Annotated in this window: 54 protein-coding genes, 4 tRNA genes and 1 pseudogene (1 of these 59 cut by a window edge); 40 read left to right on the top strand and 19 right to left on the bottom strand. The window is 60.3% G+C overall.

Features of this window, described 5'->3' with window-relative positions; translation table 11 throughout:
- Positions 1-870, bottom strand: the start of a protein-coding gene (locus B3H86_RS09455) for a TonB-dependent receptor domain-containing protein (protein ID WP_292053245.1). The gene continues 1,770 nt to the left of window position 1, outside the view; only the first 870 of its 2,640 coding nucleotides appear in the window; its start codon is at positions 868-870; its stop codon lies beyond the left edge, outside the window.
- A gap of 92 nt (positions 871-962) precedes the next feature.
- Here B3H86_RS09455 and B3H86_RS09450 point away from each other — a divergent pair, with 92 nt between their 5' ends.
- The 3 genes from B3H86_RS09450 to B3H86_RS09440 all read left to right on the top strand — a co-directional run bounded on the left by B3H86_RS09450 (position 963) and on the right by B3H86_RS09440 (position 3,086).
- The gene (locus B3H86_RS09450; RefSeq protein ID WP_242915584.1) at positions 963-1,583 is read left to right on the top strand and encodes a GntR family transcriptional regulator; all 621 of its coding nucleotides are present in this window, start codon (positions 963-965) and stop codon (positions 1,581-1,583) included.
- A 101-nt stretch (positions 1,584-1,684) separates the two neighbouring features.
- Complete coding sequence (locus tag B3H86_RS09445) at positions 1,685-2,092, top strand: organic hydroperoxide resistance protein (RefSeq protein WP_242915582.1); 408 nt, start codon at positions 1,685-1,687, stop codon at positions 2,090-2,092.
- 16 nt (positions 2,093-2,108) lie between these two features.
- A complete protein-coding gene (locus B3H86_RS09440; protein WP_292053243.1) occupies positions 2,109-3,086 on the top strand; it encodes a zinc-binding dehydrogenase in 978 nt (325 codons plus the stop codon).
- A 400-nt stretch (positions 3,087-3,486) separates the two neighbouring features.
- On the opposite strand, the gene B3H86_RS09435 is transcribed toward B3H86_RS09440, so the two are convergent.
- The 3 genes from B3H86_RS09435 to B3H86_RS09425 are packed head-to-tail and all read right to left on the bottom strand — an operon-like array spanning position 3,487 to position 7,116.
- Complete coding sequence (locus B3H86_RS09435) at positions 3,487-5,397, bottom strand: AAA family ATPase (RefSeq protein ID WP_292053241.1); 1,911 nt, start codon at positions 5,395-5,397, stop codon at positions 3,487-3,489.
- Positions 5,394-5,909, bottom strand: coding sequence for an ABC-three component system middle component 5 (locus B3H86_RS09430; RefSeq protein WP_312820793.1), 516 nt, complete (start codon positions 5,907-5,909; stop codon positions 5,394-5,396). Before B3H86_RS09430 ends, B3H86_RS09435 begins: the two co-directional genes overlap by 4 nt.
- On the bottom strand, positions 5,902-7,116 hold the full coding sequence (locus tag B3H86_RS09425; protein ID WP_292053238.1) for an ABC-three component system protein: 1,215 nt from the start codon (positions 7,114-7,116) through the stop codon (positions 5,902-5,904). Before B3H86_RS09425 ends, B3H86_RS09430 begins: the two co-directional genes overlap by 8 nt.
- Positions 7,117-7,497: 381 nt before the next feature.
- On the opposite strand from B3H86_RS09425, the gene B3H86_RS09420 reads away from it, so the two are divergent.
- Positions 7,498-7,758, top strand: a complete 261-nt coding sequence (locus tag B3H86_RS09420) for a hypothetical protein (RefSeq protein ID WP_292053236.1) — start codon at positions 7,498-7,500, stop codon at positions 7,756-7,758.
- On the opposite strand, the gene B3H86_RS09415 is transcribed toward B3H86_RS09420, so the two are convergent.
- On the bottom strand, positions 7,724-7,936 hold the full coding sequence (locus B3H86_RS09415; RefSeq protein WP_292053248.1) for a helix-turn-helix domain-containing protein: 213 nt from the start codon (positions 7,934-7,936) through the stop codon (positions 7,724-7,726). The genes B3H86_RS09420 and B3H86_RS09415 overlap by 35 nt on opposite strands.
- A 139-nt stretch (positions 7,937-8,075) precedes the next feature.
- On the opposite strand from B3H86_RS09415, the gene B3H86_RS09410 reads away from it, so the two are divergent.
- On the top strand, positions 8,076-8,711 hold the full coding sequence (locus B3H86_RS09410; protein ID WP_292053234.1) for a hypothetical protein: 636 nt from the start codon (positions 8,076-8,078) through the stop codon (positions 8,709-8,711).
- A gap of 139 nt (positions 8,712-8,850) precedes the next feature.
- On the opposite strand, the gene terL is transcribed toward B3H86_RS09410, so the two are convergent.
- The 3 genes from terL to B3H86_RS09395 are packed head-to-tail and all read right to left on the bottom strand — an operon-like array spanning position 8,851 to position 12,203.
- A complete protein-coding gene (terL, locus tag B3H86_RS09405) occupies positions 8,851-10,329 on the bottom strand; it encodes a phage terminase large subunit (protein ID WP_292053233.1) in 1,479 nt (492 codons plus the stop codon).
- Positions 10,326-10,736 carry a DUF5681 domain-containing protein gene (locus B3H86_RS09400; protein WP_292053231.1) on the bottom strand — a complete coding sequence of 137 codons (411 nt, stop codon included), beginning with the start codon at positions 10,734-10,736 and terminating at the stop codon, positions 10,326-10,328. Before B3H86_RS09400 ends, terL begins: the two co-directional genes overlap by 4 nt.
- Before the next feature lie 15 nt (positions 10,737-10,751).
- Positions 10,752-12,203, bottom strand: coding sequence for a site-specific DNA-methyltransferase (locus B3H86_RS09395; RefSeq protein WP_292053229.1), 1,452 nt, complete (start codon positions 12,201-12,203; stop codon positions 10,752-10,754).
- 424 nt (positions 12,204-12,627) lie between these two features.
- Between B3H86_RS09395 and B3H86_RS09390 the strand changes: the two genes are divergently transcribed.
- Genes B3H86_RS09390 through B3H86_RS09380 form a run of 3 tightly spaced genes read left to right on the top strand, consistent with a single transcriptional unit; the run spans position 12,628 to position 14,902 of the window.
- A complete protein-coding gene (locus B3H86_RS09390; protein ID WP_292053227.1) occupies positions 12,628-12,876 on the top strand; it encodes a DUF3489 domain-containing protein in 249 nt (82 codons plus the stop codon).
- On the top strand, positions 12,873-13,292 hold the full coding sequence (locus tag B3H86_RS09385) for a DUF2924 domain-containing protein (protein WP_292053225.1): 420 nt from the start codon (positions 12,873-12,875) through the stop codon (positions 13,290-13,292). The genes B3H86_RS09390 and B3H86_RS09385 overlap by 4 nt, the downstream gene beginning before the upstream one ends.
- On the top strand, positions 13,292-14,902 hold the full coding sequence (locus B3H86_RS09380) for a recombinase family protein (RefSeq protein ID WP_292053224.1): 1,611 nt from the start codon (positions 13,292-13,294) through the stop codon (positions 14,900-14,902). Before B3H86_RS09385 ends, B3H86_RS09380 begins: the two co-directional genes overlap by 1 nt.
- A 602-nt stretch (positions 14,903-15,504) precedes the next feature.
- On the opposite strand, the gene B3H86_RS09375 is transcribed toward B3H86_RS09380, so the two are convergent.
- A tRNA-Ser gene (locus B3H86_RS09375) sits at positions 15,505-15,594 on the bottom strand.
- A 134-nt stretch (positions 15,595-15,728) separates the two neighbouring features.
- Here B3H86_RS09375 and B3H86_RS09370 point away from each other — a divergent pair.
- The 7 genes from B3H86_RS09370 to tenA all read left to right on the top strand — a co-directional run bounded on the left by B3H86_RS09370 (position 15,729) and on the right by tenA (position 21,483).
- Complete coding sequence (locus B3H86_RS09370) at positions 15,729-16,826, top strand: septal ring lytic transglycosylase RlpA family protein (protein WP_292053223.1); 1,098 nt, start codon at positions 15,729-15,731, stop codon at positions 16,824-16,826.
- A 41-nt stretch (positions 16,827-16,867) separates the two neighbouring features.
- Positions 16,868-17,491 carry a dTMP kinase gene (gene tmk, locus B3H86_RS09365; protein WP_292053222.1) on the top strand — a complete coding sequence of 208 codons (624 nt, stop codon included), beginning with the start codon at positions 16,868-16,870 and terminating at the stop codon, positions 17,489-17,491.
- Positions 17,488-18,468 (top strand): DNA polymerase III subunit delta', encoded by a 981-nt coding sequence (locus tag B3H86_RS09360; protein ID WP_292053221.1) that lies wholly within the window; start codon positions 17,488-17,490, stop codon positions 18,466-18,468. The genes tmk and B3H86_RS09360 overlap by 4 nt, the downstream gene beginning before the upstream one ends.
- 2 nt (positions 18,469-18,470) lie before the next feature.
- Positions 18,471-19,250, top strand: coding sequence for a TatD family hydrolase (locus tag B3H86_RS09355; protein WP_292053220.1), 780 nt, complete (start codon positions 18,471-18,473; stop codon positions 19,248-19,250).
- Positions 19,250-20,059, top strand: a complete 810-nt coding sequence (locus B3H86_RS09350) for an MBL fold metallo-hydrolase (protein ID WP_292053219.1) — start codon at positions 19,250-19,252, stop codon at positions 20,057-20,059. Before B3H86_RS09355 ends, B3H86_RS09350 begins: the two co-directional genes overlap by 1 nt.
- Before the next feature lie 114 nt (positions 20,060-20,173).
- Entirely contained in the window at positions 20,174-20,812 is a 639-nt protein-coding gene (locus B3H86_RS09345; protein WP_292053218.1) for a TenA family protein, read from the top strand.
- A 2-nt stretch (positions 20,813-20,814) separates the two neighbouring features.
- Complete coding sequence (gene tenA / locus B3H86_RS09340) at positions 20,815-21,483, top strand: thiaminase II (RefSeq protein ID WP_292053217.1); 669 nt, start codon at positions 20,815-20,817, stop codon at positions 21,481-21,483.
- A gap of 48 nt (positions 21,484-21,531) precedes the next feature.
- On the opposite strand, the gene B3H86_RS09335 is transcribed toward tenA, so the two are convergent.
- Positions 21,532-22,200, bottom strand: coding sequence for a DUF6796 family protein (locus B3H86_RS09335; protein WP_292053212.1), 669 nt, complete (start codon positions 22,198-22,200; stop codon positions 21,532-21,534).
- Positions 22,201-22,239: 39 nt separating this feature from the next.
- Positions 22,240-22,989 carry a DUF72 domain-containing protein gene (locus B3H86_RS09330; RefSeq protein ID WP_292053211.1) on the bottom strand — a complete coding sequence of 250 codons (750 nt, stop codon included), beginning with the start codon at positions 22,987-22,989 and terminating at the stop codon, positions 22,240-22,242.
- A gap of 87 nt (positions 22,990-23,076) precedes the next feature.
- On the opposite strand from B3H86_RS09330, the gene B3H86_RS09325 reads away from it, so the two are divergent.
- Positions 23,077-23,403: an excalibur calcium-binding domain-containing protein gene (locus B3H86_RS09325; RefSeq protein ID WP_292053210.1), complete on the top strand. Its 327-nt coding sequence runs from the start codon at positions 23,077-23,079 to the stop codon at positions 23,401-23,403.
- Positions 23,404-23,466: 63 nt separating this feature from the next.
- On the opposite strand, the gene B3H86_RS09320 is transcribed toward B3H86_RS09325, so the two are convergent.
- Together B3H86_RS09320 and B3H86_RS09315 are read right to left on the bottom strand one after the other, a co-directional pair.
- Positions 23,467-23,541 (bottom strand) — tRNA-Asn (locus B3H86_RS09320).
- Between the two features lie 158 nt (positions 23,542-23,699).
- Positions 23,700-23,774 (bottom strand) — tRNA-Asn (locus B3H86_RS09315).
- 124 nt (positions 23,775-23,898) lie between these two features.
- Between B3H86_RS09315 and B3H86_RS09310 the strand changes: the two genes are divergently transcribed.
- Positions 23,899-24,714, top strand: a complete 816-nt coding sequence (locus tag B3H86_RS09310) for a TrmH family RNA methyltransferase (RefSeq protein ID WP_292053209.1) — start codon at positions 23,899-23,901, stop codon at positions 24,712-24,714.
- Positions 24,715-24,759: 45 nt separating this feature from the next.
- Here B3H86_RS09310 and B3H86_RS09305 read toward each other — a convergent pair whose 3' ends face one another.
- Together B3H86_RS09305 and B3H86_RS09300 are read right to left on the bottom strand one after the other, a co-directional pair.
- Entirely contained in the window at positions 24,760-26,073 is a 1,314-nt protein-coding gene (locus B3H86_RS09305; protein WP_292053208.1) for an SGNH/GDSL hydrolase family protein, read from the bottom strand.
- Between the two features lie 495 nt (positions 26,074-26,568).
- Positions 26,569-26,642 (bottom strand) — tRNA-Cys (locus tag B3H86_RS09300).
- A 127-nt stretch (positions 26,643-26,769) separates the two neighbouring features.
- Here B3H86_RS09300 and B3H86_RS09295 point away from each other — a divergent pair.
- The 5 genes from B3H86_RS09295 (at position 26,770) to B3H86_RS09275 (ending at position 33,560) form a co-directional block, all read left to right on the top strand.
- On the top strand, positions 26,770-27,399 hold the full coding sequence (locus tag B3H86_RS09295; protein ID WP_292053207.1) for a protein-L-isoaspartate O-methyltransferase family protein: 630 nt from the start codon (positions 26,770-26,772) through the stop codon (positions 27,397-27,399).
- Positions 27,400-27,617: 218 nt separating this feature from the next.
- Positions 27,618-29,123 (top strand): TolC family outer membrane protein, encoded by a 1,506-nt coding sequence (locus tag B3H86_RS09290; RefSeq protein ID WP_292053206.1) that lies wholly within the window; start codon positions 27,618-27,620, stop codon positions 29,121-29,123.
- 206 nt (positions 29,124-29,329) lie between these two features.
- Positions 29,330-29,872: a DUF2497 domain-containing protein gene (locus B3H86_RS09285; protein ID WP_292053204.1), complete on the top strand. Its 543-nt coding sequence runs from the start codon at positions 29,330-29,332 to the stop codon at positions 29,870-29,872.
- 113 nt (positions 29,873-29,985) lie between these two features.
- The gene (locus tag B3H86_RS09280) at positions 29,986-32,826 is read left to right on the top strand and encodes a valine--tRNA ligase (protein ID WP_292053201.1); all 2,841 of its coding nucleotides are present in this window, start codon (positions 29,986-29,988) and stop codon (positions 32,824-32,826) included.
- Positions 32,823-33,560, top strand: coding sequence for a TlyA family RNA methyltransferase (locus B3H86_RS09275; protein WP_292053199.1), 738 nt, complete (start codon positions 32,823-32,825; stop codon positions 33,558-33,560). The genes B3H86_RS09280 and B3H86_RS09275 overlap by 4 nt, the downstream gene beginning before the upstream one ends.
- 67 nt (positions 33,561-33,627) lie before the next feature.
- Here the strand turns inward: B3H86_RS09275 and B3H86_RS09270 are convergent, their stop codons facing one another.
- Positions 33,628-34,236 (bottom strand): hypothetical protein, encoded by a 609-nt coding sequence (locus B3H86_RS09270; RefSeq protein WP_292053197.1) that lies wholly within the window; start codon positions 34,234-34,236, stop codon positions 33,628-33,630.
- 153 nt (positions 34,237-34,389) lie between these two features.
- Between B3H86_RS09270 and B3H86_RS09265 the strand changes: the two genes are divergently transcribed.
- Positions 34,390-35,634 carry a class I SAM-dependent RNA methyltransferase gene (locus B3H86_RS09265; protein WP_292053195.1) on the top strand — a complete coding sequence of 415 codons (1,245 nt, stop codon included), beginning with the start codon at positions 34,390-34,392 and terminating at the stop codon, positions 35,632-35,634.
- A 20-nt stretch (positions 35,635-35,654) separates the two neighbouring features.
- The gene (locus tag B3H86_RS09260) at positions 35,655-36,056 is read left to right on the top strand and encodes a hypothetical protein (protein ID WP_292053193.1); all 402 of its coding nucleotides are present in this window, start codon (positions 35,655-35,657) and stop codon (positions 36,054-36,056) included.
- Here B3H86_RS09260 and B3H86_RS09255 read toward each other — a convergent pair.
- Positions 36,053-37,123, bottom strand: coding sequence for a PA0069 family radical SAM protein (locus tag B3H86_RS09255; RefSeq protein ID WP_292053191.1), 1,071 nt, complete (start codon positions 37,121-37,123; stop codon positions 36,053-36,055). The genes B3H86_RS09260 and B3H86_RS09255 overlap by 4 nt on opposite strands.
- Positions 37,124-37,439: 316 nt before the next feature.
- On the opposite strand from B3H86_RS09255, the pseudogene dnaE reads away from it, so the two are divergent.
- The 16 genes and pseudogenes from dnaE to lpxB all read left to right on the top strand — a co-directional run bounded on the left by dnaE (position 37,440) and on the right by lpxB (position 55,745).
- A pseudogene (dnaE, locus tag B3H86_RS09250) lies at positions 37,440-40,837 on the top strand (DNA polymerase III subunit alpha).
- 206 nt (positions 40,838-41,043) lie between these two features.
- Positions 41,044-41,829 carry a 30S ribosomal protein S2 gene (rpsB, locus tag B3H86_RS09245; protein ID WP_292053189.1) on the top strand — a complete coding sequence of 262 codons (786 nt, stop codon included), beginning with the start codon at positions 41,044-41,046 and terminating at the stop codon, positions 41,827-41,829.
- Positions 41,830-41,928: 99 nt separating this feature from the next.
- Entirely contained in the window at positions 41,929-42,867 is a 939-nt protein-coding gene (gene tsf, locus B3H86_RS09240; RefSeq protein WP_292053188.1) for a translation elongation factor Ts, read from the top strand.
- A gap of 143 nt (positions 42,868-43,010) precedes the next feature.
- Positions 43,011-43,748 (top strand): UMP kinase, encoded by a 738-nt coding sequence (pyrH, locus tag B3H86_RS09235; protein WP_292053187.1) that lies wholly within the window; start codon positions 43,011-43,013, stop codon positions 43,746-43,748.
- Positions 43,749-43,781: 33 nt separating this feature from the next.
- Positions 43,782-44,339, top strand: a complete 558-nt coding sequence (gene frr / locus B3H86_RS09230; protein WP_292053186.1) for a ribosome recycling factor — start codon at positions 43,782-43,784, stop codon at positions 44,337-44,339.
- Between the two features lie 38 nt (positions 44,340-44,377).
- On the top strand, positions 44,378-45,136 hold the full coding sequence (uppS, locus tag B3H86_RS09225) for a polyprenyl diphosphate synthase (protein WP_292053185.1): 759 nt from the start codon (positions 44,378-44,380) through the stop codon (positions 45,134-45,136).
- A complete protein-coding gene (locus tag B3H86_RS09220; RefSeq protein ID WP_292053184.1) occupies positions 45,136-45,954 on the top strand; it encodes a phosphatidate cytidylyltransferase in 819 nt (272 codons plus the stop codon). Before uppS ends, B3H86_RS09220 begins: the two co-directional genes overlap by 1 nt.
- Positions 45,951-47,147: a 1-deoxy-D-xylulose-5-phosphate reductoisomerase gene (dxr, locus tag B3H86_RS09215; protein ID WP_292053183.1), complete on the top strand. Its 1,197-nt coding sequence runs from the start codon at positions 45,951-45,953 to the stop codon at positions 47,145-47,147. The genes B3H86_RS09220 and dxr overlap by 4 nt, the downstream gene beginning before the upstream one ends.
- Before the next feature lie 27 nt (positions 47,148-47,174).
- Positions 47,175-48,392: a M50 family metallopeptidase gene (locus B3H86_RS09210; protein WP_292053182.1), complete on the top strand. Its 1,218-nt coding sequence runs from the start codon at positions 47,175-47,177 to the stop codon at positions 48,390-48,392.
- Between the two features lie 41 nt (positions 48,393-48,433).
- Positions 48,434-50,839 carry an outer membrane protein assembly factor BamA gene (bamA, locus tag B3H86_RS09205; RefSeq protein ID WP_409450219.1) on the top strand — a complete coding sequence of 802 codons (2,406 nt, stop codon included), beginning with the start codon at positions 48,434-48,436 and terminating at the stop codon, positions 50,837-50,839.
- Positions 50,840-50,874: 35 nt separating this feature from the next.
- A complete protein-coding gene (locus B3H86_RS09200; RefSeq protein WP_292053180.1) occupies positions 50,875-51,462 on the top strand; it encodes an OmpH family outer membrane protein in 588 nt (195 codons plus the stop codon).
- 9 nt (positions 51,463-51,471) lie between these two features.
- Complete coding sequence (gene lpxD, locus B3H86_RS09195; protein ID WP_292053178.1) at positions 51,472-52,491, top strand: UDP-3-O-(3-hydroxymyristoyl)glucosamine N-acyltransferase; 1,020 nt, start codon at positions 51,472-51,474, stop codon at positions 52,489-52,491.
- The gene (gene fabZ / locus B3H86_RS09190; RefSeq protein WP_292053175.1) at positions 52,488-52,952 is read left to right on the top strand and encodes a 3-hydroxyacyl-ACP dehydratase FabZ; all 465 of its coding nucleotides are present in this window, start codon (positions 52,488-52,490) and stop codon (positions 52,950-52,952) included. The genes lpxD and fabZ overlap by 4 nt, the downstream gene beginning before the upstream one ends.
- Positions 52,949-53,740, top strand: coding sequence for an acyl-ACP--UDP-N-acetylglucosamine O-acyltransferase (gene lpxA / locus B3H86_RS09185; protein WP_292053174.1), 792 nt, complete (start codon positions 52,949-52,951; stop codon positions 53,738-53,740). Before fabZ ends, lpxA begins: the two co-directional genes overlap by 4 nt.
- Positions 53,737-54,579 carry a UDP-2,3-diacylglucosamine diphosphatase gene (gene lpxI, locus B3H86_RS09180; RefSeq protein WP_292053173.1) on the top strand — a complete coding sequence of 281 codons (843 nt, stop codon included), beginning with the start codon at positions 53,737-53,739 and terminating at the stop codon, positions 54,577-54,579. Before lpxA ends, lpxI begins: the two co-directional genes overlap by 4 nt.
- Positions 54,576-55,745 carry a lipid-A-disaccharide synthase gene (lpxB, locus tag B3H86_RS09175; protein WP_292053172.1) on the top strand — a complete coding sequence of 390 codons (1,170 nt, stop codon included), beginning with the start codon at positions 54,576-54,578 and terminating at the stop codon, positions 55,743-55,745. Before lpxI ends, lpxB begins: the two co-directional genes overlap by 4 nt.
- 4 nt (positions 55,746-55,749) lie before the next feature.
- Here lpxB and B3H86_RS09170 read toward each other — a convergent pair whose 3' ends face one another.
- Both B3H86_RS09170 and B3H86_RS09165 read right to left on the bottom strand, forming a co-directional pair.
- On the bottom strand, positions 55,750-55,914 hold the full coding sequence (locus tag B3H86_RS09170; protein ID WP_292053170.1) for a hypothetical protein: 165 nt from the start codon (positions 55,912-55,914) through the stop codon (positions 55,750-55,752).
- Between the two features lie 114 nt (positions 55,915-56,028).
- Positions 56,029-56,240, bottom strand: a 212-nt coding sequence (locus tag B3H86_RS09165) for a citrate/2-methylcitrate synthase (RefSeq protein WP_292053167.1), incomplete at its 5' end; no start/stop codon positions are given.

The following is a 56,240-nucleotide window of genomic DNA, read 5'->3' as shown; positions in this document are numbered from 1 at the left end:
GGAATAATCCAGACGACAGAAGGGGTCTTCTGGAGTGTTGCGATAGCTGCCGACAAAGGCAGGGTTATCGCAGTCGGCATCGGCAACATAGGCACCGCTAGAGGGGCGGTAATAGGATCCCGGCTGTCCATAGCTGCTGACCGCGCTCCAGCTGGCCCGCCCGTATCGCTCGGCTTGTGTGAAGTCACGTTCGTCGGACCCAAGTGCCGAGCGATGGAAATGGGATGCGGCCAGGATCAGGTGCCCGTCAAAAAGATCGAAGCCGCCGATGCCTTCGATAACGCTCTCGTCCGATCCGTCATTCGTGGCATATTTTGCGCGTAGTTCTGGACGGTCGACAGTCTTGCGGCTGATGAAGTTGACGACGCCCGCGACGGCATCCGAGCCATAAATCGCAGAAGCGCCGTCTTTCACGACCTCGACACGCTGAAGGGCGATGGTCGGGATCAGGGAATTAATATCTACAAAAGCCGATCCGTCCGTCGCCACAACGGCGCTGTTGGTCCACCGCTGGCCGTCAACAAGCACGAGTGTAGAGCCCAGACCGAGGTTGCGCAGGTTGATCTGTGCCGTGCCCGAGCTTTGCGGATTATTGAGTTGATCGACGAGATTTTCCGATCCTGAGTTGGCTCCGATCAGGCGCGTGATCTGGGACAGGTCTGTAATGCCGGCTGCCTGAAGTTCTTTCTGGCCAAGGATCTCTACGTTTGTCAGTCGTTCTGCGCCAGATAAACGCGACCCTGTGACGACGATGTCTTCTACTTGAACCGAACGCACGGGATCATTGTTCGCCGATGCGCTGGCCGACGAAACGAGGATCGGGATTGCCGCTCCGGCGCAGAGAAGGGATTGGCGATCAAGCTTGATCATTATCGATAAAATCCAGAAGAACTTTGACAAGTTGCGTCTAGCTGGAGCATGGCAGCCATTATGTCATTCAAAAACGCCATAGATTATCGATAATGCGTGAACCGACTTTGGCTGAACGTATCGCGGACGAGCTGGCCCAGCGCATCATCATTGGCGATTTGAAGCCGGGAGAGCGCCTGCGGCAGGAGGTGTTTGCGCATGAGTTCAACACCAGTCATGTGCCAATTCGCGAAGCTTTTCTGCGCCTTGAAATCCGCAAGCTTGCTTTTAGCGAACCGCGCCGCGGCATGAGGGTGGCCCCGTTGGGAAGCGGGGATACACGCGAAATCGCGCGCATGAGAAGCGCGCTAGAAGTTATGGGGCTGCGAACGTTGTCGGGCAGACTGGCGCCCAAACAACTGGCCAAGGTCAAGGAAGCTCTGGTTGCCGGGGATCAGGCAACCGATCTGGTGGCGTGGGAGGCTTCCAACCGGGCTTTTCATGTGGCGCTGGCCGAGTTGTCGCTGATGCCGCGGCTGGTGGATGCGGTCAGGGATCTCAACATTGCTTTCTCGCGCAATGCTCTGCGCCACGGCAGTCCTGAAGGCTGGAAGCCGGGGTACAGCAATGATCACCAGCGTATCTATGAGTGTCTGGAAAGCGGCGATTACAACATGGCTGCTTCTCTGCTAGAGACCCATATCTGGCACGGTGAAAGGGTGTCTGCACGTTAAGTGCGGACCCGTGTCTTACGAGCCTCAAGCTTATGTGACTGGTCTCTCGTTGTCCGGGGGCTAAACAGGTTTCATTCCAGTTCAGCTCCGAGGATTGAACGATGAAGATTTTCTACAAAACCCGTGCCACTGCGACCGGTGGACGTTCAGGACACACCGCGCTTGATGATGGTGGTCTGTCGTTTGATCTGGCGCGCCCCGGAACGGGCGAAGTCGGTGCCAACCCCGAGCAGTTGTTTGCCCTTGGCTATGCGGCCTGCTTTGACAGCGCCCTGTCGATGATCGCAGGGCAGATGAAGCTGGAAGTCACCAGCAAGACCTCGGTCGAGGTCGGCATCGGTCAGCGCAGTGATGGGGGCTACGCACTCGATATTGATATCTACGTCGAGACCACCGGCATCGACACCGAACAGTCTGAGAAGCTTGTCGAGGCTGCGCATCATGCGTGTCCGTATTCGAATGCGACACGCAACAATGTCGATGTGCGCCTGCACGTGACTGCACTTTAAAAGACCGGAGAGCGACATGCGTAGTGCTGTCCACCAGACATTCGGCGAACCCGCCGAGGTTCTCGCGCTGGCGAAGAGTGCCGTTCCGGAGCCTGGCCCAAGGCAGGTGAGGATCAAGACTATACTGTCTCCTATTCATAACCACGACCTTTGGACGGTGCGCGGGCAGTATGGTTACAAACCGGATCTGCCTGCCATCGGTGGCAGCGAGGCCGTAGGTGTGGTGGATGCGCTGGGGCCCGATGTGACGGGCATTTCTGTGGGGCAGCGTGTGGCTGTTGCCGGTGTTCACGGAAGCTGGGCAGAGTATTTTCTGGCATCTGCGGGCGGTTTGGTGCCGCTGCCCGATGCTATCCCCGATGAAGCGGCCGCCCAACTGATTGCCATGCCTTTCAGCGCGATCACCCTGCTTGATTTCCTTGGCGTAGAAAGCGGTGACTGGGTGATCCAGAACACTGCCAATGGGGCGGTCGGCAAAACGCTTGCCATGTTGGCGAAGGCACGCGGGATTAATGTCGTGAACCTGGTTCGCCGTGATGCAGGAATCGAGGAGTTGGCCCTCGTCGGTATCGGTAATGCTGTTTCCACAGCATCCGGATCGTGGAAGGACACGGTTCGCAGCCTTGTGGGAGATGCCTCTATTAAAGCTGCCGTTGACTCTATTGGCGGCAAGGCCAGCAGCGACCTGATAGGCTTGCTGGGCGAGAACGGGCTGCTTGTTTCGTTCGGAACCATGGGCGGTGAGCCCATGCAGATCCCTTCCGGCGACGTTATCTTCAAACAGGCCGTGGTTAAGGGGTTCTGGGGCTCGAAAGTCAGCGCTGCCATGCCCGCACCCAAACGGGCCGCTTTGATCGGCGAGCTTCTTCAACTGGTTGTATCAGGAGAATTAAAGCTGTCGGTCGAGGCTGTGTTTGATCTCGCCCAGATTTCCGAGGCTGTTAAGGCGTCCTTGACCCCGGGCAAGACCGGCAAGGTTCTTTTGCGCCCCTGATTGCTGAAATGACTTGGTCAGAGTGCTTGTTTGGCACTCTGATTTTCCGGTGTTGATGAATTTTCGACCTTTCTACGTCTTTATAAGCACTCTGAGAGACGATAAGGCTAAGCTATATTTTTTGAACCGAGATTTGGCGCGTTGGCTTGGCTGCGTGCTACTTCAGACGTGGTGGCAGTTTTGAAAACTTTACAGACGAAACTGTCGAGGCAGCCGCTCAGGCGGAGCGAACCGTATTCGAACTGACTGTAGGATTTCTTGGAATGGTCCTTAGGCGCAAAAGGGCAGGGGCGTTTACCCAAAAGCGGACCTTCAAAGATTCCGAGAAGGGCTCTAAGGCGACCTTGGTAAGGTCGGCTCTATGGCAGCTTGGATGGTCATGGTGTCTCGCCGTGGCCAACTAATTTCCGATGCGGAGGGTGCGTCGCTGTTTGGTGTATTTTCCGCCGATGACGTGGGCGCTTCCTTCGAGTTCCGGGGCAATCTTCGAGGTCGAGAAGATGATCTGGTGATCGGCCTTGGAGGCTTCGCTGGCCTTCACGATCAGGCGCTGGAAATTCCAAGAGCGCTCCTGGACCATTCCCTTGTCTTCGATGTTATCCATCAGCATGAAGCGTGGAAGATTGAATTGCGCGTCGTTCAGCGAGGATATGAAAAGGCTCAAAAGGAAGCTGTTCTTCAAGACCACCATGCCGCTGGCGCTGCCGACCCGGTTCTTGTCGCCATTGATCGCCATCCAATCGCCCGCGAAATCGAACGAAAACGACCGAACATCCCCATAGTCGTTGTGTTCGGGCAGGTCCTTGGCGATGAGTCTTTTGACGTTTTCTGAGACAGCGGTGTAGGCGATATGCTTGCGTCGCGTCTGGGCGTCGCTCGTCGTTTCGATCTGAGCCTTCAACCGGCTGATGCGCTCGTTGAGTTGCTCTTTCTCCGCGGTGAGGGTGGCGATTTCCTCTGCCAGCGCGACGCGGTGATTGAGCTGGTAAATCTGGCTGTCAAGGAAGCCAATCTTCCGGCTGATGTCGGCGATGAGGTTGTCGTGTTTCGAAGCCGCGCCTCTTCGTCCAAGCTCACTGGCTGCGGTGGCCGCCTTCAATCGAGCGTTCGCGCTGCGAAGCTGCGATCGGAGCTCGACGAGGCGTTCTTGCCGCTCGGTCTGCAGCGATAGGGATTCATTGATCTGCATCTCAAGGTCCAGTTTGACCGCGAGAGCTCTTGTTTCGTCCTCGGCCTTGTCGTGTTGCACGCCGCAAAGGTGGCAAGCGGTCTCACCATGATCGTGGCCTTTGACTGGCGCAAAGCAGGACGGGCAGAATTCGAACCGCACCGCGCCCAGAGCGAAAAAGGCCGAGGAAGCGTCGTCGAAATCGTTCACCGCGATACGCAGGTGGTCAATGAACTGGTCGGCGTCGGCCAGTTCGAACTCCAAGGTCTCGATCTGGTCGTTCAATGTTGCAACTGCGGCCTTGGCCTTGGAAAGTTCTTTGCGCTGGGTACGAACCAGCTTGTCGGCTTCCGTGCTGGACATCGCCTCGTCGGCGTCGCCGAGCAGCGCCATCAACTGGGTATGCAGATCATCGCGTTCCTTGACGGTGTTGCTCAGCGTCGCTTCAACGAACTCGACTAGGACTTTATCGCCATAGCTACTCGCGACGCTGATCAAGCTCCGCAAACGCGTCGAAATATCGGCATGATCTTTCGACAGATCTCGCAGGATCAGCTGCATAGCGTAGAGGTCGTAGCCGCCGAGCCCGCAAAGTAAATCGCCGACCGCCTGGCGAGTTTGCCATGTGTCGAACGGCTCAACTCGGAAGATGCGTTGGATCGGGGTCAACTGATCCGAGTAGAGCACCCGTAGCAGCTGATGCATGGTGATGTTGCTTACGCCATCACTAATCGCCTCAGGTATGCCGATGGCGGTGAATAGCACTTGGCTGAAGCTGTAGCCGTCCTCGGAGCGTTGATATGGGAACGTGTCCCATTCACGCATGTCACCCTTTACGGCACTATCGTATCCGCCGAAGTAGATCGCCATTGGGCGCAGGCCAACAGTGGAAACGTCGCGCCGTAGGGTAAGAACGGAGTCGCCCGCGCCAACCTCCAACAACACATAGTCTGCGAGGCCCGCTTCGTCGCGCCACTCGCGGACGTCGCCGCCGAGCCCGAAATATATGAAGTCGGCGATCGTGCTCTTACCCGAGCCGTTGTCGCCGTGGATTATGTTCACGCCAGCATGAAACGCCTGATCGTAAAGGACGTGCTTGCCTCGGTGTACGCTAAGCCGGTTGATTTTGAGTCTGGCGGTCATGTCGCGATTGATCGGGTCGGGAGGCCGGCTTTGCGATAGATGCTGTCGCGGCCCGTAAGGGGGATCTCAGAGAAGGTGCCGACGAGGAACGAAGTTAGCCCTCCGTCTTCGGCATTCTTGTTTTGTGCTCGCTGTACCAGCTGATCGGGCCAGCCCGCGTTGGGCGGGGATGCAATTCGCCTCTTAAGGTCGTCTGTCGAGAACAGCCCGCGAGCCATGAGCTGTGTGATCGCCGAGTTCTGATAGAGGCGAAGGTCCTGAAAGACCGCAGCCGAGCTAGGAAGGCGTACAAAGATTTTGTCGGGCGCGGCGATAGCGAGCTCGCGAAAGAGTTTCTTCGTGTCCTGCGGCATCGAAGCCTTATGGAGCAGCGAAGGGTAGAGCAGATACATATCGAGGATGCGGAGGCGTTCGATCTCCAGCGTCCCGTTCTTCGCGACTAGAAGGCGCATAAAACGGAAGGCGCAATGGTACGCGTCCCTCGAGGGGTGCCAGAGCCGGAAGCTAGCCATTGTCCCAACTCACGTGGCAGTTGCCCGCCAAGTAGTAGAAAGCCCGGTCGACAAGGGCGGACGTACCGTCGGCTCCGTCGGCATCATCGGCTTTCAGCGCTGCGTCCAGCACCTGATCCTGGAGCGCTGCATCTACGGTCTGATTATCCGCGCCATTCGCAATCAGCGGCGCGATGTGCCGGTGGAAGCGCGTTTCGACGTTTGACATCAGGCGCGTATAGCGCCGGACAGCTGCTGGTTGGGCAATGTTGCGCTGGAGTGTCATCGCAAAACGCTCCTTCTGGGCTTCGGCTCGTGTGATTAGGTGAGCGCGCTCCGCATCTGTGAGCTTTTGAGCTAGGCTGCGCCGGTCGGCGGGAGCTTGGGTCGTGTAGGCAGCGAAATCTCCGGCAATCTCGTCGTCGCCACTGCTGCCAGCCCCCCCGCCCGAGGCTTGGATTTCTTCCAACAGGGCCTGCAGAAAGCCGCAGACGGACTGGTAAAGCTGGGCGTCGCGATTTTCGAGCTTGGTGATGGTGACGTGGTCGGCCTGTATGGCGACCGGACCGCAGCCGAAGACGTTCGGGTTTGCTGTGACCTGGTCGACGATCAGGTTGCCGAGGTACTTTTCGACCTCATAATACGACTCGACCTTGATCTGATTGTTCGTCGCGTAAGTGCTGAACCACTGCGCGAGATCAATCAGCGCGTCTGCTTTATATTCCAGCTCTCGGATAGACTTGGATGTAGCTATGCGAAGAAGCGTATTTACAGCCTTGGGGAGTTGCGATCCCGAGTGTGGGGTCGCGATGAAGACCGTGGCGCGTGTAAGCCCGCCGACCCGCTTGCGGCGGTCGCTCGATGCGTCCTGGGCTTTGCGCAGCATCTGTTTGACGATGAGGCCGCCCAAACTGTGGGTGATGAAGACGAGCGGCCTATGGGGCGCAACCCGATTGGCGAGGCGGTCGAGGAGTATGGTGGCGCGGTCTGACAGACTAGCGCCGGCGCCCTTTTTGAGGCTGCCGACCAGGGAGGAATCGTATCCCGCCGAATAGACGTTCACATTTTCGAAGTCGCCCGCGACCCATTTTGGCCAGTACTCCCCATTTGAATGGGTCCAGGTTCCAAAACAGTCGCCGGTAATGCCGTGAACGAATACAATGTCGAACAAGGCGTTGGCCGAAGGCTTCGGACGACTGCCAATATATTCGAACCGTGAATCAGCCATGCTACCGCCCCCCATCGGTAATTGGGCCGCACGCGCTGTACAAGTCAAGCTTGCGGCGTTCGTAGTGGGACCGTTCGCGGCGCGCTACATCGTAGCTTAGTGGACCTCGGCCTCGGTCAAGTTCCGTAGCGCTCGGATGCCGAAAGCGAGATATTTGTAGAGCTTGTTTAGCATCATGCTCCCCTGCGCCAGACCGCTAAGTTCAATCCGAGGGGCAATGCCGAGGGCGTGCGGCGCGCGGTCAAGGGCTGCGAACGCACCGTGCGCTCCTATTGCGAATTTCGCCTTCTTGGAAGGGCGCAGACGGCAGCTCATGGCGCATATGCGAAGTTCCGTCACTTTGGAGTGGACTTCGCCCGCGACCAGAGCGGTAGTCCGTTCATGACCTCAGATGATTTGTACCAAGGCATGTTCGACCGCGCTGATGCGTTGGAGGCGAAGTTTCGGCTGGGCGTGTTTGCCGGACATTTGGCCGAGTATGCCGTGAGGCTTTCGTCCGATTTGGATATGCTAGAATTATCCGGCGCGGCGGGTTGCCTGCAAAGCTATCTGGAAGATGCCAAAACCTTGGCGCAAGCCATGGAAGTGCTGGATCGCCGCTCGCGACCTATTCTTCCAGGGCCACCAACTCGCTCAGCGTGATCTCAAGGCCTGCAGCGAGCTTTTCCAAGACGGAAATTGTGGGGTTTCGGATACCGCGCTCAACACCCGAGACATAGGTACGGTGCAGGTTTGCGCGATGCGCAAACTCGTCTTGCGACCAGCCCTTGGCTTGGCGCAGCTGCTGCACGCGCAGTCCGAGTTTTTGGCAAACGTCCATAGGGGCAGATGCGAGCAATGCATCTGATCGGGCGACAGACGATGAGTCTCATTTTGGTTGACTTGTCAGCGACATCTGAGCGACCAGTCCCTCACCAAAGAGACTCATAGGATGAGTCATTCAACGCAATGGAGGGGCAGTGGCTGGCTTCAAAGTCATACTGGATGATCTTGGGATCGAGACGGCATCAGCATCTTGCTATTACTCGAACATCACCTTCTCGGACACTAAGGGGAAGTTCCGAAAGTACGGAGCAATCGGGGTTACGCCGATCTCGGTGGACAGTACCACCTCCGGCACCTTGAAGGGCGCGGCATGGGGGATGATCCTAGCGGGGCCTATCGGCCTGGCTGTAGGTTCCATGGTCGGTGGCGGCATGAAAGTCGCGTTTGAGCTTCACACGCTGGAAGGCGAGACGCTTAAGGGGATAGCGACCAAAGGGAGCTACCTAGACATCAAGAAACAGGTGGAAACGCGCCCTGCAAAACTAAAGCCTCCCAAGAAGGTACGGTTGCAAGGAGAAAAGCCTCGTGTGGTCAGTCTGAGCCTTTTTATCGGTATAGCGGTCCTGCCATTTATCTTTGTCTGGTTGCTGTTTCGTTGTGGTTATTCGGCCCGATCACGATTTTTGGGGCTTTTGTGGTTCTTCGTGTGGTTCCTTGGAATCTCTAATCTGCCTGCGTCTCCCTCGGATGATGTCGCAGGTGTTCAAAGTCGTTCAGAAGTGGTTGCGCCAGATAACCACACCACTTCCCTTGAAGACTCCGACCCGTAGGAACCTTACCGGATGTCATTCTGGCACTGGGGTGTCCGTGAAGTTTGCCTGTCTTCAATTGGACTTCGCATGAGACCTGAAGCGTCAAACCGCTTCACGACACGCAACAGCGGCGTCGTTTGACGCCGCTGTTTTCGTTTCAACGCGGCCGAGGCCCGTCGCGACGTATGTCGGGATCCTTGAGGATATTGCGACCCTGACGACTGGGAGCCCAGTTGAGGAACTGGCTGAGACTGTCGACCTGATCGTCATAGCGGGCGGCAGGAAAGGTCTGCATCTCGCGATGGAGATCATCACGCCAGGGCGCTGAGCGCGGTAGTTTGGCAAAGCCGGAATAGAGCCGCTCCACCGAGGCAAAATACCGCTCGGCCTTGGGCAGGGTGGCGTTGATGCCAACCCGCATACAGGCACGGGCATGGTGTTGGGGATCACTGATCCCGCGCATGTCTCGTGCGAGGTCTTCCAGCAGGGCCGGTCCCACAGAAGACTTTTCGACCAATATGGCATCGGCCTTCCAGAGTTTGCGCTCATGCCGCACACGGGCCAGCAGGTCCGGATAGAGCAGGCGCTGGCGTATCACATCGAGCAAGAGCCAGCTTGTGCCGTCATGTCCCCAGATGGTGCCGACCGAATAGTCGGCCTTGGGATCACTGGAGGAGGCCACATCCCAACTGTGCACCACCTTGTTGAGACGGGTGCGTGGTGGGGCCTCATCGTAGAACTGGACCTTGTCCCATTGCAGATAGTCCCCTTCCAAAGGTGTCGGGTTCTGCTGGTACTGGGCTTCAAAGGCACGCGGGCCCATCTCGGCCTTGAGCTGGTCGAGGACTTCGCGTGGTTCACGCTGTGGATTGAGCACATCGCCAATCCGCCGGCTATGGGTTCGGCCCCGTGACAAGGGAATGATCTCGTCGCGCATGGCAATGGCGGGCAGGTCGAGATGGCGATAGCCACCTTTGGAACTCAGGTGAGCCGAGACATCATCTTCATGCAGTCGCTGCTGGATGGCGATGACGGCACCGGTCTGTTTGTTATCGAGACGGCTCAGCAGGGTCTCGTCGACAAACCGCTGTGCCTTGGCCCGCGCTTCCGGATAGGACGCGTCCTGTGCCTTCATCAGGTCATCAATGATAATCAGGTCGGCCCCGATGCCTGTGACTGTGCCGCCGACGGCGGTGGCAAAGCGATAACCGCCTTGGCGCGTGCCAAGGTCCGCTTCTGTATCGCGGATGATGGAGGCGGCAGTTTGTGGAAAGACTTCGCTATACCAGCGCGACTGGATCACCTTACGAAAACTGCGCGACAGGGCGGCTGACAGCTCCTGACCATAGCTGGCGCAAATGATGCGGGTCTCTGGCCGCTGGCCCAGCAGCCAGGCCGGAAACGCCACCGTGGTCATGATCGACTTCAGGTGACGCGGCGGAACAGTGATCTGCAGGCGGCGCTCATAACCTTGCGCCACCTCGTGCAAGGCTTGGCACATGGCCGACAGATACCAGCCCCGCGATAGCGGAGTGTCCGGGTTCAGATGACGAAACACGAGTTCAAGGAAAACCTCGAACTCGCGCCTGGCCAGGCTGTGAACCATAATCTCCGCGGGCAGGGGCAGCGCACTCATGATGCGCCCCCTTCACCCGATGAAGAGACGAGATCGGCCATATAGGCGTCGATGATCTCGTCATAGCCCGCAGGCTGGATCTCACTGGGGCGATGCGCCTTGTTCTCTTCCAGCAGCGAAGAGGGGCTTTCCGCCTCGATTTTGAGCAGGGTCTGGAATGCTTTGGGGCAGCCTTTGACGGCCTTGTCGACCTGTTGGCGTACCGCGATCTGGCGCTTGGACATCTTCTTGGTCAAGCCATCGACGGTGACGGCAACCTTGCGATCCAATTCTTCACTCAGAAGGGTGGCCATATTGCGTGAGCCCTTGGGCCGGCCTTTGGGGTTACCGCTTTGACCCTTGGTATATTGATGGGCCTTGGGCGGCCTTGCAAATCCGACCGCATAGTCTGTGAGGGTGTGGGACATGACACATCACTCCCATCACGCGGCTAGGGCCCGGGTGCGAACACGCACACGAGGTTGGGGAAGGACAGGAGAAGACGCGTCTGCCCTTGGCTCGGTCGGCACCACGCTCAACTGCGGTTGGGCTTGCTCTTCACGCTCATGGCGTACCTGTTGGAAGGTCTGGCCGGTGGAGGCCAGGATGGCAGCACGGCCCGTATAGTCCTGCCAGCGCATGATCCCGACATCGACATAGCGCGGATCCAGTTCACTGGCGCGGCCGTGACGACGGCTGGCTTCGGAGGCGATGATGGTGGTGCCGCTACCGCTAAACAGGTCCAGCACTACATCGCCGGGGCTGGAGCTATCGAGGATGGCATCACGGATCAGGGCCATGGGTTTGACCGTCGGGTGCATCTCGCGGGCCTTGGCCTTCTTGGCTCCAAAGCCGTTGACGCCTTCATAGGCCCAGACATTGGCGCGGTTACGCCCGTGCTTGCCCAGTTCGACGCGGTTGAGGTGCGACGCCCCAGACTTGCGGAACAGGAAGATCAGCTCATGGCGTGAGCGATAAAAGCTGCCCATACCACCAGACGTCTTGTCCCAGACGATCAGGTTCAGCAGTTCCATCTTTGCATGGTTGGCTGCAGCCAGGGTGTGGGCCATGTGACGCCAGTCCATGCAGAAATAGCAAAGACCGCCTTCTATCAGCGCTTCGCTGGAGCGAAGAAGGACCTTGGTCAGGAACTGGGTGAACTCGTCATCGCTCATCTCGCCAGAGGCCATGACGAACTCTTCGTGCTTGCCAGAGCCGGTGATGTGGCCTGCGACCTCGACATTATAGGGGGGATCGGTGACCACCACGCGCACCGCATCGCCTTGCAACAAGGCGGCCATGGTCTCGGGCGCTGTGGCATCGCCGCAGTAAAGCCGGTGATCACCGAGCAGCCATAGATCACCCAAACGGCTGACAGGATTTTGGGGGCGATCGGGCAGGGTGTCAGCGTTCTCGCCGCCGCCATCCCCTTCCAGGATCAGGCTGTCGATGCGGGCTGAAGACAGGCCGGTGACCTCAAGGCTGAAACCGAGATCGATGTTGGACAGGTCTTGCAGTTCAAGGCCGAGCGCCTCGGTGTCCCAGCCGGCTAGTTGTCCGAGCTGGTTCTCGGCAATGCGGAAGACCCGCAACTGATCGGGTGTAAGGTGGCGGATGCGAATGCAGGGAACGTCTTGGAGGCCCATTTTGCGGGCGGCTTCCAGACGGCCATTACCGGAGATGATCTTGCTGTCCTGATCGATCAGGACCGGTACCAGAAAGCCGAACACCTCGATGGCCTTGGCTAGTGCGGTGATATCGGAGGCTTTGTGGAGTTTGAGTTTGCGACCTTCCGCAATCAGGGCCGTGATCGGCAGATATTCGATCGACAGCTGAATGGATGCGGGAAGGTTGGGTGCGTCTGGAACGGGAGCGTCGTGCGCAGGAACGGTCATGAGCATAGTCCTTTTATGCAGGCGTGAGGGCGCACGCCCGCACTGCAGGACTATGCCGCCTCAGCCGAAGAGGGAGAGAGGTTGTGACGGCAGGCCGGCATCACCGGCTGCTCTGGCGTCTATGAGTAGGTGAAACATTTGTTCGAACGGGCCGTAGCCAAGGAGAATGAAAAGACCGGAGCCAAGAAGAGGAAGATCAGACCGAAGCCAAGAGGGGGATCACAAGAGGAGCAACTGAGGGACTTACTGAGTTCAACACGGCACAGCTGGGAAGCGGCCCAAGCTTTGGCAATGGGGCCAGCAAAATCTTTTTGAACACCGGTGGACTAGCGCTGCAATCGGAGCGTTAGTGCGGGTGTTCCGCCCGGCCAAGCCGGGCTCGGATCAGTAGGGGCAAGCCGCTCCGTCCGATCCGAGGAACACCATGCTGACCTTCCAGAACATAGAGCCGCAACCGGTTGCAAAGGCACCCAGCAAACAGGCGCAACTGATTACCCTCCTGCAGCAAGAGGGTGGGGCCACGATGAAGGCCATGACCCATGCCACAGGCTGGCAACCGCATTCGGTTCGAGGCGCAATCGCCGGCGTGCTACGCAAGAAGGGCTATCAGGTCCAAAGCCACACGCATGAGGGCATGCGCTACTGGTCCATTAAGACCGAGGTGACCCAATGAGCCAGATCAAGGCCTTGGTCGCAGCGGTGGCGACGATGACGCTGGACGAAGTGCGTCAGGTCTGGCGTGGGAGGTTCGGTGAGCCACCAGCCCTACGATCGACCGATCTGATGAGAAGGGCGCTGGCCGACCGGTTGCAACAGGAGGGCTCATCGCATCCGCTGGACAAGCGTTTGGCGCAGTTAGCGGCGCGCCATCGCACCGGCTCCAAGCCCACCGTGGTAGCCCACAGCTTCAAAACCGGTTCGCTGCTCCAACGCGAATGGCAGGGCGAGCGCCATCAGGTCGAGGTAGTGGAAGGTGGCTATGTCTGGAAGGGACAGAACTACAAGAGCCTGTCAGCCATTGCCCGTAAGATTACCGGCTCGCGCTGGAACGGCCCGCGCTTCTTTGGTCTGCGCGAGGATCAGGCCTGATGCAAACCAAGACCATTCGCTGCGCCATCTATACCCGCAAAAGCACCGAAGAGGGGCTGGAACAGGACTATAACTCCCTGCATGCCCAGCGCGATGCCTGCGCGGCCTACATCCTCTCGCAGGCAGGTGAGGGCTGGACCCTGTCGCCGGAGGTTTACGATGATGGCGGATATTCGGGCGGGACTATGGAGCGTCCGGCCCTCAAGCGGCTGATGGCCGACATCGAGGCCAAGCGGATAGATGTGGTGGTGGTCTATAAGGTCGATCGCCTGACGCGCTCGCTGGCCGACTTCTCCAAGATTGTGGAAGTGCTGGATCGTACCGGCTCCAGCTTTGTCAGCATTACCCAGGCCTTTAACACCACCACCTCCATGGGGCGGCTGACGCTGAACGTGCTGTTGTCCTTTGCGCAGTTCGAGCGTGAAGTGACCGGCGAGCGGATCCGCGACAAGATCATTGCCTCCAAGAAGAAGGGCCTGTGGATGGGAGGCACCCCGCTGCTGGGCTATGACCCCGACGGGCGCACCTTGAAAATCAACGAACAAGAAGCCGAGGCGGTGCGCTGGATGTTTGCCCGCTATCTGGAGGTGAAGTCGGTACACCGGATGGTCAAGGATGCCTCGGCTAAGGGCATCTGCGCCAAGCGCTGGGTTAATCGCCATGAGGTCGAGACCGGTGGCGGGCCGTTGCAGCGCGGGGCCATCTACTACCTGCTGCGTAACCGCACCTATATTGGCGAGATCCCACACAAGGATGAATCCTATCCCGGCCAGCATGAGGCGATCATTTCTCGCGAAACCTTTGATGCTGTGCAGACCTTGCTGGATGAAACACGCCGCACCCGAAAGCCCGGCAAGGCCCGCCCCGCACATACGGGCGCACCGTTGTGCGGAATGATCTTTGATAGTGCAGGGCAGGTGATGTCGCCGGTCAATGCTAGCCGTAAGGGCGGGGCGACCTACCGGTACTATGTCTCGACCGCGGTTCAGAAGGGGCGCAAGTCTGAAGCCGGTGTGCATCCCCGCGTGCCTGCGCCGGTAATCGAAGAGGCCGTGCTCAAGGCGGTGGCTCCCTTGCTGGAGACCAAGACATCACCGAGCTGGGATCAGGTGCGTGATGTGATCGACCGCATCGAGGTCCAGCGCGAGGGGCTGCAGATCAGACTGGACCCGGCGCGCATAGCCGAGTGCCCTATCAGCGATGCGGGAATGATGAGATTGGCGCAACTGGATCAGGAGCAGAACCAACCGGTGATTCTCTGTCCGATCCAGATCACCAAGCGCGGCGGACTGACCGTGGTGGGCCCCAATGGCACAGACGCCATAATCAAGCGCCATCTGGATCCCGCCCTCAGTTCGGCCTTGGTCAGGGCCGAGGCTTGGAAGCGCAAACTCTTGAACGGCGAGGTGACTCGTCTGGAAGATCTGGCCCGCGCTGAAGATATCAACCCGACCTATGCCGCACGGATGCTTCGGGTGGCTTTCCTGGCTCCCGAGATTAAGGCCAAGATCATTGAAGGTTTAACTGACGAGCGTCTGACTTTGCAAAACATCATGAGGCAGGAGGTGCCGCTGGATTGGGATGATCAGCGGGCTCTTTTTATGGGCTGATCTTCTCCCTGATATCTTGATTTAAATCTCTGATACGGTCGATTTATTCCCTGCTCGGCCGTTTTAATTTCCCTGTTAATTTTTAAGGGAAATGAGCTGCCGCACTATGAAAAGCCCCGCTAAGGCGGGGTTTTCTCTGTTTGGCGTCAGGCTCGGACTATCAAAACACAGGCGATATTCCCTGTTATTCCCTGTTAACAGGCAAAGGACACGCCAAACCCTAGCGCCCCCGGGCGAACGGAGACGGGCGGGAGAATGAGGGGCGGATATGCGCCAACAGCCGTTGTCAGAGACGGCAAATAGCCCGAGTGGGCTGTGCAAGTATCGGTAATGTCGGGGGTATTTTCGGATGTTCCGCATAGCCCGCTTTAGCGGGCGAATAGATGGCGGGAAGATATGGATTCGAAGCTGAGACATAGTTTTGGCTGCAAGCCACGGAAATGTCGCGGATTAAAGTATCCAAAACCTACCTTAGAGATTTTGATAAAGTATATAGCCATTTTTATTGGAAATATTCATAACTTACTCAGTCTAAGATGTAGATTTTAAGTAAACATGACTAGTGTGTGCTTAATTATACTTACTAGTTGTTGTGGAATAGATGGCGGAAGAGGTGGGATTCGAACCCACGGTAGGCTCTCACCTACGCCGGTTTTCAAGACCGGTGCCTTAAACCGCTCGGCCACTCTTCCGTTTCATCGTCGGGTCCGAGCGATTCCGACGAGAGTTGGAAGGGGTGAATAGCGGCATCGGGGCGATTGCCCAAGAGGGAAAAGGGATAATCGGCGTTAACCATATCGGAAGCAGGAGCTGGCCATATGGTTTCATGCAGTTGGCGCTTGCTTCCCCCGATCCGACCCCGGTCGTTACCGGCGCGTCTGTGTCTGTACGCCATATCGAGCGTGCCGGCCGATATGTGCTTGTCCTTGCGGCGGCTCTGACCCTGGCTGCGTGTGCCGGTTCGGGTGGGAAGGGTGGTCCGGTTCGGAATATCGCTGTGGTGACGGATCCGGCACCGATCGTTTCGGGAACGATGCGTCCCTATACCATCAGGGGGCGTACCTATCGCCCTGCGGAGCAGCCGAACTATGACGAGACGGGCATGGCGTCGTGGTACGGACAGTACCATCACGGACGTTCGACCTCATCGGGCGAGCGGTTCGACATGAACGCCCTGACCGCAGCGCATAAGACACTGCCTTTGCCCAGCATGGTCGAGGTCACGAATACGGCCAATGGCCGGCGGGTATTGTTGCGGGTCAACGATCGCGGCCCGTTTGTCGACAACCGGATCATCGACCTTTCGCGCGGTGCAGCCGAGGCCTTGGGTCTGTTGGAGCGCGGAGTGGGAGAGGTTCGCGTTCGCTATGCGGGGCGTGCGCCGCGGACAGGCGGTGGTGTCGTGCTGACCGAAGGCGGTGGCCGTGCCGAGCCTGCGCGTCGTTCCGGATCGCGTTCTACGACCGAGCGTCCGTATAATGAAGTCGTCCGCGAGCAGACCACGTCACGTCGTCCGACCGCGCAGAGCCGCACGACCAATACGGTCCCGATTCCGCAGCAGCCATTGCCGCCGGTTATGCCGCCGAGAGATGCGCCGCTGGTGCTGACGCCCCAGTCGCCTTCGCCCCAAACTCCGCCACCACAAACTCCGCCACCTGTGGCCAATCCTGTGCCGACCTATGTTCGGCCCGTGGCTCCGCGGCCGCGCTATCGTGTGCAGGTGATTGCTTTTGACGAGCGGGCCTTTGCCGATGGCATCGCGCGACGTCTTGGCGGCGATACGGTTGTGGAAAGTTTCGAGCGCAATGGCCGCACGCTTTACCGCGTCGTGGCGGGATCATTCAGCGATCAGGCCGTGGCGGAACAGGCTCGTCAGGCCATCATCGCACGTGGATTTGCCGAAGCCCTGTTGATAGCCGACTAAATCGGGGTGACATCCCCGACGGGCGCCGCCATTGTGCGCCGGTGCGAGGCAGATTCATTACATTCGAGGGCGGCGAAGGTGCCGGTAAGACCACGCAGGCGCGCCTGCTGGCCGAGCGCCTGCGTGAGCATGGTATCGACGTCGTCCAGACGCGGGAGCCGGGCGGATCGCCCGGAGCCGAGGAAATCCGCGCCATTGCGGTATCCGGCGATGCGGAGCGGTGGTCGGCGCGAACCGAAACCCTGCTGATGTACGCCTCGCGTTCGGACCATCTGGAACGCAAGATCCTGCCCGCGCTCGAAGAGGGCAAATGGGTGGTCTGCGACCGTTTTGCCGATTCGAGCCGTGCCTATCAGGGCGCGGGCGGTGGTGCGCCCGAAAGCCTGATCGAGGCGCTGGACAAACACGTCGTCGGCGACAACCAGCCGAACCTGACCGTGGTGTTCGATATTCCGGTGGAAGTCGGGCTTGAGCGCGCCTTTGGCCGTGGCCTGTTTGAAACCCGTTTCGAGACCAAGGGGCTGGAGTTCCACCAAAAGTTGCGCGAGGGCTTCCTCGAGGTGGCGGTGCGTCACCCCGAGCGCTGCGTGGTGCTGGATGCCACCGGCGAGGTCGAAGAGGTTGCCGAGCGGCTGTGGGCCGTGGTGGAGGAGCGGCTGCTTTGAGCGAGCATCCGCGCGACCGTTACGAACTGATCCCTGACCTGAAGGCCGAGGAAGCCTTTATCGATGCTCTGTCCCGCGGGCGGCTGCATCACGCATGGCTGCTGTGCGGGGTCGAGGGAACGGGCAAGGCGACCTTTGCCTATCGTGCGGCGCGTCGACTGTTGGGCGCGGCACCCGATCCGTCGAAAGGCCCGCTGGGCGCGTCGGCCCATGACCCTGTCAGCCGACTGGTGTCGGCACAGGCGCATCCTGATCTGTTGGTGCTGGAACGGATTGTAGAAGGCGGCAAGACCAAGAAGGCGATCTCGGTCGAGCAGGCGCGGCAACTGCCCGAGTTCTTCTCCAAGAGCCCGTCACAAGCCAAGCACCGCGTCGCCATCATTGATGCGGCGGATGACCTGAACGTCAATGCTGCCAATGCCTTGCTGAAAATTCTTGAGGAACCACCTGAAAGCGGTGTGCTGTTTCTTGTGACCCACGCGCCGGGGCGTCTGCTGCCGACGATCCGCTCGCGCTGCCGCCGTTTGAGCTTCCCTGTCTGGCCGGAAGCCAAGCTGGCCGAGTTTGTCCAAAACAAGAGCGGCGTGTCGTGGGAAGATGCCGAAATGGCAGCCTCAATGGCGGGCGGATCGCCCGGCGCGGCGCTGAGCCTCGCCAGCGGTCCGCTGTTTGAAATGGACCAGATCGCTCGCGCATGGGTGGACGGCCCCGCCGTTGACCGCGCCGAACAACTGGCCGTGTCCGACAGCTTCCGTGGCGCCGAGGGCGCGGCCCGTTTTGAAGCCCTGATGGATCGTCTGATCGCCGCGGTAAAGCGCCGCGCTGCAGAGGCCGGTGGCCGCGAGGGTGCGCGCTGGGCCGAACTTTGGATGCGCCTGTCGGAACTGCCAGAGCGTGCCGCCGGTTTGAATATGGATAAGAGCGATGTGCTGGCCGGTGCGCTGGCCGACATTGCGCGTACGAAAGCGTCTGCCTGAACATGCTGATCGACAGCCACGTCAATCTCCACGCCCCCCAGTTCGACGAGGACCGTGACGAGGTCATCGCCCGTGCCCGCGAGGCCGGCGTGCAGATGATGGTCGAAATCTCGGACAAGCTGTCGACCTTCGAGGCGACCCACGCCATCGCCGTGAATAATCCGGACATCTGGTGCACGGTGGGCGTCCACCCGCACGAGGCCAAGGATTATGCGGACCTGAAGGCCGACACCCTGATCGAACTGGCGCAGCGCGACCGGGTCGTGGCCATCGGCGAATGCGGACTCGACTTCCACTATGACTTCAGCCCGCGTGACATTCAGGCCGAGGTTTTCCGCCAGCACATCATTGCCGCGCGCGAGACGGGTCTTCCGCTGGTGGTCCATACCCGCGAGGCCGATGAGGTCTGTGCCCGGATGCTGAGGGAAGAAATGGCCGTGGGGCCGTTCAAATTCCTCATGCACTGCTACACAAGTGGGCAGGAATTGGCTGATATTGCTCGTGAACTGGGGGCGTGGTTCTCGGTTTCCGGTATCGCCACCTTCAAGGCCGCCGAGGATGTGCGCGAGGTGATCCGCACCATGCCGAACGAGCGGATCATCGTTGAAACCGATTGCCCGTATCTGGCGCCGATCCCCTATCGTGGGCGTCGCAATGAACCGGCCTTCATCAGCCACGTTCTGGCTAAACTGGCGGAAGTGCGCGGTTGGTCCGAGGAAGAGGCCGACCGTCTGACCACCGACGCCTTCTTCAACCTTTTCCACGCTATTCCGAGGCCGTAATGACCTACGCCGCCGAACTGGAAGTCATGATCCTGGGTTCGGGGTCGTCCGGTGGCGTGCCGCGCGGTGACGGCAACTGGGGCGCGTGCGATCCGGCCAATCCGAAGAACCGCCGCACCCGCTGCTCGGCACTTGTGCGCCGTCATGGTCCGAATGGCGTAACCAATGTGGTTATCGATACATCGCCTGAGTTCCGTCAGCAGATGGTGATGGCGGGGGTGAAGCATCTGGATGCGGTGCTTTACACCCACGACCACGCCGACCAGACCCACGGCATCGACGACATCCGCGTCTTTTTCATTCAGGGCGGGCGTCGCATTCCGGTCTGGCTGGATGAAGCGACCTATAACTCGCTGATGCAGCGCTTTGGCTATGTGTTCGAGTACCAGAATGGCTATCCGGCCATAGCCGAAGCCAATCTGATCCCGCACCACGGCACACACTGGCAGGTAGACGGGGCGGGGGGCGCAGTGCCGATCGTCACCTTCGATCAGGCCCACGGCAATATCCGCTCGGTCGGCTATCGCATGGGTGGCATCGTCTATTCGCCGGACGTGTCCGATGTTGACGAGGCGGCGCTGGAGGCTGTTCGCGGGGCCGATCTGTGGATCGTCGATGCGCTGCGTTACCATCCGCACCCGACCCATGCCCATGTGGACAAGGCGCTGGATTGGATTGCGCAGTCCGGCGTGAAGCGCGCTGTGCTGACCAATCTGCACATCGATCTGGATTATGAAGAGCTGTCCGCCCGCCTGCCGGCCAATGTCGAGGTCGGCTTTGATGGATGGTCGGCTCGCGTGCCGATCTGACATTCGGTTTCAGGGGCCCCGACAGGCTTTACCCCCGATGCCCAAAATGCGACCCGATAACGCCCGTCGATGAATCGACCCTAGGAGTTGAGGCGACGGGGCAGGGAGATATGCATGTCGGGTTTTGTAGCGCGATTGAAGGCCGAGTTCGCAGAGCCTTGGCGCGCCAGTATTGAGCACCGCTTCGTTGATGAACTGCTGGCCGGAACGGTTTCTGATGCCGTCATGGGCCGATATCTGGTTCAGGATCACCGCTTTATCGACGCCTTTGTGACGTTGGTGGGCGGGGCGGTTGCCTCGGCGGACGTTTTTGAAAGCCGTCTGCGCCTGGGCCGTTTCCTCGGCATGGTGTGCAGCGACGAGAACGACTATTTCCTGCGCTCTTTCGATGCGCTCGGGATTGGCGGGGAACGGCATGACATTCCCGATGCGGCACCGACGGCAGGTTTCAAGGCCTTGATGAAGGAAGCAGCTGCGACGCGATCCTATGCGGCCATCATGGCCGTGCTGAATGTGGCCGAGGGACTTTATCTGGATTGGGCGCTGCGTCTGGGTGACCGCCCGCTGCCCGAAAACTTCATCCATGCCGAATGGATCACGCTGCACGACAACGACTTCTTCGCCGATTTCGTCAGCTTCCTGGAAACGGAGCTGGATCGCGTCGGTCCGCAGGATGAAGCGGTGGCGCGTGATTTCTTCCAGCGTGCCGTCGAGCTTGAGCTGGCCTTTTTCAACTCTGCCTATGAGAACTGATCGTGGATTTCTTTGATCGTTTGAAGCTGGCTGCCCACGATGAATGGCAGTCCTATGTGGACCACGAGTTCGTGCGCGGCATGGGTGACGGCACCCTGTCGATCGAGGCGTTCAAGGCCTATCTGGTGCAGGACTATCTGTTCCTGATCCAGTTCAGCCGCGCCTATGCGCTGGCGGCGTACAAGAGCCGCACTCTGGCCGAGATCACCTCGGCGCAGGAGAGCATGGCGGCGATCCTGAACGAGATGCAACTGCACCTGCGCCTGTGCGAGCGCTGGGGTCTGTCGGCGGCGGATGTCGAGGCGACGGAGGAGCATGTCTCCAACGTGGCCTATACCCGCTATGTGATGGACTGCGGCCTTCAGGGCGATCTGCTGGACCTCAAGGTCGCGCTGGCCCCGTGCGTCATCGGCTATGCCGAGATCGGCAAGGCGCTGGCCCCCGCAGACCCCAGTGCGCTCGACAACCACCCCTACAAGGACTGGATCGGCGAATACTCCGGTCAGGGCTATCAGGATTTCGCCGTTTCGGCCCGTGCCGAACTGGACCGCATGGCCAAGGGCGTGACCCAGGAACGATTTGACGAACTGGCCAGAATTTTCGGCATGGCCTCCAAGCTGGAAGCCAATTTCTGGCAGATGGGCTTGGATCTGGGCCGCGCGGCACAGTGATTTTACGAAGCCGCAGCGGTCATTCTGGAGATTGACGGCTGCGGGCTTCTATCCGCGCGTTTCGCTTTCGGGTCGGGTGACCGCATTGACCCGGTCGGGCAAAAACAGGCTGCCTGCATAGAAGATGAGGAAGGCGATATTGAACGCCCCGCCGACCAAAGGGGCACCAATCGGTGCGGGCAGATATGCTGCGGTCGAAAGCAGCAGATAGATCGCGCCTGGATTAATGACGGCAAACCACAGTGGCCATTGGGTCTGGCGCGTCAGCACAGCTATGGCTAGCAGTATCGAAATCGCCACTCCAATGATGCCGCCGATCTGGAAATATAGCGCCAGATAGCCTCCAATCTGTATGGCATTGGCGGCACCGCTATGGATGGCCAGTGCGAAACTGCCCCAAACGGCGTGGGTTGCGGTCGCTATGATGGCTATGACGAAGAACCCACCGACTATGGCAAGTCTGAGCCACGGCCTGTCCGTTGTGATGCGCCCATAAACATGGCCGACCCCCAACGTGTACCCCAATCCTCCGAGGATGGATGTCAGCCCGCCCAGAACGAGGTGTGAGGGTTCCGACTGCTGGACCCGCGCCCATAAGTGGCTGAGTGCGTCCGCTCCACTGGCCCATTGTCCGTAAAACAGCATGTCACCGGCGAACATCGCCAATGCCCCCAGTAAACCCGCATAGCCGCAAAGCCGAACTGTTACTGGTTTCATTGGCGCACTCCTATGCGGAAACCGATTGGCCGAACGATGCTATTTCAACTTGTCGATCAGCGCCATTGCTGCTGCCGGATTGCGGACCTTCGCGCCGGAGATGAAATAGGCGAACACGTCGCCGCCCTTGGTCCAGTCGCGGGTGCGGGCGGCGATGGTGTCCAACTCTTCGCCGGTCAGGCCAGTGGGCTCGTCGGCGCGGCTGGACATCAGGCGGGCATAGGTGAAGTCGGCAGTGCGTTCGTCGATTTCCGGCCAGGTCGGTTCTTCGTCATCGACGGCATAGACGATGGCGGCGTTGTATTTTCGGGCGAGGTCGTAGAATTCCTCGCAGGCAAAGGTCGGGTTGCGGACTTCGAGCGCGTGGCGAAGGCGTACGCCGTCCTTTTCCTTGGGCAGCAGTTTGAGGAAGCCCTCGAAATCGACGGGATCGAACTTTTTCGTGCCCATGAACTGCCAGTTGATGGGGCCGAGTTTGTCGCCCAGCAGGGTCAGGCCCTGTGACAGGAACTTCTCGAAGCTTTCACCGCCTTCGGACAGGGCCTTGCGGTTGGTGCAGTAGCGGCTGGCCTTTACGGCAAACACGAAATCCTTTGGCGTCTCGTCGCGCCACTTGGCCCAGCTGTCGGGCTTGAAGGTGGAATAATAGGTGCCGTTGATCTCAATGCTGGTCAGCTTGGATGCGGCATATTCCAGTTCACGCCGTTGAACCAAGCCATCGGGATAGAAGGTGCCGCGCCACGGTTCGAACGTCCAACCGCCGATTCCGATGTGGGTTTTGCCAGCCATGGGGCGCTCCTTCTGTGTCGTTCACCCTGTTGTCTAACGACTCGTTTGCCGCATTTCATTAGGAATGGCGCGTCGGGAGGTATCGAAATGAAGCGCGCACTTATCGCACTGTCGATTATGGGGCTGGCAACGCCGGTCATGGCGCATCCGGGCGGGTTGAATGCCGAGGGATGCCATAACGACCGCCGCAATGGCGGGTATCACTGTCACCGCGGGCCGTCACGGTCGTCCAGTACGCCGCCGCCAGCGGCGAGGGGATTCGTGGGCAGTGGAGCGGGCGTGGGCACGCGCACGCGCTATTATGCCAACTGTTCCGAAGCGCGGGCCGCTGGGGCCGCGCCGATCCGCCGTGGTGAGCCGGGTTATGGTGCCCACCTCGACCGCGACAACGACGGTATTGCCTGCGAGCGCTAGGGCGGTAATCCAGATATGAAAAAAGCCCCGCCGAGGCGGGGCTTTTTGCATTTCCAAGAGGAGTGGCTCCGCGGGTAGGATTCGAACCTACGACCAGCCGATTAACAGTCGGCTGCTCTACCACTGAGCTACCGCGGACCGTTGCCTCTCGGTGAGGTGCGTATAGCAGCCCTGTTTTGATTCTCGCAAGCTAAGACTTGATCTAAAAGAGAAAAATCTTTGGTCGCTGGCGAAAACAGGGTGGCAGATACGAAAAATGCGCCACAGAGGGCGCATTTCGTAAAATACCTCGGGGCTGGCTCCGCGGGTAGGATTCGAACCTACGACCAGCCGATTAACAGTCGGCTGCTCTACCACTGAGCTACCGCGGAACATTGCCCCGAGGGAGAGGCGCGTATAGCAGCGGGGTTTCGGGTTTTGCAACTGCTAAAATGCAGAAATGGTCCGGAATTTTCATTCGATGCTTCGTCGGAATGATGCGCTAAGTCTGTGGTCATGACGCCGACCCATATTACAGACGCCAACCATCCCGCCGTTCTGCCTTTCCGCGATGTGAAAGAGCGCGACCTGACAGGGCGCGAGGGTCTGTTCATTGCAGAGGGTGAGGTGGTGCTGAATGTCCTGCTGTCCCCCTCCAGCCTATGCCGTCCGGTGGCGGTGCTGATCGCGCAAAAGCGGTTGGAGGGTCTTCTGCCGCTTTTGGCGAATGTGCCGCCGGGCGTTCCTGTCTACACGGCTGAGCAGGAGATTCTGGACCAGATCGCAGGCTTTCACCTGCATCGGGGCATATTGGCGATTGGCCAAAAGCCCGACTTGCGACCTGTCGCAGAGGTTGTCGAGGGCTTGGTGCAGGATGGTGCACGCGCGACGCTGGTGGTCGCCAGCGGTATCGGCAATCACGACAACATCGGCGGTATATTCCGTAATGCCGCGGCGTTTGGCGCAGATGCCGTGCTGATGGATTCGGGGTGCTGTGATCCTTTTTACCGCAAGGCGATCCGCGTCTCGGTCGGGGCAGTCTTGCGCACACCGATGGCAAGGGCCGCAACAGCCTCGGAAATCGTGCTGGGCTTGCAGGAAAAAGGCTTTGAGGTTCTGGCGTTGACGCCTTCGGCTGTGACCCAGTTGGCGGACTATAGGCCGGGTCGCCGGGTGGCCCTGTTGCTGGGCAGCGAGGGGCCGGGGTTACCGAAAGACGTGATTGAGCAATGCACGCCGGTCGGTATCCGTATGGCGGGCGGATTCGATTCCCTGAATGTGGCCGTGACCAGCGGTATTGCCCTGCACCACATCACAACAGGCGTTCGATAAAGAACACCCCGGCACAGTGTACCGGGGTGACAGGCCCTGCCTCGATCAGACGACCTTGCGAACAGCGGCACTCAACACGTCGATCGTGCCGGAAACGCCGGTATGGGCGACGTTCTTGAAATAGATCCAGATGTCGCAGCGCGCATTCTCGCCCGCAGCAAGAGCGTGGGTGAGGGTAAGCGGCGGCGTTTTCAGCACGCCCCGGAAGCCGTCATTGGTCCAGTCGTCCGATGTAGAGGTGGAGCCGGCATAGGATGACTTCCAATTGCCTGCCTGCTGAATCTGTATGAAGGGCACAACGCCGGACACAGCGGGTAGGGCACCGGGAATGTCCAGTTCCACAATGAACTCGATCGTGTCGCCCGCGCGAAGATGCTCTTGATAGGTCAGGCCGAAATCATAGAGCGTGATGACAGTTTGCCAGCCGCCCGTGACGTTTCCGGAATAGCTGATGCGCTGTGCGACCGATCCGGTGCCGGGGTGGATGATCTTGCTGGCAGTCACATTCAGGGCCGACATGTCCCCGCCGCCTTCCGAGCGGCTGATGGCCCAACCGTCCGCTAAGACGCCGCTTATGCCCGCGCCTACCGTACCCCCTGTGCCAGACATGGCGGGGTTCTGGTTGAGATAGCCGCCTTCGTTTGTCGTGGGCCAATAATGGTCGGTGATGCTTTGCAGCTGGCGGGATTGCGGACGGCGTAGTGTCAGCAGGTAGTCTGCGATCGGCTGTGCCGCATAGCGTGCGCCAATCGCCATCGGGTGCAGACCGTCATAGGTAAAGCCCGGTTTGGGCGAATAGGTGAGGGAATTCAGGTCGCCGAAATACTGCGTCGCATCGATAACGCGAAGGCAGGGGAAGTGGGCTTCCTGCTTGCGGATCCATTGGTTGATAGAGTTCAACCAGCCATAATCACTTGTGGACACCGCGTTGCGTGGCAGCACAGGCATGGCGATGGTCAGAATGCCCGCATCGGTCAACGCCTGATAGATGCCGCTAAGATTGGCCTTAACGCTAGACAGGCTGGTCCCGACATCATTTGTGCCGATGAGCACGACGCACGTTCCGGCTCCGCTGTCGATAACGTCCTGAATGCGGGCCAATGCGCCTGCGGTTGTGTCACCGGACACACCGAAGTTGAGGCCTTGATGGGTCTGGAAGGCCTGGCGGGTCAAAGCCGGAACCCAAAAATTGAGGCCCCGGGCGGTGTCGCGGATATTGCTGGCATCGTTGTTGATACCCGATGCCGTGATGCTGTCACCCAGAAACGCCACCAGATTGTTGAAAGGTACATCGCGCCCTGCCGACGGCGAGTGGCCAAGCGGCATGATGGCGGGCTGGGATTCGAATGTATCGGACATATAGGTTCCATCCTGGGGAGGGGCGGCGTCATCCGACGCTGCGTTTTTAGACGAAGAAGCAGGGCAGCCACCCATCAAGTGGCTGCCCTTGATCGGCATGCGTCAGCGCACACCGGATCCAACAAAAGGGATGCCGCACAGTCTCACGACGTTCGGATCGCACAACGGTTTGGCGACGCAAATCCTGTTTGCGACGGCCAAGGTGCAAGGCACGGCATAAAGCCGTGGTGCAAAGTCTTTGATTTAGATTTTTCGGGGTGTCGAACGGCGGAAACCGCTGTCAGTTCGATAGCTTCGGTATGCCAGATTTTGACGTCATTGTCAAGAATTAAGCGTCGCCATAAAGGCGAATCCGTTGCCGCTGATCCACCGCGAAAAGCGAATCGTACCTAGACCGTGATCGGATGGGAGAGGGAGGATCCGTTGTCGTGCGTCGAACACATACGGATAAAAAGAAAGCCGCCCCGAAGGGCGGCTCCTTTTGCTCTGCAGCAGTGGAGGCCTGACCGGGAATCGAACCCGGGTGCAAGGATTTGCAGTCCTCTGCGTCACCACTCCGCCATCAGGCCGTCGCCCCGAGGGGCACTGCGCTGCTGCGAGGAAGGCGTGACTACCTCAATAGTTTGCGGTTCGCAACGTAGAGTCTTATAAGCGCGGCAGATTTTTTGCCTTAGTCGCCTCCAAGGACACTGAAACATGGATTTCGCCGCCGCTCGTAAGGTCATGGTGGACAGCCAGGTCCGCGTAAATGACGTCACGAATCGCGAACTGCACGCTGCAATGGGTAGTGTTGAGCGTGAGCGTTTCTGTGCGCCTGACCGTGCTTTTTCGGCCTATGCCGATGTCATGCCGGAAATCACCGCCGGCCGTCGCCTGATGCTGCCGCGCGATATGGGCAAGCTGCTGGAAGGTGCCGAACCCAAGGCCGGTGAAAAGGCTCTGGTCATCGTCGGCCCGTATGCCGCTGCGGTTCTTGCCCGTATCGGTCTTGAAGTGACGGTGCAGGATTCGAATGCCGATGTTTTCGCCGTCACCGGCGAAGCGCTGGCTGATTACGGCGTCCAGACGGTGGTTGCGCCGCTGAACCAGCCGCAAGGCGAGGGCTATGACCTGATCGTGTCCGAAGCCGCAGTGCCGGCGCGTCAGGAGGCCTGGATCGAAGCTTTGGCTCAAGGTGGCCGCCTGGTCGTCGTCGAGCGTTCAGGCCCTGCGGGCAAGGCTGTTGTCTATGTGAAGGGCAAGGAAGGCGTGTCGCGCCGCGAGCTGTTCGATGCCGCTCCGGATGTGCTGGCCGAACTGGCCCCGCAGCCTGCGTTCGCGCTCTGAAATAAAAGGTTGGCTCGCTGCGACGGAGCCAAGCTTAGCTAGCGTGAAAAAAACTTAACTGGCGTAGCTGAAAGGTTACGATCATCTACGCCGGTAGAAGAACGATGTTGGACCCTCGAACGAGGGCAGTCAGGAACAGGTTTATGTTGGATCGCTCGCGCGTTTTGGCTTCGGCAGCAGTCATATCTTTGATCATCGGCGGACTTTCGGGTCCGGCAATGGCGGAATCACTGCGCGACGCCGTGAACCTTGCGTATCGGACCAATCCGACCCTGCTGGCCCAGCGCGCAAACCAGCGCGCGCTGGACGAGACGACCGTACAGGCCCGCGCGGGCCTGCGTCCGACGCTTTCGGTATCGGGCGGTCCTTCCTATCAGCGCTCCACAAGCGAGCGTGTGACCACGACCGTTCCGGGCGCTGTCCTGCCGATCGATCTGAATGGTGACGGCATCCCCGATGCCACCGGCACCATCCCGCCGAGCACCTCGGTCACTGGCGGCACCCGCGAAACCGATTCCCTGTCGGCGACGGTACAGTTGGGCCAGACGATCTGGTCGGGTGGTCGCACCAGCAATGCCATTGCCGCTGCCGATGCCAACATTTTTTCCGGCCGCGAAAACCTGCGCAGCGTCGAACAGAATGTCATGCTTTCGGTCATTCAGGCCTATGCGGATGTTCTGCGGGATATGGAAATCCTGCGGGTTCGTCAGGAAAACCTGACGGTACTGCGCCGTCAGCTTGATGAATCGAACGCGCGTTTCGAAGTGGGTGAAATTACCCGTACCGACGTGGCCCAGTCCGAAGCCCGTCTGGCCCAGTCCGAATCCGATCTGGCACAAGCTCAGGCCCAGCTGTCCGTTTCGCGTGCAGCCTATTCCACGGTTGTGGGTCAGGCACCGACCAGCCTGGAAGAGCTTCCGCCTCTGCCGAACGTGCCGGCCGATTTCGACGCTGCGCTCGATGTGGGACTTGCCAACAACCCGGGCATTCTTGCCGCCCAGTATGATCTGGCCGCGGCGGAGGCGAATGTCGCGGCAGCCCGTGCCGAATACCGTCCTTCGGCGCGGCTGACGGCCTCGTATGGCGGTACTTCGAACGAGTTTTCGAATCTGGACCTGTCGTCCAACACGAACTTTACCGCAGGGGCCAGCATTTCGGTGCCGCTCTTCACCGGCGGTCTGAACCAGTCGCGTGTGGCACAGGCTCTGGAACGTGCGAACGCGGCCCAGATCAACATCGAAGGCCAGCGCCGTAGCGTGCTTCAATCGATCAGCTCCGCCTATGCTCAAGCCGTATCGGCGCGTTCGTCGCTGGCGGCGGGTGAGCAGGCCGTTCGCGCTGCCTCCGTGGCTGCCGAGGGGGTGCGTCAGGAAGCTCAGGTCGGTCTGCGCACGACGCTGGACGTCCTGAACCAAGAACTGGAACTGCGCAGCGCGCAGGTCACCTTGGCGTCGGCGCGTCGCAACTATTACGTTGCCCAGGCCCAGCTTTTGGCGGCAATGGGCAATCTGACCGGCCCGCAGCTTGATCCGACTCTGGAAGTCTACGACGCCGAGGACAACTACAACGCGGTACGTAATCGTGGGGCTCTGCCGTGGGACGGCGTGATCGAGGCCATCGATGCGATCGGTTCGCCGCGCGTTACGCCCACCACAGGATACGAGGACGCGCCGATTGACCGCGAACTCAAGGGCGAAGTGGTTCGCACAGCACCACGAAGCTAAGCCGGAAGAGGGCGGGGCAACCCGCCCTTTTTTATACCCGCTGATCACCCATAAAGGGAAAAACGGGCGTTGATTCCGTCTCGGGTTGGTGCGACGTAAGGCCTATTCGCTGTTCTCTGCGCAAAGATTCCGGTTTTTTTAAAACTTGTGGTTTCTGATCGCAAAACACTCAACCGCTGCCACTCGCCATTTTCCCAAGGCTCGTTATGACCGAACAGACCGCTCAGGAACCGACGATGGAAGAGATTCTGGCGTCTATTCGCCGGATTATCTCGGAAGACGATGCGCCCGCTGAAACGAGCGAGGCGGTTGAAGAGGCACCGGTTGTCGAACCGGAGCCGGAACCTGTGACCTTTGCCGCAGAGCCGGAAGAAGAGGTTCTGGAACTGACCGAGCCTTATGAGGCACCGGCTGCCGAGGTTATCGGTGATCTGGATGTCAGTGCGCCGGTATATGAGCCGGAGCCGGAACCGGTTGTTCAGGATTTCCCGGTCACGGACGATGCCTTGGTCAGCGAGAGCACGGCTGCCGAGGCCGCAAGCGCCTTTGCCGGACTGGCCGCTGTCGGCCGCCCTTCCTCGGCACCGACCGCACAGGATATGCCCTTCGATAGCGGCAACACCGTTGAGGGCATGGTTCGCGACATGCTGCGTCCGATGCTGAAGAACTGGCTGGATACGAACCTGCCGGCTATCGTCGAACGTGAAGTTCGCAAGGAAGTAGAGCGCATCGCTCGCAGTGCGAGCTAGCCCTCGGCTTCGCCAGACATTAAATGAAGGGGGCGGCTCCGGCGGGGCCGCCTTTTTCTGTTGTTATTTATCACCCTCGGCGCGTCCGTCGCGCTAGAGACAAAGACATGACCATGCTTGAGAAGACGTTCGATCCGAAGGCCGCCGAGCCCCGCCTGTATGCACAGTGGGAAGAGAGCGGGCTGTTTGCCCCCAAGACTGACGGCGCTGCCGAAGCCTATTCGATCGTCATCCCGCCGCCGAACGTCACGGGCAGCCTGCACATCGGCCACGCCCTGAATAATACGCTTCAGGACATTTTGGCCCGCTATAACCGCATGAAGGGCAAGGCCGTCCTGTGGCTGCCGGGCACCGACCACGCGGGTATCGCCACCCAGATGGTCGTCGAGCGCAAGCTGGCCGCCGAAGGCCAGCCGGGCCGCCGCGAGATGGGCCGTGACGCCTTCGTCGAGAAGGTGTGGGAGTGGAAAGCCGAGTCGGGTGGCACCATCATCCGCCAGCTGCGCCGTCTGGGCGCATCGTGCGACTGGTCGCGTGAACGCTTTACGCTGGACGAGGGCCTGAACGAGGCCGTCCGCAAGGTGTTCGTCCAGCTCTATAAAGAGGGCCTGATCTACCGCGCCAAGCGTCTGGTGAACTGGGACCCGCATTTCCAGACCGCCATTTCGGACCTCGAGGTCGAGCAGAAGGAAGTCGACGGTGCCTATTGGCACTTCGCCTATCCGCTGGCCGATGGCGTGACCTATCAACATCCGGTCGCCTTCGACGAAGAGGGCAAGCCGACCGAGTTCGAGACCCGCGACTACATCGTGGTCGCCACCACGCGCCCCGAAACCATGCTGGGCGACACCGGCGTGGCCGTTCACCCGAAGGACGAGCGTTACGCTGGTCTTGTCGGCAAGGAAGTCGTCCTGCCGATCACGGGCCGTCGCGTGCCGATCGTGGCCGACGAATACGCCGATCCGGAAAAGGGTTCAGGCGCGGTGAAGATCACCCCGGCCCACGACTTCAACGACTTCCAGGTCGGCAAGCGTGCGGGTCTGCCGGCGCTGAACATCATGGACTCGCTGGCCCGCATCACTTCCGACGAGGTTCCGGAAATTCCGGCCGAATATGTCGGCATGGACCGTTTCGTCGCGCGTAAGGCGATCATCGCCAAGGCCGAGGAAGACGGCTGGCTGAAGGAAATCGAAAAGACCAAGCATCAGGTCCCGCACGGCGACCGTTCGGGGGCTGTCATCGAGCCGTGGCTGACCGACCAGTGGTGGGTCGATGCCAAGACGCTGGCCCAACCGGCGCTGAAGGCTGTTCAGGACGGCGAGACCGTTTTCGAGCCGAAGTCGTACGAAAAAGTCTATTTCGAGTGGCTGAACAATATCGAGCCGTGGTGCGTCTCGCGCCAACTGTGGTGGGGTCACCAGATCCCGGCCTGGTATGGTCCGGAAGTTGATGCTGCAGGACGTGTTGTATCTTTAGGTACGAAGATTTTCGTTGCAGAAACTGAGGCTGAAGCTGCGGCAGAGGCTAAAGAATACTACGGCGAAGGTGTTGAGGTTAGCTTCGCGACTATTCTGCCACTTGCCAACCAGTCTGGCTCTAACGAACTAGATGCCAAGCTAACAAGTGTCGAACTGACCCGCGAAGAAGACGTGCTGGACACCTGGTTCTCGTCGGCGCTGTGGCCGTTCTCGACCATGGGCTGGCCGGAAAAGACGGACGATCTGGCCCGTTTCTATCCGACGTCGGACCTCGTGACCGCCGCCGACATCATCTTCTTCTGGGTCGCCCGCATGATGATGATGGGCAAGCACTTCATGGGCGATGCCCCGTTCAAGCGCGTCATCATCAATGGCCTCGTCCGCGACGAGAAGGGCCAGAAGATGTCGAAGTCCAAGGGCAACGTCATCGATCCGCTGGAGATCGTGGACGAGCTGGGCGCCGACCCGCTGCGCTTCACCATGGCCATCCTGTCGGGCACGCGCGACATCAAGTTGTCGAAGCAACGCATTGAAGGCTATCGTAATTTTGGCACCAAGCTGTGGAATGCCGCACGCTTCAGCCAAATGAACGAATGTGCCCGTGTCGAAGGTTTCAACCCGGCCAATGTCCAGCAGACCATTAACCGCTGGATCCGTGGCGAACTGACCAAGGCCGAGCGTGCCGTTTCGGAAGCCATCGAAGGCGGCCGTTTCGACGATGCGGCCGGTGCTCTGTACCGCTACATCTGGAACGTCTTCTGCGACTGGTACCTCGAACTGGCCAAGCCGGTGTTCAACGGCTCGGACGAGGCGGCCAAGGCCGAGACCCGCGCCATGACCGCATGGGTTCTGGACGAGACGCTGAAGCTGCTGCATCCGGTCATGCCGTACATCACCGAAGAGCTGTGGGCCGAGCTGGGCAAGTCTGGTCCGTCGCGCGACACCCTGCTGATCGGTGCCAACTGGCCGCAACTGCCGGACAGCTATGTTGATGCCGCCGCAGAGGCCGAGATCGGCTGGCTGGTCGATCTGATCGGCGAACTGCGTGGTCTGCGTGCCGAGATGAACGTGCCGCCGTCGGCCAAGCCGCCGCTGGCCTTCGTCAATCCGGATGCGGAAACGGCTGAGCGTCTGTCGCGTCACCGCGACCTGATCCTGACGCTGGGCCGTGTGTCGTCGGTGGATGCCGCCGATGCCGCGCCCGCCGGTGCCGTCACCTGTGTCTCGGGCGGTTCGACCGTGGCCCTTTCGCTGGCTGATTTCATCGACCTGAGCGCGGAGAAGGCCCGTCTGAACAAGGAAATCGCCGCGTTCGACAGCGATATCGCGCACTACAACAAGAAGCTCGGCAACCCGAACTTCGTGTCGCGCGCCGCGCCTGAAGTGGTCGAGGACCAGCGCCAGAAGCTTGCCGATGCCGAAGCCGGCAAGGCCAAGCTGCAGGCCGCACTGGCACGTCTGGAAGCCATGGCGTGAGCCGTATCCGGCTCGACCAACATCTTGTGAACCTTGGGCTGGCCGAAAGCCGGTCCAAGGCCAAGGCGGCCATCGAGGCGGGCAATGTCACGGTGGACGGTGAGGTGGCGAAGGCCGCTTCGCTGAAAGTCCTTGAGGACGCCAACATCGGCTATGCCGACGCCCACCGCTGGGTCGGGCGTGGTGCGCTGAAGCTGGAACGCGCGTTCGAGCTTTGGCCGCTGGATGTGGCGGGCAAAGTGGCGATGGACGTCGGGGCCTCGACCGGAGGCTTTACGGAGGTCTGTCTGGACCGAGGCGCGGCCAAGGTGTTTGCCGTCGATGTGGGGCAGGGGCAGATGCACCCGCGCATCGCCGCCGATCCGCGCGTGGTGAACCTTGAGAAGACCGATGCCCGCGAGCTGGGCGTGGATCAGATCACGCAGCCGCCGTCCCTGATCGTTTGCGACGCCAGCTTCATCAGCCTGTTGAAGGTTTTGCCCGTCCCTCTGTCGCTGGCGGCGGATGGCGCGCATCTGATGACTTTGGTGAAACCCCAGTTCGAAGCCGACAGTCCCTCGGCCATCGGCAAGAAGGGCATTGTCAAGGACGTGGCGGCCCACGAGGCGGCGGTCAGCAAGGTCCGCGACTGGCTGGAATCCGAGGGCTGGGCCGTTCAGGACGTGGCCGACAGCCCCATCGAGGGCGGGGATGGCAACCGCGAGTTCCTGCTTTGGGCGATCAAACGCCCTTAAAGATCGAGGCCCGCCAGATCGCTCCGGCGGGCCTCTTCGCATCGTCGATTGACAGGGGGGCTGAAAGTTAGTCGACGATGCGATAGCGGCCATTCGCATCACGGCAGGTGCGAACGTAACGGGTTTCGATGCGGCCATCGGGAAGGCGGATTTCGCTTTCGGCCAGTTCGCATTCCTCGCGCGCAGGGGCGGGCTTGGAATAGCCTTGGCCGTAGCCTTGCGGATAGTCGCGGTAATAGTCGTATCCATCGTCATAGCGACGGTCGTCATAACGACGGTCATAGGACGGCTGCGGCGGCGGTGCCGTATCATAGGCGACCGGATAGGTCGGAATGGTCTCGCGGGCGGGCGTACATGCCGCAGTCCCGCGTCCTACGCCTGCTCCGACGGCTGCGCCCAGCACGCCACCCAGAAGGCTGCCTTCGGTACGACGTCCGCGCGACGCCACCTGCGAGCCCGCAATGGCTCCGATAGCCGCGCCAAGCAGGCCGGACGAAGCCTGACGCTCGCGCTGTTCGCGCAGGCAGGGGTCGTAATAGGCCTGATCACGGGATGAGGGCGAATAACCATAGCCGTAGCCATAGTCCTGTGCCGAGGCGGTTTGAGGCATGGCCATTACAGCGCAAGCCATACCGGCTAGGGCGAAAGCAGGGGGTTTGGCGATCTTTGCGATCATGAAATTCACAGCTCCCTCGGAGAAGGGCGCTTCTGTCTGGCCCTTTCCGTTGTCGACTTATGGCTTAGGTGAACGAACCTGAACAAAGATTGATCGTGCCGTTCATCTTCGTTCATCTTTGTTTTCGCCGCGATCTGCGGATAGAAGCGCGGGATGACGCAGACCCTGACGATTGCCCGCATGGGCCACCACGGCGATGGTATCGCCGATACCCCGAACGGTGCCGTTTTTGTACCCGGTGCCTTGCCCGGTGAAGTCGTGCGCGCCGAAGTGAAAGACGGTCGCGTCGAGAGCTTTGAACTGGTCCAGGCCAGCGCCGATCGCCGCCCGATCTTTTCCGAGGCCTATGCCGAGTGCGGCGTGGCTCCGCTCCAGCACTGGGCCGACGCACCCTATCTGGAATGGAAGCGAGATGTGGTGGTCCACACCCTGCAACGCGAAGGGTTGGAAACCGATGTCCAGCCTACGGTTGCCACGCCGCCGGCATCGCGCCGCCGTATTGCCCTGCATGCGCGCCGTGGCTCGAATGGCAGGATTTTGCTGGGGTTCAAGGCGCGCCGTTCGTGGCGACTGGTCGAAATCAACGAGTGCCCGATTTCCGATCCGTCCTTGGTCGCGGCCTTTCCTGCGCTGCGTCGCATCGCCGATGCCTTCCTGACGCATCCGAAATCGGCCCCGACGCTTCATGCGACACTGACCGATACCGGCGTTGATGTGGACGTGACCGGCGTAGAGAAACGTTCGGGCGGCCCGTCCGCGGACCAGATCGCCAAAGCCATCGCCGCGGCAGCAGAAGGCGATCTCGCCCGTCTGAGCCTTGATGGCGACACGCTGGTCATGGCACGGCAGCCGCGCGTGACCTTTGGCCGTGCGTCTGTTCCAATACCCGCAGGCGGCTTCCTTCAGGCTTCGCCCGCTGCCGAGGCCGCTATGGTCGAGCGCGTTGTCGAGGCTGTGCGAGGGCACAAGCGCGTGGCCGATCTGTTCTGCGGTGCGGGTACCTTTACCTTCCCCTTGGCAGAGGTCGCGACGGTGACCGCGGCGGACTCATCGGCTGCCTCGATCGCAGCCATGAAGGCGGCGTTTGCTACGGCCAAGGGATTGAAGGGGATCGAGGCACAGGCGCGCGATCTGTTCCGCCGTCCGCTGTCGCCCTATGACCTCAAGGGCTGTGACGCCATTGTTCTGGATCCGCCGCGTGCGGGCGCTCTTGAACAGACGCAGCAACTTCCGGGCACCAAGGCCGACACCATTGTCGGCGTATCGTGCAATCCGCAGACCTTCGCCCGTGACGCCCGCGTTCTGGTGGATGCAGGCTTCCGCCTCGAGACTGTTACACCGATTGACCAGTTCATCTGGTCCACCCACATCGAACTTGTCGGCGTCTTCCGCCGCTAATGGCCCGGGGGGCAATATCCATGACTGATGGGCATGATGAAGAGATCGACGGCGGTGGTTTCGATTTCGATGACTGGAATCGTCTAAAGCCCTTCACGGGGCGCATTGCCACGCTGGAAGACGTGCAGGCCAAGGCCGCCGTCTTCGCGCTGGGTGACACGGAGCGTCCGTATCCCTTGGATATGGAACTGCCCCAGCCGGCAATCTGGTGGGACGAGGACGGCGAAAAGCCGGTCGTCATCGTTCAGGCCGAAATCCACACCAACGCCGAAGACGAGGAGATGGAGGTCTATGGCCTGATCCTGCCGGACGGCGACGGTGCCGTGGCCCTCAGCGAGGACGTCGATCTGGTGGATGCCACCGATGCGACGTGGCGCAAACTGGTCGAGGACTACATCGATCCCTCGGCCATCAAAGACTAGAAATCGAACAGCTCTCCCTGCGTCCGTTCGGATGCAGGGATTTTGAAGCGGGTGGTGTCCAGCGGTGGTATCGCCCGATCCAACCCATAGCGTTTGCGCGCCGCGCGGAATCGCGTGGCGATCAGTTCGGCCACGGGGCCGGTTCCTTTCATCCGCTGGGACCAGTCCGGATCATAATCCTTTCCGCCGCGCGTCTGCCGAACCAGGGACATGACGCGGCGTGCACGGTCGGGCCGTGCGTCTTCCAGCCATTCGCGAAACAGGTCCTTGATTTCCAGAGGCAGCCGCAGGGTGACGTACATCGCGCGGACAGCGCCCGCTTTTGCGGCAGCTTCTAGAACGGACTCCAGCTCATGGTCGTTCAAACCGGGGATGACAGGCGCAAACCCGACCGTGACCGGACACCCCGCATCCGTCAGCCTGCTGATAGTCTCCAGCCGTTTGGCGGGCGTCGCGGCCCGTGGCTCCATCGCGCGGGCCAGCTTGCGGTCCAGCGTCGTGATCGAGACGCAGGCATGGGCCAGACCTTCACGGCCCATTGCGCCCAGAATATCGGCATCCCGCGCCATCAATGCCGATTTCGAGATGATCGACAGGGGATGCTGAAAGCGCTGTAAAACCTCCAGAATGCTGCGCGTCAGGCGGGTTTCGCGCTCTACCGGCTGATAGGGATCGGTATTGCCGCCAATATGGATCGGCTGGCATTTATAGCGGGGCTTTTTGAGTTCTTCGGTCAGCCGTTCGGCGGCTTGCGGCTTGAAGAAGAGCTTGCTTTCGAAATCCAGACCGGGTGACAGCCCCATCCACGCATGGGCCGAGCGGGCGTAGCAGTAGATGCAGCCGTGCTCGCAGCCGCGGTATGGATTGATGGAAAGATCAAACCCGATATCGGGGCTGTTGTTGCGGGTGATGACGGTCTTTGCCTTTTCGGCTGACAGACTGGTCCGCAGGGGAGGGGCGGGCTCGTCGGTCCTGTCCCAGCCGTCATCGATCGTTTCGGCAGTAAGGGTTTCGTACCGTCCCGACTGGTTGGATCTGGCTCCGCGTCCCCGCACTGCTTCTGTCATGTAGGGAAGACATCACGGCGGCCGGAACATAACAAGAACAATTTTTCACCCAACCCCGTAATTTCGCTTGCCATGATCGGAAAAGAGGGGTTAGAACAAAACAAGAACTTCAATGTGGATTGGGGATAAGCCGATGTCTCGTCGTTTCAAAGACCTTCTGGCACTTGTTTCGTGCGGCAGCTTCGTCTGGATGGTTTGGCACGCTGCCTTCCTCGTGTCTTGAACGGGGTCACGCTTTCGCCCTTCGGTGGAGCGACAGACCGACTCCGTGCAAACTGTGTCCACGGCCTGAAGCCGGGAGTTTGGAGCTGTCTGGGTGACCGAGACGTCTGACAATGCTGGATTTGTCCATCTGCGGGTCCGCAGTGCCTATTCCTTGCTGGAAGGGGCGATCAAGGCCAGCAAGATCGGCAGCATGGCGGCGGATATGGGTATGCCTGCGGTGGCTATCGCCGACCGCTCCAACCTGTTTGGCGCTCTGGAATTCAGCCAGTACACCAAGGACGCCGGCGTCCAGCCGATAGTTGGCATTGCCTTGCCGGTTTTCGGCATCGGTGGCCGCAAACCCGAACGATGGTCAAAGGTCCCAACGATTACCTTGCTGGCCCAGAACCATCAGGGCTGGCTGAGCCTTTGCGCGCTTTCGTCCTCGTCCTTCCTCGATACAATCGATCTGCCCGAGGCTGGCGTGCAGTGGGAGATGGTGGCCGAACGTTCCGAAGGATTGATCCTTCTGTCGGGCGGGCCGGATGGTCCGGTGGACCCTTTGTTCGCTGCGGGCAAATCGGACGACGGCGACGCTGCGCTGGCCGAGATGAAGCGGGTCTTCGGTGACCGCTTCTATGTGGAGCTCCAGCGCCACAATCTGCCTGAGGAGAAGGCGGCAGAAGGCGGTCTGGTCGACTGGGCCTATGCCAACGATGTGCCGTTGGTGGCGACCAACGATGTCTATTATGGCAAGGCGCAGCAGGCCAAGGCCCACGATGCACTGCTGTGTATCTCCGATGGCGCGTTTGTCGGTCAGGAAGATCGTCGTCGCGTCACGGGCGAGCACTGGTTCAAGTCTCCGGACGATATGCGGGCTTTGTTTGCCGACCTTCCCGAAGCCTGCGACAATACTCTCGAGATTGCCCGCCGCTGTGCCTTCTTGACCCAGACGCACAAGCCCATCCTGCCCAGCTTCAATACGGGCGATGGCCGCTCCGAAGCTGATGAGCTGGCGCACCAGGCGCGTGAAGGCCTGAAGATGCGTCTGTCGCGGCATCAGCACTACGCCCCCGAGCAAGACTATTGGGATCGCCTCGAATGGGAGGTGGGGATCATCCAGCAGATGGGGTTCCCGGGTTACTTCCTGATCGTTTCCGACTTCATCAAATGGGCGAAGCTGCACCACATTCCGGTCGGTCCGGGCCGTGGTTCGGGTGCNNCCTGCTGTTCGAGCGCTTCCTTAACCCTGAACGCGTATCGATGCCCGACTTCGATATCGACTTCTGTCAGGAGCGCCGCGAAGAGGTGATTTCCTACGTGCAGAACCATTATGGGTTCGACCGCGTGGCGCAGATCATCACCTTCGGTACGCTGCAGGCCCGCGTTGTGCTGCGCGACGTCGGGCGCGTGATGCAATTGCCGTTCGGTCAGGTGGACCGACTGGCCAAGATGGTTCCGGCCAATCCGGCCAATCCGGTTACGCTCTCGCAAGCCTTGGAAATGGAGCCGCGTCTGCGCCAGATGCGCGACGAGGATCAGTCTGTTCAGGCCCTGCTGAATACGTCGATGGAGCTGGAAGGTCTCTATCGCAACTGTTCGACCCACGCGGCGGGCGTGGTTATCGGTGATCGTCCTCTAACGGAACTGGTGCCGCTGTATCAGGATCCGCGTTCGACCATTCCGGCGTCGCAGTTCAACATGAAATGGGTCGAGCCGGCCGGTCTGGTGAAGTTCGACTTCCTCGGCCTCAAAACCCTGACGGTTCTGGACCGTGCCAAGGGGTTCCTGGAGCGTCGCGGACAGGCTCCGGAATGGAACCTTATACCGCTTGATGACGAGAAGACCTATGAGCTGATGGCCTCAGGCCAGACGGTCGGCGTGTTCCAGTTGGAATCGCAGGGCATGCGCGACACCCTGCGCAAGATGCGATGCGGGTCGATCGAAGAGATCACCGCTCTGATCTCGCTGTACCGCCCCGGCCCGATGGAGATGATCGACACCTATATCGACCGTAAGTTCGGTCGAGCGGAGGTCGATTACCTGCACCCCAGCCTGAAGGAAGTCCTGACGGAGACGTACGGCGTCATCATCTATCAGGAACAGGTGATGAAGATCGCCCAGATCCTGGCAGGGTACAGCCTCGGTGAAGCCGACCTCCTGCGCCGCGCGATGGGTAAGAAGAAGAAGGAGGAGATGGACTTCCAGCGCCTCCGCTTCGTGAAGGGCGCTTCGGAAAAGGGCGTGCCGGAAGAGCAGTCCGGTTCGATCTTCGATCTCGTGGCCAAATTCGCGGGCTACGGCTTCAACAAATCGCACGCTGCCGCCTATGCGCTGATCTCTTTCCAGACGGGCTGGCTGAAGGCCAACCATCCGGTCGAGTTCTTCGCCGCGTCCATGAGCCTGGACCTGTCGAATACCGACAAGCTGGCTGTCTTCTATCAGGACTGCCGCCGCTTCGAGATTCCGGTGCTGGCACCGGACATCAACCGTTCGTCAGCCGACTTCGACGTCGCGTGGGAGGACGGCAAGGGCAGCGTGCTCTATGCGCTGGGGGCCATCCGTAACGTGGGCCTCGAAGCCATGAAGCACGTTGTCGAGGTGCGTAACGAAACGGGACCGTTCAAGGATATCTTCGACTTCCTGGAACGTGTCGATCCCAAGGTCGTGAACAAGCGCGCGCTGGAAGGTCTGGCGCGGGCAGGGGCTTTCGACAGCATCCACCCGAACCGCCGCCAGCTGTTCGAACAGGCCGATGTGCTGGTTGCCTATTGCCAGAGCGTCGCGGCCGAGCGTGCCTCTTCCCAGGTCAGCCTGTTCGGTGCCGATCAGGCGGGGGCCGCCCGCCCACGCTTGCGCTCGGTTGAGCCGTGGGCGGGGCCAGACAAGCTGGATCAGGAACTGTCGGCTGTCGGCTTCTACCTGTCGGGCCACCCGCTGGAAGAGCTGACCCCGGCGCTGAAGCGCAAACGCGTGACCTTTGTGGCCGAGGCTACCGGACTGGCGGAGGCCGGGCACGAAGCCTTCCAGATGGCCGGCGTCGTACGTCGCAAACAGGAACGTCCCAACAAGAATGGCGAGAAGTTCGCCTTCGTCAGTTTCTCCGATCCGACGGGCGAGTTCGAATGCCTGTTCCCGCCGGAGCAGTTGCGCCGTTGCCGCGACATTCTGGAAGTCGGATCTGCCGTTCTTGTGAAGGTCCGTGCCAAGGCATCCGACGGCGAGGTTCGCTTCTTCGGTGACGATGCCAGCCGTATGGATGTGTTGCTTGACGATGCGAACATCGGCCTGCGCGTGATCGTGTCTGCCAATGCCTCCGACCCCGAAGCGCTCAAGTCCCGCCTCGAACGTGCACGTTCGAACGGGAAGGGCGGTGAGGTCTGGGTACAGACGACCCTGCATGGACGCACCGAGGTCGAGGTCAAACTCCCGGGGCGCTACCGGCTCGATGCTGCCCTGCGCGGTGCGCTCAAGACGGTTCCGGGCGTAGTCATGCTGGAAGACGCCTGAGCCGGGCCAAGGCTAAGGCCTTTGCAGGCTTGGGTTTTTCTTCGCCGTCTCTCTTGCGTTTTCATATCCGGAGGCGTAGAGGAGCGGCGCACTTCGCACGTGGGTGAGGCGCGGTTGGGGAGAAATCCTGACCTGCACCGTTCCGAGGGACCGTATGTCCTTTAATCACCCGCGCTAGGTTTGATCGGAAAAAGGACAATACGATCATGGCTCTGCCAGAATTCTCGATGCGCACCCTGCTGGAAGCCGGCGCTCACTTCGGTCACCAGACCCACCGCTGGAACCCGAAGATGGAACGCTACATCTTCGGTTCGCGCTCGAACATCCACATCATCGACCTGTCGCAAACCATGCCGCTGATGCACCAGGCTCTGGTTGCTGTTCGCGACGTGGCTGCCAAGGGCGGTCGTGTTCTGTTCGTTGGTACCAAGCGTCAAGCTGCTGATCCGGTTGCCCAGGCTGCCAAGCGCTGCGCCCAGTACTACATGAACAACCGTTGGCTCGGCGGCACGCTGACCAACTGGCGCACCGTTTCGGGTTCGATCCAGCGCCTTCGCGAGCTGGAAGGCATCCTCGCTTCGGGTGAAGGCCGTAACAAGAAAGAGCTGCTGACCCTGCAGCGCGAGATGGACAAGCTCGAGCTGTCGCTCGGCGGCATCAAGGACATGGGTTCGGTTCCGGACATCATGTTCGTCATCGACACCAACAAAGAGTCGATCGCGATCCAGGAAGCCCGCAAGCTGAACATCCCGATCATCGCCATCCTGGACACCAACTCGGATCCGGACGGCATCACCTATCCGGTCCCGGGCAACGACGACGCTGCCCGCGCCATCCAAACCTACTGCGATCTGATCGCTGACGCGGTTCTGGACGGTCTGGCTGCTGGTGCTGCCGCTCAAGGTATCGACCTGGGTGCTATGGAAGCTCCGGTTGAGCCGGCTCTGGCTGCCGAAGAAGCTCCGGCTGCTGAAGAAGCTGCTCAAGGCTGATTTCTGACGGTTCGTCCCTATATAGGGACGAACTGACGTCAAACCGACATGCGGCCGGGCTAATGGTCCGGCCGCTCAATCGAATTTCAGGAGAAGAACATGGCCGAGATCACTGCCGCCCTCGTGAAGGAACTTCGCGAGCGTTCGGGCGTCGGCATGATGGACTGCAAGAAGGCCTTGCAGGAAAACGACGGTAACATCGAAGCCGCCATCGACTGGCTGCGCGCCAAGGGCCTGTCCAAGGCTGCCAAGAAGGCTGACCGCGTCGCTGCTGAAGGCGTTGTCGCTGTTGCAACCGAAGAAAACGGCGCTGGCGAAACCGCTGCTGCCATCGAGTTCAACGCTGAAACCGACTTCGTTGCCCGTAACGACCTGTTCCAGACCGCAGCCAAGCAATTCGCCCAGCTGGCTCTGAAGAACGAAGGCGTTGAGGCCATCTCGGCTGCAACCCTCGAAAACGGCCGTACCGTCGCTGACGAGATCACCCAGCTGATCGCCACCATCGGCGAGAACATGACCCTGCGTCGTTCGGCCCGTCTGTCGGTCGAGCAAGGCGCTGTGGCTTCGTACGTCCACAACGCTGTGTCGCCGGGCGTCGGCCGCATCGGCGTGCTGGTCGCCATCGAAGGCGCTGGTGACAAGGCTGCTGTCCGTGAACTGGGCCGCAAGATCGCCATGCACGTTGCGGCTACCGCACCGCTGGCTCTGGACACCTCGGACCTCGACCCGGCTGCTATCGAGAAGGAACGTGCCGTTCTGATCGAAAAGGCCAAGGAAGAAGGACGTCCGGACAACATGATCGAAAAGATCGTGGAAGGCCAAATCAACAAGTTCCAAAAGGAAGTTGTTCTGTCGAAGCAGCCGTTCGTGATGGATCCGGACGTGACTGTCGAGCAGCTGGTCGCCAACACCGGCAAGGAACTGGGCGCTGAGCTGAAGCTGGCTGGCTTCGTGCGTCTGGCTCTGGGCGAAGGCGTCGAGAAGGCCGATACTCCGGACTTCGCGGCTGAAGTCGCCTCGATGACCGGCGGCAACTAAGCCAAAAATTCTTCCCGTTCAGGGAAGAAAAAGTAGTAAGGGCGCGTTCGGCTTTGAAGGTCGGCGCGCCCTTCGTTTATATGGATCCGCCGATTCCCTTTTTCGCGCGGATGCGTGACCCAGTTTCTACGGATGATACCCGCATGACCGACGCCACTCCCGATTTCCGTTACAAGCGTGTTCTCCTGAAGGTCTCGGGTGAAGTGCTGATGGGCGATCAAGCCTATGGCATCGATACCAAGACCGTGGATACCGTGGCCGCAGCCGTCGCAGCCGTCGCGCGTCAGGGCGTGGAGATCTGCCTGGTCATCGGTGGCGGCAACATCTTCCGTGGTCTGTCCAAGGCCGCCGAGGGCATGGACCGCGCCCAGGCCGACTATATGGGCATGCTGGCTACCATCATGAACGCGTTGGCCATGCAGGGCGCGCTTGAAAAAATCGGTATCGAAACCCGCGTGCAGAGCGCCATCCCGATGGCCGCCATCGCCGAACCGTACATCCGCCGCAAGGCCCTGCGTCACCTTGAAAAGGGCCGTGTGGTGATTTTCGCCGCTGGCGTGGGCGCGCCGTTCTTCACCACGGATTCGGGCGCGGCTCTGCGCGCTGCGGAAATGGGCTGCGACGCTTTGCTCAAGGGCACCAGCGTCGATGGCGTCTATACCGCTGACCCGAAGAAGGATTCGAACGCGACCCGCTATGACACCCTGACCTATCAGGACGTGCTGGCCAAGGATCTGCGCGTGATGGATGCTTCGGCAATTGCTCTGATGCGTGACAGCGGTGTGCCGATTGTTGTCTTCTCCATCCGCGAAGAAGGCTCGCTGATGAAAACCCTGACGGGCGAAGGTACCTTCACCGTTATCACCAATAAACCGGCTTAAGGCCGGTAAGAACGACCTCTAGGATCTATCCTCATGGCGAAACCTGATCTCAAAGTTTACCGCGACCGCATGGACAAGTCGGTCAACGCGCTGAAGGACGACTATGCTGGTCTGCGCACCGGCCGCGCCAACTCGGGCCTGCTCGATCCGGTACAGGTCGAGGCCTATGGCTCGCTGTCGCCGCTGAATGCCGTGGCTGCCGTTTCCGTGCCGGAACCGCGCATGATCTCGGTCAGCGTCTGGGACAAGGGCATGGTCGTTTCGGTCGAGAAGGCCATCCGCGCTGCCGGTCTGGGTCTGAACCCGGTCGTTGACGGCCAGACCCTGCGTATCCCGATCCCGCCGCTGACCGAAGAGCGCCGCAAGGAGCTGGTGAAGCTGGCCGGCAAATACGCCGAAGACAAGAAGATCGCCGTCCGCAACGTGCGCCGTGATGCCAATGACGAGCTGAAGAAAGCCGAGAAGGCTGGTGAAATCAGCCAGGACGATCAAAAGAAGATGGAAGCCGAGGTGCAGAAGGACACCGACGCCGCTGTGAAGCGTATCGACGAGATCTTTAAGGCTAAAGAAATCGAGATCATGCAGGTCTAAGGCCGATTTCAGCCTTAGAAGCCAAGGACCATAGCTTGATGTCGGCCTCTACCGCCAATGCCAAGCCACTTCACGTGGCCATTATCATGGACGGCAACGGACGGTGGGCCGAGCGCAGGGGTGTGCCTCGCGCGCTGGGGCACCGTGAAGGTGTCCAGGCGCTGCGCCGCACCATCAAGTCGGCTCCGGACTTTGGCATCAAATGCCTGACCGTCTTCGGTTTCTCGACCGAAAACTGGAGCCGTCCTGCTGATGAAGTTGCGGATTTGATGGGTCTTATCCGCACCTTCATCGGATCGGATCTGAAGAAGCTTCATAACGCGGGCGTTCGCGTCCGTGTCCTGGGCCGCCGTAAGGGTGTGCCTTCCGACATCGTCAAGCTGATCGAACAGGCCGAAGCCACGACAGCAGGAAATGACAAATTCCTGCTTCAGGTGGCCTTCAACTATGGTGGACGTGCCGATCTGGTAGACGCGGCCCAGGCGCTTGTTGACCACGCGGCCCAAAAGGGGGCCTTCACCATCGATGAAGAGATGTTCGGAGGCCAGCTTTCGACCTCGGGCTCCGATCCGGTCGATCTGATCATCCGCACCTCCGGCGAGCAGCGGCTTTCGAACTTCCTGCTGTGGGAATGTGCCTATGCCGAACTGGTGTTCCAGCCTGTGCTTTGGCCAGACTATGGCCCTGAGGCCCTGAAAGCCGCTATTGAAGAGTTTTCCCGCCGTGAACGGAGATTCGGCGGTCGTGAGGTTCTAGAGGGTCCCGTGTCGCCTTCCGCCGAAAGAGCGGTCATCTGATGGCCCTCAAACCCAAAGATATCGCCATTCGCGCCGCTTCGGCTGGCATTCTCGCACCCGCCGCCGTCCTGGCGATCTGGGGTGGTGGCATCTGGTTCTCCGCGTTGGTCGTGGTGGCCGGTTGCATGCTGTCGCTTGAATGGGCGCGCATGAGCGAGCCACGCGACTGGCGCACGGTTGGAATCGCCGTGGCCGGTGGCGTCGTTGCGCCCTTGTTCGCGGCCCATATCGGCCTGATGTCGCTGGCTTTTGTGCTGCTGGTGTTTGGCGCGGCCGTGGCGGGGCTGATTTCGCACCGCCGGGGCGGTGAGGGGCTGGATGGGGCCTATGGCGTCCTTTATCTCGGCTGGCCCTGCATCCTGTTGATCTGGCTGCGCGATCTGAACGCTGCGCAAGGTCTTTACTGGACGGTTCTGGTCTTTGCTGTCGCATGGGCCGCAGACATTCTGGCCTATCTGGTTGGCAGTGCCATCGGAGGGCCCAAGCTGTGGCCGCGCTTTTCGCCCAACAAAACCTGGTCGGGCTTTATCGGCGGCCTGCTGGCCGGTTCGCTTACGGGCGCCATCATGGCCGCATGGCTGGACATGGGGGCACTGACCGCAGTCTGGGGCGGTGTGCTGGGCCTTGCGGCGGCACTGGCGACTATGGGCGGTGACCTATGGGAATCGGCGCTCAAACGCCGCTTCGGGGTCAAGGACGCCGGCAATCTCATCCCGGGCCACGGTGGCCTGCTGGACCGCGTGGATGGTCTGATGTTTGCCGTCGTGGTAGTGGCTATCGGTCGCTTGATCGTGCTGACCATCGGAGGCCACGGGTGATTAGCCGTACCGTCAGCGTACTGGGGTCAACCGGATCGGTTGGCACGTCGACACTCGACCTGATGGCGGCGGCCGAGGAAAACGGCAGCGGCAGGTTTCAGGTCGAGGTTCTGACGGGCGGGTCCAATGTGGCCCTGCTGGCGGAACAGTGCCGGCGCTGGAAACCCCGGCTGGCGGTCATCGCCAATGAGGCGAAACGTGCCGATCTGGCTGACGCCCTGTCTGGAACCGGCATCGAAGTCGGGGCAGGGGGCGAGGCCATCGTCGAGGCGGCCAGCCGTCCGGTCGATTGGGTCATGGCCTCTATCGTCGGTGCTGCTGGCCTACGTTCGGCATGGGCTGCGGCGGGTACGGGCAACACGCTGGCGCTTGCCAACAAAGAGAGCCTTGTATGCTGCGGTCCGGCATTGATCGAACGGGTCAGGTCGGCGGGCGGTCGCATCATTCCTGTCGATTCCGAACATTCGGCTATTTTCCAGGTCTTTCCCCAAGGTGCGCCCGAGCAGGTATCCAAACTGGTTCTGACGGCTTCAGGCGGGCCTTTCCGGCGTACTCCGCTGGAGAGCATGCGCGGCATCACGCCCGAGCAAGCCGTCGCGCATCCAAACTGGTCAATGGGTGCCAAGATTTCGGTCGACAGCGCCTCTATGGCGAACAAGGGCCTCGAATTGATCGAAGCGGCCTATCTGTTCGACATGCCCCAATCGAAGATCGATGTGGTGGTGCATCCCGAGTCCATTATCCACAGCCTTGTGGAGTATGTGGATGGTTCGACGCTGGCCCAGATGGGGCCGCCGGACATGAAGACGCCGATTGCCTGCGCGCTGGCGTGGCCGACACGCATGCCCTGGCCTGCGCCCAAACTGGATCTGGCATCTATGGGACGCCTGACGTTCGAGGCCCCCGATCTGGAACGTTTTCCGGCTCTTGGTTTGGCCCGGCAATCGCTGGAAAGCGGCGGTGTCGCCCCCATCGTCTTCAACGCCGCCAACGAGGTGGCAGCCTTCGCCTTCCTTGACCGGCGGTTGGCATTTCTAAATATTGCCGCAGTCATAGCCGAAACCCTTGAAAAGGCGACAGGAGACGGACTGGTGATGGGCAGCGGAAATGCGGCAGAGGCCGCGTTGGCAGTCGATCGACAGGCCCGACACATCGCCAAGGGCGTCGTCATGGCGCTTGATAAAGCGGCCTGATCGCCGCGATTTGAGACTGGAGACCGGATGATCGGCTTTTTGGGCCAATTGCTGACCTATGTGGTGCCGTTCCTGCTGGTCCTGACCGTCGTGGTCACGATCCACGAGCTGGGTCACTTCCTGACGGCCCGCGCTTTTGGCGTGAAGATCGATCGTTTCGCTATCGGTTTCGGACGCGCCATCTTCCAGCGTACCGACAAACATGGCGTGGAGTGGCGCATCGGCTGGCTGCCCTTGGGCGGCTATGTGAAATTCGCCGGTGATCTGGACGAAACGGGTGTTCCCGACCGCGCAGGTCTGGATGAGTTGCGCCAGCGTATTGTCGCTGCCGAAGGGCAGGGTGCAGAGCGCGACTATATGTATTTCAAACCCATCTGGCAGCGCGCCTTGATCGTCGCCGGTGGTCCTTTCGCCAACTTCGTGCTGGCGATTTTCATCTTTACCCTGCTGTTTTCGATTGTCGGCGTGCCTCTTCGTCCTGCGCGTGTGATGGACGTTTCCGAAGGTTCGCCCGCCGCCGCTGCCGGTTTCCAGCAGGGCGACCTGATCACCCATGTGAATGGCCGTGCTATCGAGGACAGCACCGAAGTCATTCGTATCGTAGCCCTTTCCAGTGACACGCCGGTGAACTTCACCGTCGAGCGCAATCAGGAAGTGGTGGCTATCGTCGCGACGCCGGTCCGCTCTGTTGTCGATGATCCGATCGGTGGCCGCGTCTCGATGGGCCGCATTGGCCTGGGTCTGGGCTCGAACCGGGATGAAGTCCGCCATGTCCGATATTCGCCGGTCGCGGCAATCGGCAAGGGGGCCGAGGAAATCCGCGATATATTGGGGACGACACTCAAATATATCGGCCGCATTTTCGCGGGACGCGAGAATGGAGATCAGTTTAGCGGGCCTCTGGGCATTGCCCGTGCTTCCGGCGCTCTTACAAATGCCGCTGTATCGGTAACGCCCGATCCTGTTGCGGCTACGCTAAACCTGTTGCTGACGCTGACACAGTTTGCCGCCATACTTTCGGTCGGAATCGGCTTTTTAAATCTTTTGCCGATTCCCGTTCTGGATGGGGGACATCTGATGTTCTATGCCTATGAAGCTATTGCTAGACGCCCCTTGGACGCCCGTATTCAGGCTGCCGGTTACAGAGTTGGACTTGCCATGTTGGCCTGTTTGATGTTGTTCGCCACTTGGAACGACCTGCAGAAGCTGAACCTTTTTAAATTCCTTGGCGGGCTCGTCGCGTGAGTCGAGACCTGCCCCTAAGGACATCCCGAATGATCGACCTGATGAACCGAACCTCTTTCCGCGCGCGCATTCTGGGTCCGAGTGGTATCGCCCTTGTGGTCGCCGCCGGCCTTGCTACGCCGTCGCTGGCTCAGGAAGCCGCTCCCGCACCGGCACAGGACGCTGCTGCACAGACGCCGCAAGTCGTCGTGGCCGAGCCCGAGCGTGCCCAAGTGAACCGTATTCTGGTTCGCGGTAACCAGCGTATCGATCAGACGACAGTTCTGTCCTATCTGCCGATCCAGCCGGGCGACATGGTCGATCCGGTGGCCTTCGACGTTGCAGTCCGTACCCTGTATCGCACCAACCTGTTCGCCAACGTCCAGATGGGTCTTCAGCCCAACGGCGATCTGGTCATCGAGGTCGTGGAAAACCCGATCATCAACCAGGTGACGTTCGAGGGTAACAAGGCCCTCACCGAAAAGAAGCTTCGTGACGAAGTCTCTATCAATCCGCGCGGCATCTATACCCGCGCCCGCGTTCAGGAAGACGTCGGCAAGATCGTCGAGCTTTACCGTCTGGCAGGTCGTATCTCGGCAACCGTGACCCCGCGCCTGGTCCAGCTTGAGCAGAACCGTGTGGACGTCGTTTTCGAAATCGACGAAGGCCCTGAAAGTGGCATCTCGGGCATCACCTTCCTGGGCAACCGGGCCTTCTCGGACAGCGAGCTGCGCGAAGTGATGGTGACCCAGACCTCGCGTTGGTGGCGTCTGTTCTCCTCGAACGACAACTACGACCCGAACCGTCTGGACTATGACCGCGAGCAGCTGCGTAAATTCTACACGAACCGTGGCTATTACGACTTCGCCATCCGCTCGTCTGTGGCCGAGCTGAAGCCGGACAACAGCGCCTTTGCCGTCACCATTACCGTAGACGAGGGTGACAAATACACCTTCGGCGAGGTGAAGGTCGTGACCGAGAGCGAGCGTCTGAACGCAGACTTCCTCACCAGCCTTTTGCCGATCCGATCGGGTGATCTGTACCAGAGCGACCGTATCGAGTCGGCTGTTGATGCCCTGACCTTCGCTGCCGGTTCGGCTGGTTACGCCTTCGTGGACATCCGTCCGTCGTACCGCGCCAATCCTGAAACGGACAAGGTCGATGTGACCTTCAACGTCAGCGAGGGCGAGCGCGTCTATGTCCAGCGGATCAATGTGGTTGGCAACACCCGCACGCTGGATTCGGTTATCCGCCGTGAGTTGATGCTGGGTGAGGGCGATGCCTTCAACCGCAACCTCATTGAGCGTTCGCGTAACAACCTGCGCGCCCTTGGCTTCTTCAAGGACGTGAAGATCGAGGAGACCCGCGGTTCGGCCCCTGACCGCACGATCGTCAACGTCACCGTTGAGGAGCAGCCCACTGGTGAGCTTTCCGTGGGTGCCGGCTTCAGCTCCTTCGACAGCTTCACCCTGAACCTGGGCATCACCGAGCGTAACTTCCGCGGTCGTGGCCAGAACATCGTGGCGCGTGCCGAATGGGGTTCGATCCGCCAGAACATCGACTTCCGCTTCACCGAGCCCAAATTCCTGGGCCGCGATGTGGCCGCCGGTTTCGACCTGTTCCACACCCGTCTGGATCTGAGCGAATACTCTTCGTACGACTATCGCTCCACGGGTGCGGGTCTGCGTCTGACCTATCCGCTGAACAACTACACCCGCCTCAGCCTGCGTTACTTCATCAAGGACGATGAGGTGATGGTACCGAACAACTACTGTTCACAGGCGGGCTTCGGTTCGACCGCCCTGTGTGACCAGATCGGTGCCTATCTGAACTCGTCGGCGGGCTACACACTGTTTGTTGACCGCCGTAACGATCCGTTGCGCGCTACGCGTGGCTGGACCGCAGCCCTACGTCAGGACTTTGCCGGTATCGGCGGCGATGTGAACTATCTGAAGACCGAGATCGACGGTGCCTATTACTATGGCATCCGTCCGAACTGGATCGTCAGTGTCCAAGGCTCGGTCGGCTATATCACCGGTTGGAGCGGGGATTCGATCCGCATCAATGACCGCTTCTTCAAGGGCGGTCAGAGTTTCCGTGGCTTCGAGACGGCCGGTATGGGCCCACGTGACCTGACCACGACCGACGCCCTTGGCGGTAATTTCTACGCGATCGGTACTATCGAACTGACGGTTCCGAACGGTTTGCCCGAACAGTACGGCATCAAGACCAGCCTGTTTGCCGACGTCGGCACCCTGGGCCAGTTGGACGATCGTTACCTGGTTAACGCGCAAGGCCTGCGCAACGACAAGATCGTTGATGAACTGGCTCTGCGTGCCGCCGCTGGCGTCAGCATCCACTGGCGTTCGCCGATGGGTCCGATCCGCTTCGATCTGTCCAAGGTTCTTTCCAAGGAAGACTACGACAAGACCGAGACCTTCCGTTTCTCGACTTCAACCCAGTTCTAAACCGCGGCATCCGTCCCGCACTAAGGCTTACTACTATGAAGATGCTTTCTATCGGTGCATTTGCTCTGGCCACGCTGACTGCTTCGGCTGCTGCTGCACAACAAACCCCGACCAACCCGGGTCCGGTTCTGCCGGGCGTCTGCTCGTTCTCGGGCGAGCGCGTGCTGGCCACCTCGGCTGCTGGTCAAGCGCTGCAAGCCCGCATGGTTCAGCTGTACCAAGAAGTCCAGGGTGAGCTGCAGCCGTACGTCACCTCGATTGAATCGGAAGCCCAACAGCTGCAGCAATCGGCTGCCTCGCTGTCGGAAGCTGATCGCAACAGCCGCGTCCAAGCGCTGCAAACCCGTGACCGCGAACTGCAACAACTGCAGCAAACCCGCGCCAACGAACTGCGCTATACTCAGTCGGTTCAAGCCCAGACCATCGACAACGCAGCCCGTCCGATCGTAATTGCTGTTTATCAAGAGCGTGGCTGCGGCGTCCTGCTGTCGGCTGATGCTGTTGCCTACATCAACCCGGCTATGGACATCACCGATACCGTCATCCAACGCCTGAACGGCCAGCTGCCGACGCTGTCGTTCAGCCGCATGCCGGTTCCGGTTCAAGCCCAAGCCCAGAACTAACTGAGGGCCATGCCCGACTCGACTTTCTTCACGACCATGCCCCCCCGCACGGTCTCCGCCATCGCCGCCGAACTCGGCGCGGAGGTGATCCGGGGTGGAGAGGTCATCGTTTCGGCGGTCGCGCCCCTGTCCGGTAAGGACGGGGGCGCTATCGCTTTTATGGGCGATCGCAAATTCCTGGACGCGCTTAAGACCACAAGCGCGGCCTGCGTGATCGTTCATCCATCAATGGTCGAACACGCGCCGGAAACGGCGGCTGTCATCGCATCGCGTCAGCCGCAGGCCGACTGGGCGCGCACATCCATGATGCTGCATGCGCCGCGCCGTCTTGAGCGTTCGATCCCTGTGTCCGAGGCCGCCGAGGATGACAGCGTCGTCGTCGAGCCCGGCGTGGTGATCGGCGAGGGGGCCCGCATCGGTCGCGGATCACACATCGGTGCTAACACCGTCATCGGTCCGGGTGTACAGATCGGTCGTGACTGTGCCATCGGCTCCAACGCCAGCCTCTACTTCTGCCTGTTGGGGGACAGGGTGAAGTTGTATTCCGGCGTCCGTATCGGTGAAGCCGGCTTTGGCGCGGTTGTATCGCGTGATGGCCCGCTGGATATCCCGCAGCTTGGCCGTGTGATCATCCAGGACAATGTGACCATCGGCGCCAACTCGTGTGTCGATCGCGGTGCGTTTGACGACACGGTCATCGGTGAGAACACCAAGATCGATAATCTGGTGATGATCGGCCATAACTGCATTATTGGCCGTAACAACCTGATGGCTGCCAACACCGGCATTTCCGGTTCCGTCACCACGGGCGACCACGTCATTTTCGGCGGCAAGGCCGGTATCGGTGACCACATCAATATCGGCGAAGGCGCGCGTGTCGCGGCCGGTGCCGGTGTATTGGCCGATGTCCCGGCAGGTGAAACCTGGTCGGGCTATCCGGCCCGTCCGCTGCGGCAGTTTCTGCGTGAAACCGTCTGGCTCTCAAAACAAGTGGCCCAACGCAAGGGCACGAAGGAACCCCAAGCATGAGCGAACAAATCAACATCGATTATGCCGAGGTGATGCGCCGTCTGCCGCATCGTTACCCGTTCCTGCTCGTGGACAAGGCCGAAAACTTTGTTCCGGCGACCTCGATCACCGGCATCAAGAACGTCACTCACAATGAACCGTTCTTCCCGGGGCATTTCCCGATCGATCCGGTCATGCCGGGTGTTCTGATCGTTGAAGCTATGGCCCAGACGGGTGCCTTGCTGATGTCCAAGACGCTGGACGTTCCGGTCGAGGACAAGGTTATCATGTTCATGTCCATCGATGGCGTGCGCTTCCGCAAACCCGCCCGTCCGGGCGACCAGCTGCGCATGGAAGTGAAGGTGCTCAAAGCCCGCGGGGACGCCTATAAGTTCCGTGGCGAGACCTTCATCGACGGCAAGCTCGCCGCCGAGGCCGAATTCATGGCTATGGTCGTCAAGGTCGAGGAACCGGCCAAGTGAGCAATATCCACCCGACTGCAGTTGTCGATTCCAGCGCCTCAATCGCTGACAGCGCGATTGTCGGCCCGTGGAGCGTGGTCGGACCGAACGTTACCCTTGCTGACGGCGTCGTGCTGAAATCGCATGTCGTCGTCCAGCAGGACACGTCCATCGGTGCCAACACGGTTGTGCACCCGTTCGCACTGGTCGGTGGCGATCCGCAGCACCTTGGCTACAAGGGCGAGCCGGTCCGTCTGGAGATCGGCGAAAACAACATAATCCGCGAACACGCTACCCTGAACCGCGGAACGCCGCAGGGTTCGGGCGTGACGAAGCTGGGCAACAACTGTCTTCTGATGACGGGAGCCCACATCGGCCATGACTGCGTGGTCGAGGACAATGTCACTATGGCCAACAACGCGACCTTGGGTGGTCACGCCCGTATCGGTGCGCGCACCTTCCTTGGCGGCCTGTGTGCGGTTCACCAGAACGCGCGTGTGGGGCAGGGTGCGATTGTCGGCGGTCTGGCGGCTGTCACCCGTGACGTGATCCCTTATGGGTCGGCATGGGGCAACCATGCCCGCCTGCGCGGCCTGAACATCATCGGTCTGAAGCGCAAGGGCTATGGCAAGGATGACCTTCGCCGCCTTCTTGCCTTCTACCGCGACCTGTTCGAGGGCGAGGGTGCCTTCTCCGAGCGTCTGGAGGCTGTGGCTGGCACCTATGGCGACCTGCCGGAGATCGTAGAGATCCTCGACTTCATCCGTGACGGGGCCAAGCGACCGCTGTGCCTGCCAAACGCGGAATGAAAAAGCTTGGACTGATTGCCGGAGGCGGCGACTTACCCGCCTCCGTCGCATCACGCTGCGATGAAGAAGGCAGGCCGGTCTATGTGGTGCGGCTGGATGGTTTCGCCGACGACAGCGTTTCGCGCTGGCCCGGTGAGACAATTGGGATGGCCCAGATCGGCACCATTCTAAAGACCCTGCGTCGGGAGAACTGTGAGGCTGTCTGCCTTGCAGGATATGTAAATCGTCCTGATTTCAAAACCTTGCGGCCGGATTTTAAAGGCGCGACTCTGCTGCCGGGCATCATTGCCGCCGCTACCAAGGGCGATGACGCCCTGTTGCGCAAAATTCTGGGGATCTTTGAAGGGGAAGGTTTCTCGGTCGAAGGTGCAGACGACATCCTCGGAAGCCACATGCTGGCGCAGGGGGCTCTGGGGGCGATATCGCCCACTCCCGAGCAGATGAACGACATCAATAAAGCTGTATATGTCGCCGAAAAATCTGGCGAACTTGATATCGGCCAAGGTGCCGTTGTCGTTGACGGCCTAGTTCTGGCCGTCGAGGCTCAAGAAGGTACCGACCAGATGCTCCTCAGGGTCGCGGCCTTGCCGCAGGACCTGCGGGGCCATCAGGATGGCCGCAAGGGTGTGCTGGCAAAGGCTCCCAAGCCCATCCAGGATATCCGCGTCGATATGCCGGTGATTGGTCCGCGGACTGTGGAACTGGCTGCCGCCGCCGGCCTGGCCGGTATTGCCGGTTACGAGGGACAACTGATCGTCATGGACATCAGCGCGACCCGTGAAGCGGCCGACCGTCTGGGACTGTTTGTCTGGGGCCTGCAAAAATCGGGTGCAGCATGAGCGTAAAGACAAAGATCATGCTCATTGCCGCCGAGGCTTCTGGCGACGGGCTTGGTGCCGGTCTGGCGGCCTCGCTGAAAGATCGTGTGGGCGCTTCACTCGAACTGTCGGGCGTCGGCGGGCCCCGTATGGCGGCAGAGGGTATCGTCAGCCCCTTCGACATTGCCGAATTGTCCATTCTGGGATGGATCGAAGGGATCAAGGCCTACGGTCGGGTGAAAAAGCGGATCGACGAAACCGTCGCATTCGTTTTGCGTGAAAAACCGGATGCTGTGGTCCTGATCGATTCATGGGGCTTCACGATCCGGGTCGCAAAGGCCATCCGGCAGGTCGCCCCCGATATCGCCCTGATCAAATACGTCGGGCCACAGGTTTGGGCCTCGCGTCCAAAGCGGGCGAAAACCCTGGCCGGGGCGGTCGATCATCTGCTGGCGCTCTATACGATCGACGCGCCGTGGTTCGAGCGTGAGGGCCTGCCCACAACGGTTGTCGGTTCATCGGCTCTGCACATCGATATGAGCGGCGCAGACGGGGGCAAATTCCGCGCGCGGCGCGGCATTCCGGCCGAGGCTCCTCTGCTGCTCGTGCTGCCGGGTAGCCGACCGAGCGAGATCGAGCGAATGACCGGCGTCTATGAAGAGACGGTCAAGCGCGCAAAGGCTGCAATCCCTGATCTTCAGATTGCCGTTATTGCCGCCGGTACGGTCGTCGAGGATGTTGCGGGCCGTGTTGCGGCATGGCCTTTCCGTGCGCATCTGGTGCAGGAAGACGAAAAATACGATGCGATGAAGGCCGCAGATGTCGCTTTGGCGACCAGCGGTACGGTGTCCAGCGAAATCGCTTTGGCGGGCACCCCTATGGTCATCGCATACCGGATCGACAACCTGTCCTATATGCTGATGAAGCGGCTGGTGACGGCCAAATACATCACCATGCTCAATCTGGCTGCCGACCGTGAAATCGCGCCGGAGTTCATCCAGCACGATGCCACACCCAAAAACCTTTCCAGGGCCGTCATAGAGCGGCTGAAGAACAAGGCTATGGCCTCCGCCCAGTCTATGGCCCAGACCGAGGCCCTGGATCGTCTGGGCCGGGGCGGTCCAAGACCGTCGGATGTGGCTGCTGATGCGGTTCTGTCCGTATTGCGGGACCGCAAACGGATTTAAGCGCCTATTTGGTCATCCAGGGGCGAGATTTGCCCGCTGCGATACGTTTGTTCTGCTCACGTTGAAAGGCTCCGCCACGCGGGGCCTTTTCTCGTTGTGCCAGGGCTTCCTGCTTCAGGCGGAAAGCGCGCTGGATCGGGGTCTCGGTGGGGGTGTTCTCGTTCGTCATCGTGTGCCTCTAGCACAGGCGAGCGCTAAGCCCGCAAAAGAAAACGCCGGAGCCAATAGGCTCCGGCGTTTGTCTGGACATCACCAAGGACGAACCCCGGCGATAAGTCCGGTATTAGCCGCGCTTGTCGATCGAGACGTAGTCGCGTTGCGTCGGGCCGGTGTACAGCTGACGCGGANNCGGACGGCCGATCTTCTGGCCCGGATCTTCGATCATTTCCTGCCATTGCGAGATCCAGCCGACGGTACGGGCCAGAGCGAACAGCACGGTGAACATGGTGGTCGGGAAGCCCATCGCCGACAGGGTGATGCCCGAGTAGAAGTCCA

It is taken from the genome of Brevundimonas sp. UBA5866 (assembly GCF_002432125.1).
Classification (GTDB): domain Bacteria; phylum Pseudomonadota; class Alphaproteobacteria; order Caulobacterales; family Caulobacteraceae; genus Brevundimonas.
The sequence above is the reverse complement of the archived record's forward strand: the minus strand, read 5'-3'. Positions and strand labels throughout refer to the sequence as shown.

Bases quoted from the DNA above. Each gene is read 5' to 3' on its own strand.
- B3H86_RS09430 (WP_312820793.1), bottom strand. From the start codon at position 5,909: ATGGCTAGCTTCCGGCTCTGGCACCCCTCGAGGGACGCGTACCATTGC.
- B3H86_RS09210 (WP_292053182.1), top strand. From the start codon at position 47,175: ATGATCGGCTTTTTGGGCCAATTGCTGACCTATGTGGTGCCGTTCCTG.
- terL (WP_292053233.1), bottom strand. From the start codon at position 10,329: ATGAGTGCGCTGCCCCTGCCCGCGGAGATTATGGTTCACAGCCTGGCC.
- B3H86_RS09380 (WP_292053224.1), top strand. From the start codon at position 13,292: ATGCAAACCAAGACCATTCGCTGCGCCATCTATACCCGCAAAAGCACC.
- lpxD (WP_292053178.1), top strand. From the start codon at position 51,472: ATGCCCGACTCGACTTTCTTCACGACCATGCCCCCCCGCACGGTCTCC.
- B3H86_RS09350 (WP_292053219.1), top strand. From the start codon at position 19,250: ATGACCTACGCCGCCGAACTGGAAGTCATGATCCTGGGTTCGGGGTCG.
- B3H86_RS09400 (WP_292053231.1), bottom strand. From the start codon at position 10,736: ATGTCCCACACCCTCACAGACTATGCGGTCGGATTTGCAAGGCCGCCC.
- B3H86_RS09420 (WP_292053236.1), top strand. From the start codon at position 7,498: ATGACCTCAGATGATTTGTACCAAGGCATGTTCGACCGCGCTGATGCG.
- B3H86_RS09200 (WP_292053180.1), top strand. From the start codon at position 50,875: ATGAAGATGCTTTCTATCGGTGCATTTGCTCTGGCCACGCTGACTGCT.
- tsf (WP_292053188.1), top strand. From the start codon at position 41,929: ATGGCCGAGATCACTGCCGCCCTCGTGAAGGAACTTCGCGAGCGTTCG.
- B3H86_RS09285 (WP_292053204.1), top strand. From the start codon at position 29,330: ATGACCGAACAGACCGCTCAGGAACCGACGATGGAAGAGATTCTGGCG.
- B3H86_RS09270 (WP_292053197.1), bottom strand. From the start codon at position 34,236: ATGATCGCAAAGATCGCCAAACCCCCTGCTTTCGCCCTAGCCGGTATG.
- uppS (WP_292053185.1), top strand. From the start codon at position 44,378: ATGTCGGCCTCTACCGCCAATGCCAAGCCACTTCACGTGGCCATTATC.
- frr (WP_292053186.1), top strand. From the start codon at position 43,782: ATGGCGAAACCTGATCTCAAAGTTTACCGCGACCGCATGGACAAGTCG.
- B3H86_RS09395 (WP_292053229.1), bottom strand. From the start codon at position 12,203: ATGACCGTTCCTGCGCACGACGCTCCCGTTCCAGACGCACCCAACCTT.
- B3H86_RS09335 (WP_292053212.1), bottom strand. From the start codon at position 22,200: ATGAAACCAGTAACAGTTCGGCTTTGCGGCTATGCGGGTTTACTGGGG.
- B3H86_RS09445 (WP_242915582.1), top strand. From the start codon at position 1,685: ATGAAGATTTTCTACAAAACCCGTGCCACTGCGACCGGTGGACGTTCA.
- pyrH (WP_292053187.1), top strand. From the start codon at position 43,011: ATGACCGACGCCACTCCCGATTTCCGTTACAAGCGTGTTCTCCTGAAG.
- B3H86_RS09255 (WP_292053191.1), bottom strand. From the start codon at position 37,123: ATGACAGAAGCAGTGCGGGGACGCGGAGCCAGATCCAACCAGTCGGGA.
- B3H86_RS09280 (WP_292053201.1), top strand. From the start codon at position 29,986: ATGCTTGAGAAGACGTTCGATCCGAAGGCCGCCGAGCCCCGCCTGTAT.
- B3H86_RS09260 (WP_292053193.1), top strand. From the start codon at position 35,655: ATGACTGATGGGCATGATGAAGAGATCGACGGCGGTGGTTTCGATTTC.
- B3H86_RS09390 (WP_292053227.1), top strand. From the start codon at position 12,628: ATGCTGACCTTCCAGAACATAGAGCCGCAACCGGTTGCAAAGGCACCC.
- B3H86_RS09305 (WP_292053208.1), bottom strand. From the start codon at position 26,073: ATGTCCGATACATTCGAATCCCAGCCCGCCATCATGCCGCTTGGCCAC.
- B3H86_RS09355 (WP_292053220.1), top strand. From the start codon at position 18,471: ATGCTGATCGACAGCCACGTCAATCTCCACGCCCCCCAGTTCGACGAG.
- B3H86_RS09310 (WP_292053209.1), top strand. From the start codon at position 23,899: ATGACGCCGACCCATATTACAGACGCCAACCATCCCGCCGTTCTGCCT.
- B3H86_RS09370 (WP_292053223.1), top strand. From the start codon at position 15,729: ATGCAGTTGGCGCTTGCTTCCCCCGATCCGACCCCGGTCGTTACCGGC.
- rpsB (WP_292053189.1), top strand. From the start codon at position 41,044: ATGGCTCTGCCAGAATTCTCGATGCGCACCCTGCTGGAAGCCGGCGCT.
- bamA (WP_409450219.1), top strand. From the start codon at position 48,434: ATGAACCGAACCTCTTTCCGCGCGCGCATTCTGGGTCCGAGTGGTATC.
- lpxB (WP_292053172.1), top strand. From the start codon at position 54,576: ATGAGCGTAAAGACAAAGATCATGCTCATTGCCGCCGAGGCTTCTGGC.
- B3H86_RS09440 (WP_292053243.1), top strand. From the start codon at position 2,109: ATGCGTAGTGCTGTCCACCAGACATTCGGCGAACCCGCCGAGGTTCTC.
- B3H86_RS09295 (WP_292053207.1), top strand. From the start codon at position 26,770: ATGGATTTCGCCGCCGCTCGTAAGGTCATGGTGGACAGCCAGGTCCGC.
- B3H86_RS09330 (WP_292053211.1), bottom strand. From the start codon at position 22,989: ATGGCTGGCAAAACCCACATCGGAATCGGCGGTTGGACGTTCGAACCG.
- B3H86_RS09220 (WP_292053184.1), top strand. From the start codon at position 45,136: ATGGCCCTCAAACCCAAAGATATCGCCATTCGCGCCGCTTCGGCTGGC.
- B3H86_RS09265 (WP_292053195.1), top strand. From the start codon at position 34,390: ATGACGCAGACCCTGACGATTGCCCGCATGGGCCACCACGGCGATGGT.
- B3H86_RS09435 (WP_292053241.1), bottom strand. From the start codon at position 5,397: ATGACCGCCAGACTCAAAATCAACCGGCTTAGCGTACACCGAGGCAAG.
- B3H86_RS09345 (WP_292053218.1), top strand. From the start codon at position 20,174: ATGTCGGGTTTTGTAGCGCGATTGAAGGCCGAGTTCGCAGAGCCTTGG.
- B3H86_RS09415 (WP_292053248.1), bottom strand. From the start codon at position 7,936: ATGGACGTTTGCCAAAAACTCGGACTGCGCGTGCAGCAGCTGCGCCAA.
- B3H86_RS09290 (WP_292053206.1), top strand. From the start codon at position 27,618: ATGGCGGAATCACTGCGCGACGCCGTGAACCTTGCGTATCGGACCAAT.
- B3H86_RS09450 (WP_242915584.1), top strand. From the start codon at position 963: ATGCGTGAACCGACTTTGGCTGAACGTATCGCGGACGAGCTGGCCCAG.
- lpxI (WP_292053173.1), top strand. From the start codon at position 53,737: ATGAAAAAGCTTGGACTGATTGCCGGAGGCGGCGACTTACCCGCCTCC.
- B3H86_RS09385 (WP_292053225.1), top strand. From the start codon at position 12,873: ATGAGCCAGATCAAGGCCTTGGTCGCAGCGGTGGCGACGATGACGCTG.
- fabZ (WP_292053175.1), top strand. From the start codon at position 52,488: ATGAGCGAACAAATCAACATCGATTATGCCGAGGTGATGCGCCGTCTG.
- B3H86_RS09170 (WP_292053170.1), bottom strand. From the start codon at position 55,914: ATGACGAACGAGAACACCCCCACCGAGACCCCGATCCAGCGCGCTTTC.
- B3H86_RS09425 (WP_292053238.1), bottom strand. From the start codon at position 7,116: ATGGCTGATTCACGGTTCGAATATATTGGCAGTCGTCCGAAGCCTTCG.
- B3H86_RS09325 (WP_292053210.1), top strand. From the start codon at position 23,077: ATGAAGCGCGCACTTATCGCACTGTCGATTATGGGGCTGGCAACGCCG.